Source organism: Klebsiella sp. R445 (assembly GCF_051131755.1).
GTDB lineage: Bacteria > Pseudomonadota > Gammaproteobacteria > Enterobacterales > Enterobacteriaceae > Klebsiella > Klebsiella lignicola.
In genome coordinates, this window is record NZ_CP180446.1 from 2812326 (window position 1) to 2869996 (window position 57671).

Consider the following 57671-nt stretch of genomic DNA (forward strand, 5'->3'; position numbering starts at 1 on the left):
TGTCTTCCAGCCGTCGGCAAACAGCAGCGGCGGGATAAACAGAACCAGGAAGAGCTCGGGGTCAAATTCAACGTGCAGACCAAAGGTCGGCCACGCCAGCATCGCACCAATGGCGATTTGCATTAATGGGAGTGGAACCTGGAAGGGCAGTACGCGTGTAACCACCCCGGAAAGTGAAACCACGAGGGTCATGATGAGTATGGTGAAGAATATTTCCATGTGTTCCCTGTTCGCTACATTTTATTATTTTATACCCTAAATAATTCGAGTTGCAGGCAGGCGGCGACGCAGGGAATCCCCAGAAGCTTACTGAAGTAAGTGACTGGGGTGAGCGAGGACAAATTCGTCAGGAACGAATTTGAACGCTGCTCGCAGCGCCCTTAGGGCGAGGCCCAGGGATGGGCCGAGTATTGCCAACGCTCATGCAACTTGAAGTATGACGGGTATACACCTGAGACGTCATGTCTTTGGATGATACGCTACTCAGATTAACGCAAAAGGAAACCGGATGTGGCTTAAAAATAAAACAGGCGGCCTGAGCCGCCCGTTGACCGCAAGAAAAGCTTAAATAGCCCAACCGCCGGCGTAGAAGATCACCAGCGCCGCGGCGATGATGACGGTGCCCAGGTTCAGCTTACGCCATTCACCAGAGACCAGACGGCCAATCACCAGGGTGGCAAAACCGATCATAATGCCGGTTACGATGTTACAGGTCAGCACGATAAAGACCGCGGTGATCAGACCCGCCATCGCATCGACGAAATCATTAAAGTCGATTTTGGCAACGTTGCTCAGCATCAGCAGGCCGACATACATCAGCGCCGGAGCCGTGGCATACGCCGGGACCAGATAAGAGAGCGGGGAGAGGAACAGGATCAGCAGGAACAGCACGCCAACGGTCACCGCGGTGAGGCCGGTTTTGCCGCCTGCCGCAGTACCTGCCGCTGATTCGATATATACGGCCGCCGGTGCTGCCCCAACCACGCCGGAGAAGACGCTGCTCAGGGAGTCGGTGGTCAGCGCTTTGCCGCCGTTAATAATCTGTCCGTCTTTATCCAGCAGGTTAGCCTGACCCGCCACTGCACGAATGGTGCCGGTCGCATCAAACACCGCGGTCATCACCAGCGCCAGTACGCTAGGCAGTACCACCGGATTCAGCGCCCCCATAATGTCCAGGCTGCCAATCAGCGAGTTGCCTTGGTCATCGCTCAGCGAAGGCATCGCGAAAATGCCGGAGAAGTGAACGTTCGGGTCAAAGATCAGGCCGACAATAGAAACACCGATAATCGTCAGCAGAATACCGCCCGGGACTTTCATTTTTTCCAGGCCAATAATCACCGCCAGGCCAATCAGGGACATGATCACCGGGAAGCTGTCGAAGTTACCCAGCGCGACCGGCAGGCCGTCCAGCGGGTTTTTAATGACCAGACCCACGCCGTTAGCGGCGATCAGCAGCAGAAACAGGCCGATACCAATCCCGGTACCGTGCGCAACGCCCTGCGGTAAATTGCGCAGGATCCAGCTACGAATGCCGGTGGCGGAGATCACCGTAAACAGCACACCCATCAGGAATACAGCACCCAGCGCTACCGGGATACTGATGTGTTGCCCCAGTACCAGACTGAAGGCGGTAAACGCGGTCAGCGAAATAGCACAACCGATCGCCAGCGGCAGGTTTGCCCACAGCCCCATCACCAGAGAGCCGACACCTGCGACCAGACAGGTGGAAACAAACACCGCGGCCGGAGGGAACCCGGCTTTCCCCAGCATGCCTGGGACAACAATGACCGAGTACACCATCGCCAGAAAAGTGGTTAAACCGGCGACAATCTCCTGACGAACGGAGCTGCCACGAGCTGAAATTTTAAACCAGGCGTCTAGTGAACCGCCGGTACGCGCTGAAGGCGTAGACATAGAAAACGTCCCCTGAAAATTTTTATCGTTTGTCTGCATACGTGATGGACCATCCACTGCCAGTTAAACGCGATCTCCTTGTGCTGCTTGCAACGCCAGGGGGGCTGCAAAAAGCAAACGTTTAACTCCACGCATACAATACGGTGGTCAGAATAAATTTACCCACCTCCCCGCAAAGGAGGATATACCCGTCATCCTTCAAGTTGCCTGCGCATTGTTGTCCTGCAACTCGAATTATTTCTGGGATAAATAGCGAGCAAAATAAAAAAGCAAACGATTATCCAGCCTTTAGATGGGCCTTTTCAACTGATGTTTACGCTAATTCGCTAAATTTTGCTTATGACGCTCACGAAATAACCAGCCGATGCGCAAACGTTGTCGTTCATGCGCAATCCGGTAACATTTTTGTATTGCGCTGATAGCAATTCCTGGCGGTCATCACAAAAATCACTACTTCACTCCGGCAGGGTGAACGGACCGCCGCGTTCAATCGCCCGTTGCCAGGCCGGACGCTGTTCCACCTGCTGCACCCAGCGCCGGATGTGCGGCAAATCGGCAATACCACCGCGCGCCAGCAGCGCCATCACCGGAAAACTGAGCTGGATATCGGCCATGCTCAGCGTTGCCCCCGCAAACCACGGCTGGCTGGCAAGATGCTCTTCTATATAGCGGGCGTGAGTGGCAATTTGTCGATCCAGCCAGGCTTTCTGCACGCCCTTGCCCAGCACGTTACCCAGCGTTCGCATGCCGAGAGGGATCGGCGGTTTGCCGAGGCTGGCAAAAACCAGCTTCATCAACAGCAGCGGCATCAGCGAACCCTCGGCATAATGCAGCCAGAAACGATATTGCAGCTTGTCGGCGGTCCCCTGCGGCCTGAACTGCTGTTCGCTATCGTAGGTTTCCTGCAAATATTCCAGAATCGCGCCCGACTCCGCCAGCACGTAGCCGTTATCTTCCACCACCGGCGATTTGCCAAGCGGATGGATCTTTTTCAGTTCCGGGGGCGCCAGCATGTTCTTCTGCCGCTGGTAGCTGACCACGCGATAGGGCAGCTGGAGTTCTTCAAGCGCCCACAGCACGCGCTGCGATCGCGATTGATTGAGGTGATGCACCGTCAGCATGGAGATTCTCCCGTCAGTTGTTCGAATTAACTATAGGAACTGACGACGATTGGCGGAAAAATTTCGGCGAAATAAACCGGTGAAATGACGGGGCTGTGCCACAATTAAATTGTCGACGCAATCCGGAACCTCCATCAACATCTTGCGCAATACTGAGGGGAGTCGACGTCGGGGGAAACCCTCCTGCGAACCAGTAGGATAGAGTAAAAGACAAAGACCGGAAAACAACTAAAGCGCCCTGTTGTGGCGCTTTAGTTTTTATACGTCATCTTCCAGCAGTCGCGCCCCAGTCCCCTCTTCACCCAGTTTATCTCCCGGGTTACGCAACGGGCAGTCGCGCCGTGACAGGCAACCGCAACCAATACAGCCATCCAGTTGATCGCGCAGCGCGGTAAGGGTATGGATGCGGCGGTCCAGCTCTTCCCGCCACTGCGACGAGAGCTGCTTCCACTCTTTGGCGCTCAGGTTATGCCCCTCCGGCAATACGCCAAACGCATCGCCGATGGTCGCCAGCGGGATACCGATACGCTGGGCAATTTTAATGATCGCCACCGCACGTAGCACGTCACGTCGATAGCGCCGCTGATTGCCGGTATTGCGCTGGCTGTGAATCAGCCCTTTGCTCTCGTAGAAATGCAGAGCCGAGACGGCAACACCGGTACGTTTTGCCACCTCGCCTGGGGTCAGCAGCATTTTAATGCGGGTCGATTTCTTTTCCATAAAGCGCTTTACCTCAAGTTAACTTGAGGAATTATACTCGCCCACAGACAAAACGACGAATCGAGAATTGAGAGAGGCCGCTTTATGTCCCATCAGGATATTATCCAAACGCTTATTGAATGGATTGATGAACATATCGATCAACCACTTAACATTGATGTAGTCGCCAGAAAATCAGGTTACTCGAAATGGTACCTTCAGCGGATGTTCCGTGCCGTGATGCATCAAACGTTGGGTGATTACATCCGCCAGCGCCGGTTGCTGATGGCAGCAGAAGCGCTCAGAACGACGCAGCGACCGATCTTTGATATTGCGATGGATCTGGGGTACGTGTCGCAGCAGACCTTCTCACGGGTGTTCCGCCGGGAGTTTGATCGAACCCCTAGCGACTACCGCCATCAGATTTCTGCCTGACCGTTCAGGCACTGGGGCTGAGCAGCCTGGGCGCGTTCGCCAGCCACAACCTGAACTCCTGCGGCGGCATCGCTTTGGCAAAGTGCCAGCCCTGGCAATACTGCACGCCACGTTGTCGTAGCCAGTTCACCTGCTCTATCGTTTCCACCCCTTCAGCAACGGTCTTTAAATGCAAGCTGCGCGCCATTTCAATAATATGCTCGACGATCATGTAGCTGGTACTGTTGGTCGTCAGCGTATCGATAAACGACTTATCGATCTTGAGGATATCCACGTTCAGCAGGTGGAGATTGTGCAGGTTTGAATAGCCGGTGCCAAAATCATCAATGGCAATTTCATACCCGGCTTCACGGAAGGCCTGGATCACCGGCATGGATTTGTGCACATCGATAAACCCGCGCTCGGTCACTTCAATTTTAATCTGGTCGATACTTACCGCGTAGCTGCTGGCCTTTTCACTGATTCTGGCGATCAGCCTTGATGAGTAAAAATCCGTGGCCGACAGGTTAATGGCGATATACAGATGAGGATGCCGGGAGAGAAACTCCCCCAGTTCAGCAAACAGTTCATCCACCACATAGTCGGTAATCTGGGCGATCATCCCTTCGCTTTCCGCCAGCGGAATAAACTCCGCCGGGCTCATCACCGTCCCCTCACATCCCGGCCAGCGCAGCAGTGCTTCAGCCCCCACACAGCGGTTATGTTGAATATCGATGATGGGCTGGTAGTGCAGGCGCAACTGGCGGTGGTTTAGCGCCCGCTGCAGCATATTGCGCGGGGAATCGTATTGCTTACGGGTTCGCGACCAGACCAGTAAAATCAGGAGGCTGCAAATGAAGCCCAGCGGCAGCGTGACGGTGAGCTGATCAAAAAAGACCTGGTAATAGCTGGCGTACGACGTAGACATGATCACCGCGATGGGGCGAATGGTGGAGCGAGCCACGGTATAAACCCGGTTATCCTGGCGGAATAAGGTGCTATCGTGTCCTACCAGTCTGTGCAGCAACTCGGCATCAGCATTTTTGCTGGTAGAGAAAAAGAGGTTAGTTTTGGTATCGAACAAGCCATAGGCTAAATCTTTATCGCTGGATATTAAGGCGCTGTAGGACAGAGGATTAATAACCGCGACGTAGTGCCCTTTTTGCATATAGGTCATGGCAAAACCAGGATAGAAAGGCGTATCCCGATAATAGTAAATAGCGATATCGGGCGCTTTTGTATAATTTGCCGCCGGCGTTCGCCACGGGGTCTTCGGGTGAACCGAGGTGGAACAATCAAACTGCGTCCCGTCAGCGTAAATTAAATCATCGACGTAAAGCAGACTGCGCACGATCCCCAGCATATATTGCTGGTGCTCGGGAGAACAGATTACCCCTTTATATTGCAAGGCTTTTTTCCGTGCCAGCTCCACCTCATCGACCACCAGCTCCGTTTTTTGCAACGCCAGCTGCGAGAACGAACGGAGCCGATCGCCGGTTTCCGCTTTCGCTCTCAGCTGGGCAAACCACAGCGCCAGAACGATGGGCAGTAAGACCACCAGGGCAAGGCCCAATATACGCAAGGGCTTGCGCAGCGTGCGACGATTCATTTCCGTTGTTTATCCATGCGATATGCCTTAATCACGGTAAAAGATCACACCCATTGTTTACAGCAGTGACTATTTTTGGCAATCAGCCAGTTGGTGTAAAAACCCCATCGTCAATAATGATGAATAATACTAAGTTCGCGGGCAATCGAGAAACTTTCTCGGCATTATGCGAGTCCGACCACTCAGTAATTCGGTTTATCCGTATCATTGCCGAGAATAAATCATTAAAACCGCAGATAACGTTCATAAATAATAGGTCATATATCGCGCCAATAACCATATTAATAATATGGTTTAAAAACAGATAAAAAAACGCGCATTTTGGACTGGTGAATAAAACAGCAAATGTGATATAGTTCACACAACTTAGTGAAACAAGAACACTGTTTCATTACTTTCCTGATTGCCTAAAGATAGCCAGAGCGCCACGTCATCGTCAGTCTCGCCAGGTTGTCAAAGGCACCCGATCTTTTTGAGGATGAGGTTGATGGCTTCCATTACTACCAGTGTCATACTGTTGCGCTGGCCGCTAGTGAGCGCGGTTTTGATGTTTTTGGCCAGCTCGATGAACATTCAGCTACGTAAAAGTGACTATGCCGGTTTAGCCGTCATTTGCAGCTGTCTTGGCCTGGCTGCGGCCTGCTGGTTCGCCACCGGCCTGCTGGGTATCACACTGCTGGATGTCGCTAAAATCTGGGGCAATATCAAAGACGTGATGATTGACGTCATGAGTCAGACGCCGCCGCAATGGCCGATGGTCATGACCTGATCGCCAGACCATTTAACGGACAGCTCTGACGCCGTCTATTCGCAATCCTTTGATATCTTAATAAATTTATCATTATAGATAATATATTTATTGCCAGGCTGGCGCAGTGCCGCCTGGCGAAGCACATCTCCAGGCCGCAAATACCAGGCCTCTCCCTCTTCTTCCGTTGAATCGCACCCGGGTTTAATCAACAGCTTAAACCAGGTATTGCCGCTGTTACTGAGACTCCCCGCCTTGGGATCGAAGGCCCAGCGAAACTGCACCTGCCGCGGACGCACCACCAGGATAGTCTCCATCACCACTACCGGATCGATACCGACCATTCCTCCCGCCGCATTACGCGCGACGCGATTGCGCGTCGGGATTTCACGAAACGACACCCGGTAATAGCGTTCACGGTTATCCTGCGGGCCATGATAATAAAATTTAAAATACTCGCCCTGCCCGGCCTGTAACGTCAGCTGGCGCGGAGCAAACAGCAGTTCGCCATCCGCAGGACGGGAGCGCACTTCATTGCCACCAGGACGGTCGATACCAACCACGGAGACCTGATACAGCCGCGCGCTCTTATTGTTATTCAGGACCCGTTTAGCAACAAATTGCTCCTCAGCCCCCAGCGAAAAAGTCAGATTGCCGACGGAGATCGCCTGGCCCACCATCGGCAGCCCCAGCAGTAGTAACCACCCGGCGACTCTGAACCGCTTAATTAATATTGCGCCACGTCGCCTGAACATGAATCTCTCCTGAAGCACTTACTTCGCCAAACCAGCCCTCGTCATTAATGGTTCTTAATGAGATAGCATCGTTCATCGGGATGGAAAATTTAACCGTTGTCTTATTCATCACGCCAACATCGCCGGACGCATCGGTCCACGGCGTCGTCAGCCACAGCGCATCCGTCATATCGTTCCAGTGACTATCGCAGCCTGCGTCGTACGTTTTGATCGCGCCGCTTTGGGTCGTCAGCGAGAGCTGCGCCGGGAAAGGCACCTTTGCCGTGCCATCTGCCGAGGTAAAAAGACAGTACGAACGACCGGCAATGGACTGTGCCGGGCCATCCACTTTAATCAGGACCTCATCGGCGGCGGTTCTGCCGCTGGTGGTCACGATGTAGCCAAAATCAAGCGCAGGCTCCCCGGCCCCGACATTGCCTTCTCGTGATGGCGAACTGGTGTACTCATCCGAAATAATGCTGATGCTGAAATCACGCGGCTTGATAACCAGCGAGTTAGAGGTGGAAAACTCATACCAGCCGGACTCCGGCGAGGTGGTGTTCTGGAAACGAAAGTTAAACAGATCCTGGGTGTTGATATCGCTGATCCCCTGCGCCACCATCTGCTTAAAGAAGTTGCTGGAAAAGAAGATGTAGACCGAATCCGAGGCTTTCATTTCGTTAAAGGTATAGTAGTAAGCGGTGCCGCTGACCGGCTTCCAGCTATTGCCGTTGAGGCTGAACTGCATATCGTAACTGCCCACCGCCGAGGCCAGCGAGGAGTTACTAATCGCCGGGAAGATATGGATCGAGGTATTGCTCAGCCCGTTATGCTGCAACGCATAGTCGACCATCTTGCAGCTCAGCCCGCTGCGGGTGCCAATGGTCTGCTCCTGACAATTACTATTTCCTTCCCCCAGCGTCGGGATCCCATCGCTGTTGATAAACACTTCGGTCAAGGAGTGCGTATTGATGAGCTTTAAGCTTGCCGCTTTGGTGTGGGTGACGTTACGCACATACCAGGAACCGGACGCCTGGTCCTTACAACGTGCGCCGCTGGTGGCATCGTAGGCGACGGAGGTCTGACAGGCATTGATGGTCATCGACATGCTACCGCCCACCGGCATCTGCTGGAGATACTGATAAAACGCGTCCGACATCATGCCGTGCATCCATTTTTGCCCGCCGGAGGTAACTTTCGCGCCGTAAAAACCGTTGGCATCGGTGACCTGCGGCAAAATAAGGCTGGTACCCATATCGCAGCCGGCATACCAGTTGATGCAGCGCAGTCCGCTTAGGGGATACGATACCGGGGCGTTTTCCAGCCACATATCGAACTGCCAGTTAGCGTAAAGGGCGGTGTTATAGCCATTGTCGATATAGCCCAGACTCTGCTGATAGATGGTACCGCTGCCGGTATATTTCAGCCCGGTCCAGCGGCTGGCACCGGTCATACGCGGGTCCAGCACGCCGCCCGGCGTGACGAAAAAGTTATCATCCGAGTTATTTTCTACGAACACATACTGCACTGCCGCCGCATCCGCCCAGGTTGTTTTCGTGACTGCTGCCCCGGCTCGCGAGGCATATAGCGCCACCAGCCCCAGGCCTATCAACGCGAATCCTTTAACTTTCATGTCCTTCTCCTGCCTGCTGCGTGCTGGCGTAAGTTTTCAGGCCAGCGCACACCACATCGCCCACCCAAACCGCACCGCGCGCCTGGCTGATGTTCAGTCCGACTTCACAGCTCTGGTTGTTGCCGTAGGTGAAATCTATCGTCGGAAATTTTTTATCCACATCCATTACAAATCCGCCGCTGCTATCGGTGCGCGTACGGCCAATGTGGTTATTGATATGCGCATTCGCCAGCAGCGTGCCGTCTTCGGCGCGAATGCGTCCGGAAACGGTCACCATCTGCTTCACTTCCGGCTCGATCACCGCCACGTTGCCCGGATAGAGCGTCAGGCGGCTCTTGCGGTTGCTGACGATGTCGTAGCTGTCGAGCGAGTTTTTGCTGTTCTGCAGCTCAACGTCGTAGCGACTGTAAGGGGAAAGCGGCAGATAGTTGCGCTTGCCGCTCAGCTGATAAACCCGCCCGTTGACCTTCGCGCTCAGCTTGCCGTCGTCATCAAGGCCGGTGTTGAAAATCACCCCCGCGTTGCCGTCGGTACGCCCGCTGGCAGCGATATTGCGCCCCTGCCAACCGACGCTACCGTTGGCGGTGAGGTTGGTGTTTACATAACCGTCAGCACCGCTGTTAATATTCAGCGTACCGTTGGCATAGCGCGTATCAAACTGGGCATAGGCGCCGCCGCTCAAGGTTTTGTCATCGCCGGTATCACCGGAAATCGCCCGGGAAATATTGGCGCCGAGGGTGCGTACAACCCCCTCATCAAACTGTTTTCTCGCGGCGAGGTTGGCCATGGTGTAGCCGTTCTGGTGAGTCATGCCGGCGCTGAACCAGTTGCCCAGCGGCAGTGAGAAATCAAGCGCGATATATTTTCCGGTACTGCTACTGCTGTTGCCGTTGTTGAAGCGCTGAATACCCGCACGCAGGCCCAGCGAGCCGAAAGCACCGCTAAAGAGGGTCTGGTAATAATCGGCGGTGTAGTAATGGCTGCGGTAGCGGCGGTCATCGTTGTAGCTGAGGCTAAACGTCCCCAGTTTCGACCATAGCGGGTTCAGGTTAAGCGTCCCGCCAATGGCCCGGTTATCGGCATCGCTGCGGCGCAGTTTATCGCCGATAACGGTCCTTTCCTGGTTCACCCAGATCGTGCTAAACCCACCGGGCAACGAGGCGCTGATGCTACCGATGCTGCTCCAGGAGCTATCGCTGGCCAGCATATTTTGCAGGTTAACGTTGATCGACTCCGTCAACGGCATCGTCAGGCGCGTCTCGGCGACCGCGTTGCTATCGTAGCCATAGCCGGTTGCCGCCCAGCTGAAGGTCCCGACGGCACCGGAAGTGGACGCCCCCGCCAGCCAGCTCTCTTTCGCGGGTTTGGTCTTTTTACCGCTCTCTGACCAGCGATCCATATGAAAACTGCCGCCCCACAGCTGCCAGGCCAAGGGAGCCCCCGCCCCGCGTCCACGGCTAAATAACTTGTTCACCCGCTGCGTGCGCTTGCCCACCACCCGGCCATTGACGATCACTTCAACGTCAACATCATAAATGCCGTAGGGTAGTCCCCGGGTATCCACTTCGTGGTTGCCCATCATAAAGTTCTGCACGCTCAACAGGCGCCCTTCGCGCGACAAATGCACTTCACCCGCCGCCGGTAAGAACGCGACGATCGGCGTGGCCGACTGGGAGTTATCAAACACCGTGGAGCTGGCCTGGTTTCCCCACGAGGCACCATAGATTTTGCCGGCGGAAATGGCGGTCATCGGCCCCAGGGATTGTAAATTCCACGTATCCAGCATCCCGCCGGCAAAACGATGCCCGGCGAAATCGCGCTCATACATGGCTTTATAAATTTCGCTATCCTGACTGCTGGTACCGGCGCCGTACAGCGAGCCATCCAGCACGATATGGTGTTCGCGCAGCGAACTCACGTTATTCAATGACAGATAGCTGGACGTGCTGTTGTCGCCGTTGCGCATCTGATTGTTATAGACGCCGAGGTTATAGGTCAGGCTGCTGCTGATATGGTTGACGCTGGACTGGCCGATGTCTTCGCTACGCGACTGGAGTACGGTTCCCAGCGCGGCACGTTTCACCACCAGTTGCAGCAGCAGCTGACGCAGGCTGAGCTGCAGTTGAGCATCTGCGGTGAGCGTAATATGCAGGTCGCCGTCGAAGGATTCATTCGCCAGGGTGGTCAACATTTTCCGGGTGGATTCGTTGACGCTGGCGTTGTCTTCGCGCTCTTCCAGCTGAATATGGCGAATGCGCAGTGCACCGTTGTCCAGCCAGATAAACGCGCTACCGAGCCGCTGATCGTTCTGGGTCCCCTGACTGCCTTCCAGGTGCAGAAACAGCGGGATGCTCATCCCGTCCTGTAACGCCTGACGGAATGCCTGTGGGATCACCACACCACCGATTTGCTGCACCTGCTGAGGGGCAGCATTCACGCTAAACGGAACAAAAAGAATGGCCATACCATAGGCAACGAGCATTTTCAGCTCAGGGGAAATCCGTCGTAAAGGCATAACCTTATCCCGTCAGCACAATTGTTATTTTACAGGAACAAACTGCTCGCCTTGCCAGAGTGCAACCCGTCCTTTTTTATCGGCAACATTCACGCGGGTGAAACGACGCTCTTTACCGGGCATGAGGAAATAGTTTTCTTTGCATTCTTTGCCATCTGCCGGCTTCAGGCAGGGGCCATACGCCAGGATGCGCAGCGTGGCATTGCCGGTGTTCACCAGCTTTCCATTGGCATACTGATATTGAAAATTCACTTTTCGCGGTGCGACGACCAGAATGGTCCCGATACGCGCTGAAGCCGTGGCAACCGCGCTGCGGGTGGTACTGTCACGCTGTGCATCGCTTAACGCCTGATCGAACCAGACGATGCGGTAGTAGCGCTCTTTATCGTCTGCCGGCCCCTTGTAGAAAAAGCGGATGGCATCGCTGCTCTGTGCCGGTAACAGCAGGCTGGCCGGGGTGAGCAACACTTCACCCTGCACCTCCATCGGGATCACACTGGCCCCTTCAAGCGGCGAGGAGAGACGTTCAATATGAATATTGATGAGACGCCCGCTCTCAGTGGTGTTTTTGATCTCTTTGCTGAGGACGCTGCTGCCGCTGTTCATAAAGGAGGAGATATCGCCGACATCCAGCGCCAGAGCCGGCATGATGGCGCAAAAATAGAGGCTGATAGCCAGAATGCGGTTTTTCATAGGAATTCAGTCCGTGAAATAAGCAGGGGGAAAACCCCCTGCCCGGTGTGACAGAGGAATCAGCTGGTCCAGGTCGCGTCGAACTGAACGCTGACATCCCCGCTCCAGATCCCTTCCGGCAGCGTGCTGTAATCGGTGACGGCGGTGGTACCATCGGTGGTGCCGCTGATGATGGAGAAGTTAAAACCATCCTGAGCAGTCGCACGGCCAGCCTGGTTGTAACCGTTAGCCAGCGCGCTGAGGTTGCCACCCAGTACACCGGTCGCAGTGTCAATCATGACGGTATCAGCAGATTTCTCGACCGCCACACCGTTGTAATCAACGCCGACATTCAGCGTAGAACCGGAGGTATCCAGCTGGGTCAGGGTGTTGGTAATCAGACGAGAAGTCAGTTTAAATGCCGTCGCTGTGGCATCGCCTTCAATTGCGACATCAAACAGCCCTTTCTGCGTGTTAAAGCCTTTGATCCCTTCGGCATACTGGAAAGCCAGGCTGCCAAGAGGAGTGACAACCAGCTTGCTGGTGGTATCTTTCTTCGCCGTTGCCGACCAGGTTGCCATGGCCTGAGCCGTCACATCTGCTGCCTGAACCGCGCCCACACAAAAAGTAGTAACCAGCGCTGCTGCTAACATTTTCAATTTCATATTTATCACCTGATAATAATAAAAGGCGTTTTATCGCCCGTACTGTTCCATAGCACTTTATGGAGTATGTCCGCTCAAAAACCGGAGGTTTTTAAGTACAGAGGTTCAATTAATTCTCAATATGCGTTGGCCGGCGGGGAGGAAATACAATGATCTCAGCACCCGTCTGGTTACATTCAAATAAATGCTATGTTGCGCCCTGATGCTGGCAATATAAAACGCATTAATCTCAAAATCGTCACCGTGTTATTATTTAACAACCCGACCTTATTACTGGTATTACTTTTATGTAAGCTCACCGTTTTGATACTCAGCCCGAGGATTTCAGAAACGTCATGAGTCACATTTCCGGTGAGCATCAGTGCCATTATTTTTTCTTCACGCTCGGTGAGATTCCGTTTCCTGGCCTTAAATTTATTAAGATTAAGTATGATCTCAACCGTTTTAACACTCGCATTTGCCGATAAAAAACAGATGTTATTGATGTCAGAAACATCGCTGACAAATTTCGCATCGGGTGCCACAATGACCTTCGCCGGGCTATTCGATAAATAGAAGCGATACGCACAGAGCATTTTATCTATCTGCGAAAAATTGATAATCACATAGTCTTCCGCACTCAACCCTTGACACTGGAGGCATGCAAACTCGCTATCGATATTGTCGATCCAGTCAACAAAACAGTCATCGTTGGCAATATTCAACAGTCCCTGCAAATAGAAATAGTTATCGGTTACGATCAATGCAGCCATGATGACAGCGCCTCTATTCCTTTAAGTACAGTAAATAATCCGTTGAACAATTCGTCTAAGAACCATTCCCCCAAGAAAGCAAATACTCATGCCAGTATTTTTACTTTTCTTTTATAAATAGTGACAAAACATCACCGTTATTTTTGGTACGGTAAGCCCGTTAGTTCTGATACACAAATAGTAAACGCAACGCTAAATTTTTATTACTCATAAAATCATGAAGTGCATAAAATTCACATCTGTTGGATTTTTGTAAAATCATAACTAATTGATTTTAATATATAATTCTCATAAAATTTAACATTCAAAAGCATTTTTATAACATACCCATTGCTGGATTAAGATTATTCTTAGTCATGGACGAATGTCAGATCTATGCTTTGGTGCTAGTATCGCTGGCATCAAACACCGGATAAATGACACCGTGGTAACTATTCTCACAAAAAGAAAATATATATATGGATACTATCTACGTTATCGACAACGTGCTGAAATTTAATCCAGCAGCACATACTCTTTACGCGATAAAGACCGATAAAAATATCACTCTGGCAATACCTGCAAGCCTTTGCTTTTATTTGTTAATTAAAAACAAGGGTAGAATTGTCACCCAGGCCGAGCTACTACAAAATGCCTGGGGAGAAAGGGGGATGAACGTCACACCAAATACCCTACATCAAAATATCTCTTTACTGCGTAAATCGTTAAATCGTCTGGAGGTGAAAGGCACGCTGATTCAAACCATTCCCAAGCGGGGATTTATGATTGCTGATGAGACCAGTATTTTGATTCAGCAAGAGGTAAATAGTGGTGAAACTGATAGCGATACATCGCAGGACACGCAGGCGCTGATAACGGCACACAATAGTCACGAAGAGATCGCGCCAGCATCCACTCCTGCGCCCGCGAATGACAATGTCAAACCTGTCGCGATGCTCGCGGTTCTCAACACATCGCTGATGAATAAAAAAAATCGCTGGGTCTTTGCCGGGATAATATCGTTGCTGATAGTGCTATTACATATCGACTTCGATCAACATACCACGGGCGATGCGCCTTTCACCGCGTATACACTGATCAGCGCGGCGAATAACTGTAAAATATATCGCAATGAAGATTTGCGGTTTGATGCGTTCTATCTCGATTTTCTTAAAGCACATCACATCACGTGCTCAGATGGCCGGGTTTTTTATATGACCAACCACTATCCTTCGAGCAGGACCTCGGTGATCTCCTGTCGATACCCTATCGCATCTAATAAAAAATCGTATTGCATCTCCGACTACTACTTAAAATAACAGACTATGAAAAGACGAAAAATAATAAAAATCATCAGCAGCAGCGTTCTCATCGTGGCAATAAGTATTGCTTGCTATTATCTGTACTCACCTGATGATGATGACACCATTAACTGTACATCGGCGCTATCCATTATCAATGGCGATGAGAAATTTTCCTTCTCGGTCACCTTTTTTGCCAGCAAGGGAGACGGTCTGATGACCTTCACCGGGAAAAATGGTGATGTCGTAGATAACATCAGTATCAGAAAGCATATCTCTTATACCAAGGATAAAAATGATATCTACATTTTTAAAAATAGTGGTGAAGATATCCGTTCGCAAATACCCTTAACCGATCATAAATTCGATGAGATCTTGCCGCCGTTCTTTACCAGAATAAAAAATGAAGATGTGTTTATCATCAGGATTATAAAAATAAAACATGGCTCATGGCTGTTTATGTCAACCAATACGCCCTATTTTATCTGCGAGACCCCGAAAAGCTAATATTATTGCCGTTAGCACTGTGGCTGATAGTTTAAACTGCCAGGGCATCGTTTGACCGCACAATGTGGCTGATAGCAACAACCATCACGCATTGTCGCCCCAAATTCATAAGGGCAAGATGGCCGTTCACGCAACGTCTCCCACTGCGCATGGCTATAGGTTGAAATATTATAAATGTTAATATAGTGATATTTATCATTAACTAATACCTTCGATGAATACAGTTTCATGGATTCACCCGGTAGCAATAAAATATCAGCCTCATACCATATGATGAATTTTAAAAAACGTAAGCCAGAGATACTCGAAAATGCTACACCTGAATGTGGGCAGATGATGGTGTTCTGAACCGTCCATTTCATATTGCATCCTTTGGTTTCCATTTTAAACAACATCACCATAGTGATAGCAAACATGATATTTAACCGCAAGTTCGCGGACCATTATTGTGATACAGAACAAGTGACTGTAATACTAATCTACTCAATGCGAGGTAAGCGTTCTAATATAAATTGCGTAGAGGTGAAAGGGATACAGACATAATAAGACAAACTGCCAGGTATATATTTACAAATAAGATCCTGTCAGCACCCGGCGTTCATGAGCGTAGACGACGGGCCTTCCCTGGCCCACCTTGTCACCGGTTCCCCTTTACCAGGTTTTCCCGATATTAAACTGGAATTGCTCGGTCTCATCACCGTTGTATTTTTTGAAGGGTTCAGCCCACGAGAATACCAGCGGACCTAATGGCGACATCCACTGTACCGCAATCCCCGCTGACATCCGGATATGCATCGGATCGCTATAATCCAGGAGCCCGGCCGCCTCTGTCTGGGCGGTATTTTTCCAGGTCGTACTCCAGACCGTCCCCGCATCGACAAACAGCGAAGTGCGTAAACTGTCGGCATATTTATCATTGATAAACGGTGTCGGAATAATGAATTCACTGTTGAGTACGACCACAGCATTGCCGCCCACGGCATCAGTAGAGCTGTCCAACGGGCAGCTGCTATAGCTGCTTTCAGAGCCACTGCAGTTATAATAAGCCGCTTTCGGGCCAATGGTGTTGGAAGAGAAGCCACGCACCGAAGTCGAGCCTCCGGCGTAGAAGCTGTCATAAAACGGTACCGTATTGCCGTTCAGGCCGCCGGCATAGCCCGCTTTCAGATGCTCCATCCAGACCCAGTTTTTCCCCTCATCAAGCGGCACATACTGCGTGGTATCGAGAGTGATTTTGTAATAGCTGTTATCGGAACCCGGTACGGTGACTTTTCCGCTCAGGCTGCTTTTATTCCCGGAGCGGGGGAAAAACCCGCGGTCGAGGCTATTGTAGCCCCACCCCAGGCTGACAAAGAAGTCGTTGGCGCTAAATTCAGCCCCGCTATTGCCGTCTTCTGTGACAACATTCGGATAAATACCGCGTGAATTCAGGTAATTCCACGTTGTCAGCTCCGGTTCCATATTGGTCAGCTTGTTATGGACATAATCCAGGCCGAGGCTCAACGAGTTATTTTCGCTAATGGGGAAGCCAAGGCTGCTGCCCAGCCCATAGCTTTGCTGATTATAACTCCCGGTATCCGCGTCGGAGGCATCATAACTGTTATAGAAAATTTTGCCGCCGAGGCTTACGCCATCCACGGTAAAATAGGGGTCGGTCATGCCCAGCTCAAGGTAGGACTGATAGCTGCTGCGCGTCCCGTTAAACGTGACGCTGTTGCCGGTGCCCAACCAGTTATCCTGAGTCACTCCAAGCTGATAGCTGATACCGCTGTCGGTGCCGTAACCCAGACCGACGTTAAACGACCCGGTATTACGCTCCTTCACTTTATAGACCACGTCGACCTGATCCGGACTGCCGGATACAGGCACGATACTTTTATCCACCGTCTCAAAATAACCGGTACGATCCAGCCGCTCTTTCCCCTGCTGGACTTTCTCGTCGTTGAGCCATGAGCCTTCCATTTGCCGCATCTCACGACGCAGGACGGCATCGCGCGAGGTGTCATTCCCGGTGAAACGGATCTGGCGTACGGAATAGCGACGCCCGGCATCGACGTTAATGTGCAGGATCACGCTCTTTTGAGCATCATCGATTTCCGGACTCGTGGTCACCTGCGGCCAGGCATAGCCGTATTTGCCAAAGCGTTTTTTGATACTATTTTCAACACCGGTAATACCTGCCCCGCTATACCATGTGCCGGACAAAGGCTGCGCTAACGCTTCTATTTCCTGGCCATGAGTGGCCATCTCACCACTGACGATGGTGCGAGTGACCTTATAGCGTTCGCCTTCGGAAATATTGACCGTGAGGTACAGTGATTTTTTATCCGGGGTGATGCTGACCTGACTGGAATTTATGGTAAAGCGTGCATAGCCGCGATCGAGATAATAGCTGCGCAAGGCCTCGAGGTCGGCTTCCATTTTTTGCTTCTGGTATTTTTTGTCGCCGACCACGTTCCACCACGGAATATGGTCCCGCAACTGCAGTTGGTCCAGCAGCGTCTCCTCAGAGAACGCGTGGTTACCAATAATATTAATCTGGGCAATCGTCGCGGAGATCCCTTCCTGAAACACAAATTTTAAATCGACGCGATTACGCGGCAGCGGCGTGACGACCGCATGGACCTGAGCACTGTATTTCCCGACGCTATAGTAGAAATCCTGCAACCCTTTTTCTATCTCACCGATCGCGTTGCGGTCCAATGCACTTCCCTCGGTAATCCCGCTGGCTGCCAGGTTATCTTTTAGGGCGTCATCCTTAACTGATTTGTTTCCTGAAAAGCTGATCTTCGCAATCGTCGGCCGCTCCTTCACCTGCACTACCAGCGTGCCGCCATCGCGCAGGATCTGCACATTCTCAAAGTTACCGCTGGCATATAACGCACGTACCGATTCGCTAATATCATCATTAGAAACCGGTTCTCCGGTATGGATCGGCATGCTTAAGAGCGCTGCCCCGACGGTAACGCGCTGCAACCCCTCAAAACGAATATCATCAACGGTATAGGTGGTTGATGCGTAAAGCGTAAATGGAGAAAGTAATAACCCGACAATAATATTAGTTTTCTTTAGCATGGACGTTTTGTCTAAGAGATATTTGGCGATAGCAGAATTCTGCTGGGATTTGCGTAAGCACGGCGCAGAATTACACTTCATTATGGTGAAACAATGGAGAAAAAATGGATGTTAGAGAATGGTGAAAAAATAAAAAATTAACGGAACTTCGTTCTACGGTCGCAGTCAGAGCAACACCTTACGGACAGAATAAATATCACTATGACTTTTGTAATTTATAAAACAAAAAGCCCCCTTTCTAAATGGGATGAAAGGGGGAAATGATCTCGTTAGGAATGATGCCCTCTGGAATAAACCAGGAACAGGGGCAATTTACCCTGAAAACCAGAAATTAAAATGAAGAGATCTTGAATAAATTATGCAGAAGCCACGGTCATTCCCACACTATATCAAAGAGATAATTTGTATGAATCCTTCATATTTTCCTCAAATTCACAGAATAAAGTATCAGAGGCTAATGGGAGCATCACAGCAAGCCAATTGTTGTATCTAAAAGAAAAGTAGTGGCGCCTTACCATGGAAGGTGAGGCATTTACCAGGCTCCCCGCCGTCGCATACCCTGTGGCGCAGGGGCCGCAGTCCCGAATGAGCATGCATCATGCGTAAAAATGAGATCCAGCAGTCCGTCCTGAACGAGCTTGTGCGCTGGATAAAAAACAACCTCGAGAAAAAACTCACCGTGAACGCGCTAAGCGTATTTTCCGGGTACTCAGAGTGGCACCTTTTCCGTCTGTTTCGCCATCATTTTAACATGTCACCGATGGAGTATATTCGACAGCAGCGAATGTTGTTATGCCGTGATTTATTACAAAGACAACCCGAATTTCGTATTGTGGATATTTGCATTATGGCCGGATACGAAGACCTCAGTGCATTTAACCGGACATTTAAGAAGTATTATTCGGTAACCCCGACACAATTTCGCCGGCATATTTGTTTGCAATCCTGACGTCACCTGCAGATGAATCATTCAGGGATGGAAATAACAGGCCGGGATCTGTCACACTCCCGGCCTGGCGGTCAACGATTAGAAATGGGTATTTACGCTGACATAGAACGTCCGTCCGGACTCATTATAGGTTTCAGCCCCGGCACCGTATAAATAGGCTCCGGTGGTGGCGTTCCCGGTGGTTTGCGCATTCCCGGCACGATAGTGACGAATATCAAAGAGGTTATCGATGCCGCTGGTCAGACTGAGGTTTTTGTTCACATCCCAGGTCGCGCTCATCCCGACGATGCTGTACGGGCTCAGCTCGTTCAGCTCGCTACCCGACACCGGCTCGCCTTTGTAATTGAAGCGTTTTGGTTTCTGGCGTCCGTACCAGGTAAAGGTGCTTTGCAGCGAGAAGTCCTCGCGAACCTGCCAGCTCAGCGTCGAGTTAAGGGTAAACTCCGGGATCACCGACAGTCGGTCACCGGTGGTTTTGTTCTTGCTTTGCAGCATCCAGGTCAGATTGTTGCTCCAGTTGACCGTTTCACCTACCGGCACATTTAACGACCCTTCCAGCCCCTCTACCAGCGCTTTAGGAACGTTCTCCCACTGGTAGATATTGGTGGTCCCGTTGCTGGCCGTGCCGACGGCCGAATACCCGGACTCAATTTTATTGTGGTAGTCGTTACGGAACCAGGTGATCCCGGCCTGATAGCCTTCGTGCTTGTACTCAATGCCAATCTCTTTGTTGACGCTGGTCTCGGCTTTCAGGTCGCTGTTACCCATCAGATAGCAGGCGGAGCTGCTGGAGTAGCACCCCTGGCCGTTGCTGTACAGAATGTAGTTGGGGTTGAGCTGATAGAGGTTCGGCGCTTTATAGGCACGTGCAATGCCGAGTTTCAGAGTCCAGTCATCGCTCAGCCCCTGGGACAAGTTCAGCGATGGGCTCCAGTTATTACCGACGATGCTGTGGTGGTCGAAGCGCAGGGCTGGCGTCAGCATGGTGCTGTCGGTCAACGCGATATTGTCTTCGGTAAACAACGAGAAAATTTCAGCGCTACTGTAAGGCGTACGCCCGGACGTCGAAATGCCGTCGATTGAACCGTAAGAGAGCGACTGCGACGTCGAGGTGCCATCTTTCATCCGCTGCTGGTTCCATTCGGTGCCCAGCGTCAGGTTCTGCTCGAACCCCAGCGTAAACGGTATGTTGACCTCGCTGTGCAACAGCACATCTGCGAGATCGATATCAGAGAATTCGTTGCTGGAGAAGATCCCTTCGGTGCCCCCCGCCAGCCCTTCATTCATCCGTGAGTTGCGCGTATGTTCGTACTGCGCATAGCTGTTACTGGTCACGCCGTTATCCCAGCCGCCGGTCCAGGTGATGCCGTAGGTCTGCCGGTAAATCCGGTTGGTCTCTTTGCCGTACATGCTTTTCACCAGCGTACTGGTGTTGGTGTTCTGCGTATCCCCCGCATAGAGGTTGCCCTGGCGGCTGTAGCCGGTTTCGAACTCCAGCGCCTGCATCGGCGCAAACTCCCAGCGCACCTTGCCGTGAATATCCTTATTAACCACCCCTTCGCGCCCGGCCGGGTAAGAGCCGGCGTAGGTGCCGGTACGATCGGCCTCATGACCCGAGTTAATATCCTGGGCATCGGCCTGGGTCTTACTCAGGTTGCCCCATAAATTAAAACTGACGCTGTCCGACATCGGCCCTTCAAGGCTGAAGTTGGTGCGTTTGGTCGCCCCCTCTTTGCGATGCTGAGGCGCATTCATGTAGGTGTTCCAGGAACCATGCCATTCGTTATTCACCGGTTTGGTGATGATATTCACCACCCCACCCATGGCGCCGTTGCCATAGCGTGCCGCCGCAGGACCGCGCACCACATCAATGTGATCGATCATCTCCGCCGGCACCCAGCCGGTATCGCCGCGGGTATCCCGATCGCCACGCCAGCCATAGCGCACCGAGTTGCGGCTGGTGACCGGCTTACCGTCGATCAGGATTAAGGTATTTTCAGGCCCCATGCCGCGAATATCGATTTGTCGGTTGTTGCCACGCTGGCCGCTGGTTGAGTTGCCGGTGAGGTTCACCCCCGGCTGGGTGCGAATAAGTTCTGAAATATCGCGGGCTGGCGGGTGTTTGCGGATCTCATCGGCGCTCAGCGTTGATACGCCAGGAGCCTGTAAGGTCTGTTTGGCGGCGGTGACCACCATGGTCTCTTCGTTCTCTGGCGCAGCGGTGGAGGTACTGGCGGTCTTCGTCTCTTTTGAAGTACTGCTATCGGCGGCCTGCGCAGGTAACACCACTCCCCAGATAGCCGCGTGAATGAGCACGGCCAACGAGTAGTTTGAGTATTGTTTCATGAAATATGCCCTGTTTTCTTTGTTGCTGCCGGGGCGCGGCACTTCCATCATTCAGATAAACAACGGTCATCATTTCCATGCGTAGCACTGACTGCCTGGTTCTGGCGTAGCGAAGCCCCTCCCGGTCAATGAACGGGATAGCAATAGCCTGCGGCCAGAATATAAACTTTCGCCTTATCAAAAATGAAGAAATACGCGTTCCGCACTATTCTTAGATAGCGTTTTCCGATCAGCCCTGAATATGATTATGGTGCTTTATCACGTTATTAGAAATGAGATTCATTATCAAGTTGATAATATTAAATAACTCTGCCATTTTTAGATTAATGCTGTAAAACAACAGGATAGGAAACGATAAAAATAACTCATAGAATTATTAAATTAATAAAATGAATAACTTCATCACAATATAAACATTATTTACTCATATTGTCTTCACAATGATTAATGGCTATTAAGACGCTTATCCCTTATTTAATCGCCATAAGCATCGTATATTGTTGGTCGAAAATATATCCCAGCGCAGCGGGAAATATCTCAGAGGCAGTGCGCAGATCCCCTACATTTTATCTGGTAAAGGAACAGGCTAACGGCGCAGAGTTGGCTAAAATAAAAGGATGCATCTGCGGAGCGTCACTCCATGAACATCCTCTCGTTTTCCCGATACGCTAGCGTCTGCTTTGCCTGCCTTGCGACCCTGCTGTTCACCACCGCGGTTTATGCGGCGTCTGCGGAAAAGAAACCGCCGTCCGATGAGGAACGAGAGACGCTGGAAGTCCATACGGAAGAGATGCTGAAGCCCTGGAAAGGCGATTTACCTGGCATGCTCGACCGGCGGGTGATCCGGGTATTAACCACCTACAGCAAGACCTTTTTCTTTATCGACAAAGGCACCCAGCGCGGGGCGACGCACGATATTTTTATCGAGTACGAGCGCAGCCTTAACCAACAGCTGATGAAAGAGCAGAAGCTCAAGCACCGCCATCTGAAAGTGCGCATCGTCTTTGTTCCCGTCGCCCGTGACCGGCTTTTCAGCGAGCTCGAGGCCGGCAAGGGCGATATTATCGCCGCCAATCTCACCATGACCGATGAGCGCAAACAGCTGGCGGACTTCACCGCGCCGGTCTACGCCAACGTCCAGGAGCTGTTGCTGAGCGCCCCGGGAACCCCGGCGGTAAGCAGCCTCGATCAGCTTTCCGGTAAGAAGGTCTATGTGCGCCAGTCCTCCAGCTATTACCAGAGTCTGGTGGCCCTCAACGCGCGCTTTGCCAAAGCTTCGCAGCCACCGGTGATTATCGAAACCGTTCCGGAATCGCTCGAGGATGAGGATCTGATTGAAATGCTGAACGCCGGCCTGATTCCGCTGACCGTCGTTGACCGCCATATCGCGTTGTTCTGGCAGCAGGTTTTCCCCAACATTCAGGTCCACAAGGATATGGTGCTGCGCGACAATGCCAACATCGGTTGGGCGGTACGTAAGAACAGCCCGCAGCTTCTCGCCTCTCTGAATGGCTTTATCAAAGCGAACGGTCAGGGCAGCAGGCTGGGCAATACCATTCTGCTGCGCTACCTGAAAGACGCGAAATATGTCAAAAACGCCGCTGCCCAGAAGGAGCGACGTAAATTTTTAGCCATGGTGGAGATCTTCCGTAAATATGGCGATGAGTATGACGTTGACTGGCTGTTAATGGCGGCACAGGGCTATCAGGAGTCACGCCTTAATCAGTCGGTGCGTAGCCACGTCGGCGCCATCGGGGTGATGCAGGTGATGCCGCGAACCGGCAAAGAGCTCAAGGTCGGGGATATCAATAAGCTGGATCCCAATATCCATGCCGGGGTGAAATATATGCGCTGGATGATCGATCGTTATTATGGCGACGAGCCGATGACAAAACTCGATAAGGCGCTCTTTTCGTTCGCCTCTTATAACGCCGGCCCGGCGCGGATCGCCCGCTTACGTACCGAGACCCAAAAACGCGGTTTTGACCCTAATATCTGGTTTGGCAACGTCGAGTATCTGGCCGCGGAGAAGATCGGTTCCGAGACCGTGACCTACGTCAGTAATATCTATAAGTACTACATTGCCTACCGGCTGATCATCGATGAGATGGCGCGTAAGCAGCAGGCCACTGCGAAAGCCAGCCCTGTGGACGCAGACGCGAAGGCCACACCTGCCACGCAGTAAGCGAGGACAGATGAGCGATCGACAGGCATAAAAAAGCCCCGAAAAACGGGGCTTTTTATCATTTGCTAACAATCGCGACTAAGGCTGGCCTCAGAACGGGATATCGTCATCGAAATCCATCGGCGGTTCGTTAGACGGTGCGGCCGGAGCCTGCTGCTGCGGACGAGACTGCGCGCCGCCGCTGAACTGGTTGCCGCCACCCTGCGGCTGCTGAGGCTGACCCCAACCGCCCTGCTGCTGGCCACCCGCTGCCGGAGCGCCACCGCCCTGACGGCCGCCCAGCATCTGCATGGTGCCACCGACGTTGACCACAACCTCTGTGGTGTACTTCTCTGCACCGGACTGATCGGTCCATTTACGGGTACGCAGTTGACCTTCAATGTAAACCTGCGAGCCTTTACGCAGGTATTCACCTGCAACTTCAGCCAGTTTGCCGAACAGCACCACACGGTGCCATTCAGTCTGCTCTTTCATTTCGCCGGTCTGCTTATCGCGCCAGGATTCGGAAGTCGCCAGCGTGACGTTGGCGACTGCGCCGCCACTTGGCATGTAGCGTACTTCCGGGTCCTGCCCCAGATTACCGACGAGAATCACCTTGTTTACGCCTCTGCTGGCCATGATCGAATCTCCTGAATGGGTTGTTTCTTAATAAGTGTAAACCGGTAATTCTAACACTACAAAGGGGCATTTTGATAGCTGCGCGGCGGAATCCACTAAACATCTCATCGACCTGCAATTTTTCATTGTGTAGACCAACTACCGTTCCAATACTGTATATTAAAACAGGTCTGATTGTGCCATAATTAGCCGTTTCCGCCGTTTGTTCTTTATGCAAACCAGGCAGTCCGTGTATCTACCTACCGGGAAAGGTGAATGGATAAGATCGAAGTTCGGGGCGCCCGCACCCATAATCTCAAAAACATCAACCTCGTCATCCCACGCGACAAGCTGATTGTCGTCACCGGGCTGTCAGGATCAGGCAAATCATCACTGGCTTTCGACACGCTGTATGCCGAAGGACAGCGCCGTTACGTTGAATCGCTTTCTGCCTATGCGCGCCAGTTTCTGTCGCTGATGGAGAAACCGGACGTCGATCATATTGAAGGGCTGTCGCCTGCGATTTCCATCGAACAGAAATCAACGTCCCATAACCCGCGCTCCACGGTCGGCACCATCACCGAAATTCACGACTATCTGCGTCTGCTTTACGCGCGCGTCGGTGAGCCGCGCTGCCCGGATCACGATGTTCCTCTGGCGGCGCAAACCGTTAGCCAGATGGTCGACAACGTGCTCTCTCAGCCAGAAGGCCAACGCCTGATGCTGCTGGCGCCGATTATTAAAGAGCGTAAAGGTGAGCACACCAAAACGCTGGAAAACCTCGCCAGTCAGGGCTATATCCGCGCGAGGATCGACGGCGAAGTCTGCGATCTCTCGGATCCGCCTAAGCTGGAGCTGCAAAAGAAACACACCATCGAAGTGGTTATCGACCGCTTTAAAGTGCGCGACGATCTTTCGCAACGTCTGGCCGAATCTTTCGAAACCGCCCTCGATCTCTCCGGCGGTACCGCGATTGTCGCCAATATGGACGACGTCAAAGCGGAAGAGCTGCTGTTTTCCGCCAACTTCGCCTGTCCGATTTGCGGCTACAGCATGCGTGAGCTGGAACCGCGCCTGTTTTCATTCAACAACCCGGCGGGGGCCTGCCCGACCTGCGACGGCCTGGGCGTCCAACAGTACTTCGATCCTGAACGCGTGATTCAGAACGTCGAACTGTCGCTGGCCGGCGGCGCGATCCGCGGCTGGGATCGGCGTAACTTTTACTACTTCCAGATGCTGAAATCGCTGGCAGAGCACTATAAATTCGATATCGAAGCCCCCTGGGGAACCCTCGGTGCCGACGTGCAAAAAGTCATTTTGTATGGCTCAGGCAAAGAGAATATCGAATTTAAATACATGAACGACCGGGGCGACACCTCGGTACGCCGCCATCCGTTCGAAGGCGTGCTGCATAATATGGAGCGCCGCTACAAAGAGACGGAATCCAGCGCGGTGCGTGAAGAGCTGGCGAAGTTTATCAGCAATCGTCCGTGCACCAGCTGTAACGGTACCCGTCTGCGTCGCGAAGCCCGTCATGTGTTCGTCGAAAACACACCGCTGCCGACCATTTCCGATATGAGCATTGGTCATGCGATGGATTTCTTCACTAACCTGAAGCTCTCCGGCCAGCGGGCGCAAATCGCCGAAAAAGTGCTGAAAGAGATCGGCGACCGCCTGAAGTTCCTCGTCAACGTCGGCCTGAACTACCTGACGCTCTCCCGTTCGGCAGAAACGCTCTCCGGCGGTGAAGCCCAGCGTATTCGCCTGGCCAGCCAGATTGGTGCCGGTCTGGTGGGGGTGATGTACGTACTGGATGAGCCTTCCATCGGCCTGCATCAGCGTGATAACGAGCGCCTGCTCGGGACGCTGGTTCATCTGCGTAATCTCGGGAATACGGTGATTGTCGTCGAGCATGACGAAGACGCCATCCGCGCCGCGGACCACGTGATCGATATCGGCCCTGGCGCCGGGGTTCACGGCGGTCAGGTGGTGGCGGAAGGGACGCTGGAGGCGATCATGGCGGTCCCGGAATCCCTGACCGGCCAGTACATGAGCGGCAAACGCAAAATTGAAGTGCCGAAGCAGCGCGTGCCGGCCGACCCGGAAAAAGTGCTGAAACTCACCGGCGCCCGCGGCAACAACCTGAAAGACGTGACCCTGACGCTGCCGGTAGGGCTGTTTACCTGTATTACCGGGGTCTCCGGCTCGGGTAAATCGACGCTGATCAACGACACCCTGTTCCCGATTGCCCAGCGCCAGCTTAACGGCGCGACCATCGTCGAACCGGCGCCCTATCGCGATGTGCAGGGCCTGGAACACTTCGATAAGGTTATCGATATCGACCAAAGCCCGATTGGCCGGACGCCGCGTTCGAACCCGGCCACCTACACCGGGGTCTTCACACCGGTTCGTGAACTGTTTGCCGGCGTGCCGGAATCACGTTCACGCGGCTATACGCCTGGGCGCTTCAGCTTTAACGTCCGCGGCGGGCGCTGCGAAGCCTGCCAGGGCGATGGCGTGATTAAAGTCGAAATGCACTTCCTGCCGGACATTTACGTGCCGTGCGACCAGTGCAAAGGCAAACGCTATAACCGTGAAACGCTGGAGATTAAATACAAAGGCAAGACCATCCATGAAGTGCTGGATATGACCATTGAAGAAGCACGCGAGTTCTTCGATGCCGTACCGGCGCTGGCGCGTAAGCTGCAAACGCTGATGGACGTCGGCCTGACCTATATCCGCCTCGGCCAGTCGGCCACCACGCTCTCCGGCGGCGAAGCCCAGCGTGTGAAGCTGGCGCGCGAGCTGTCCAAACGCGGCACGGGTCAGACGCTGTATATTCTCGATGAGCCCACCACCGGCCTGCACTTTGCGGATATCCAACAGCTGCTGGACGTACTACATCAGCTGCGCGATCAGGGCAACACCATCGTGGTGATTGAGCACAACCTGGATGTCATCAAAACCGCTGACTGGATCGTTGACCTCGGTCCCGAAGGCGGTAGCGGCGGCGGTGAAATCCTCGTCTCCGGCACGCCAGAGACCGTGGCCGGGTGCGAGACATCACACACGGCGCGCTTCCTTAAACCTTTACTGGGTTAATCAGCGTGAAAGCTGCTGTCGGGTCGGTTCCGACAGCAGCCGGACTGCCTGCTGATATGAGGCATCGACCAGATAGTAGATTTGTGAGTCCGGCAGCGCGCCATCGAGAAATACCGTACTCCAGTGGGCTTTATTCAGATGTCTGCTGGGGCGGATATCAACGTGCTGCTCCCGCAACAGTTCGGCAAGTTCAGGGCTGGCTTTCAGCGAGACTGCCGGTCGCTTATCTTCCACCTCTTTCACCAGCGCAAACAGCACGTCCGACACCTTAATCTGCGTGGCCTTCCAGTCGCTGTGCACGCTTTGCTCCGCGCCCGGTTTCGCCATGCAGTACAGCAATAAATCCGAAATTGTCATCTGTGATTCCCCCGTTGGCGTCGCGACATTCTGCCGCTAAGCGCCGTGAATACGATGTTCCCCTGGTCTGGCAATGGCGTGCTGGCGCAGCAGAGGTAGTGTGTCAGGTGACGCGTGGAGATGTTGAACCTGACGTCAGCATTGACGAATGCGACCCCAATGATTCTTGTCGCGAATGAGTCCTTCTAAGTGTGCAGCAATAAGCGAAAAGGTAAAACCTCCCCACCCGCTTTTTTGTACAAAAAAACGGCAGCTTATGCGCTGCCGTATTCTGTGCTATCTGCTGTTACCGAAACTAACCGTCAGTACTCGGAATTGACCACCACTTCTTCGCCCAGCGCCCCGGCCATCGGCAACGGTTTATATGAAGAGTTTGACGCACGCAGTACGCGAATGCCGCGGGCACCCGCCTCACGCGCGGCGGAGATATCATTATCGGAATCGCCGTAGAAGACCTTGATGTTCTTCTCTTTCAGCCATTGCGTTTTGGTATTCTGGCCCGGTTTGTCGCCGGCAAAGATCACCGGGTTCATGTTGGCCGCCGGGATCAGGAAATCATCCTGCAGCGTTTTTGAGACGGTTTCAGTTTTGGTCTGGCTGCGTCCGGTGACGAAGTAAATGCGATCGCCGCGTTTCACATGCATGGCAATGAGATGGCGCGCCACTTCTTTCGGCATACTGAACTCATCCCAGCCATTGTTCATTTTTTCCCAGAACTCAGGGTTTTTCAGGTAATCATCGTTGCCGGGCGAAAAGGTTTTCTGCCCGCGCCAGAAGCCCGGACTGGAAAAGAGGACGGTATCGTCAATATCAAACCCGACGGCAAACGGCTCACGGCCTAACAGGCTGTTTTCAATTTGCGCCACGGAAACCCAGTGGATGGGGGCTTGTTCAGCGAGTTTAGCGACGTTAGTGCCGGTTGACAGCGGCTGGGGCGTCGAGGCCTGAGCCATAACGCTGCCGTTCAGCGTGAACAGTAAGCAAATGGCCGACAAGGCCAGGGTCATCTTGCGCATATTTATTATCCCTTCAGGCGTCATCTTTCAAGCGACCGCTATGCGGTTTACCGGGTTCCGACCACGGCATGACTTGAGTGATTGTATGTGTGTCAAAACAACCTAATCGTTATAGTTTTCAATCATGTGGCTGCTTAGCAATATGCTATGACCTTAACCCCGACATCTATTGATGCAAAGGATTATCTGCTTATATGTCATAGAAAAAGAGAATGATCACACTTCATGAAGGGCATTGCCCCTTCCATCAGGCCGGAAAGGGCAATGAACTGGCAGGGCGTTAAATCACGGCGGAGAACGCTTTCGCCACGCGCTGAACGTTACGTGAATTGAGACCCGCGACGCACATGCGGCCGCTGGAAATCAGATACACGCCAAACTCTTCGCGCAGACGGTCAACCTGTGTTGCGCTCAGGCCGGTATAGCTGAACATGCCGCGCTGTTTCAGCAGGTAGTCGAAATTCACATCCGGCACCGCCTCTTTCAGGACGTTCACCAGCTCCTGACGCATCGCCAGAATACGGGTACGCATCGCTTCGACTTCGGCCAGCCAGCTGGATTTCAGCTCGGCGTCATTCAGCACCATCGCAACCACCTGGGCGCCAAAGTTCGGCGGGCTGGAGTAGTTGCGACGCACGGTCGCCTTCAACTGCCCCAGCACGCGGTTAGCGGTATCAGAGTCTTCACAGACCACCGACAGCCCGCCAACGCGCTCGCCGTACAGCGAGAAAATTTTCGAGAAGGAGTTGCTTACCAGCATCGGCATGCCGGTGCTGGCAATCGTGCGGATCGCGTAGGCATCATCGTCCATGCCCGCACCAAAGCCCTGATAGGCGATATCGAGGAACGGAATCAGGTTGCGCGCTTTCAGTACGTCCGCGATCTGATCCCACTGAGCATGGTTCAAATCGGCGCCGGTCGGGTTATGACAGCATGGATGCAGCAGCACGATGTCACGTTCTGGCAGCGTCTGCAGTTTTTCCAGCAGCGCGTCAAAACGCACGCCGTTGGTTTCGCTATCAAACCAAGGGTAAGTACTTACTTCGAAGCCAGCCCCTTCAAATATGGCAATGTGGTTTTCCCAGGTCGGGTCACTGACCCATACGCGGGAGCCCGGGAAGTAGCGTTTCAGGAAATCAGCGCCGACTTTCAATGCGCCGGAACCGCCCAGCGTCTGGATGGAAGCGACACGCTGCTGTTGCAGTACCGAATGTTCCGCGCCAAACAGCAGCGGAGCGATGGCATTGCGATAGGCATTCAGCCCTTCCATCGGCAGGTACAACGAGGCACCGTGCGGCTGTGCGTTAAGGCGCGCTTCCGCTTCAGCAACCGCCTGGAGCTGCGGGATAATCCCGTCTTCGTTGTAATACAGGCCGATGCTCAGGTTTACTTTGTCACTACGTGGATCTTCTTTGAAACGCTCCATTAAGGAGAGAATAGGGTCGCCAGCGTAGGCGTCAACTTGTTGAAACACGCGATGTTTCTCCGGGTTTACGAGAGGCAGGAAATAACACAATAAACCGGAAGCAGCAGAAGATCGAGAGGATGTTGGTCGATAGTCGACGACGAGCGTGTGCAAGCGCGGTGCGGGCGGTCAGTTTCCCCGGTTTGCGGCGTAAACGCCTGAGCCGGGCTAGCGGATCGCCCACCTTGGGGGCCATAAATCCCTAATTAATCCACGAACTTCATCGAGACTCTGGAGGTCAGGCGCGTGATAAGTTCGTAAGCACTTACTTTCGTGAGCGCGGCGATGCGTTCAACCGGCAAGCCTTCACCCCACAGCACCACCGGATCGCCGGATTTGTCCTGTGCTACTGGGCCCAGGTCGACGCAAATCATGTCCATCGCCACACGCCCGACAATCGGCACTTCGCGACCGTTTACCAGCACCGGTGTGCCGGAGGCCGCCGCCCGCGGGTAACCGTCGCCGTAGCCCATCGCCACCACGCCAAGGCGCGTGTCACGTTCGCTGACCCAGGTACCGCCGTAACCTACCGGCTCACCCGCTTTATGGTCGCGCACGGCAATCAGGCTTGAGGTCAGCGACATCACCGGCTGACAGCCAAAATCAGCGCCGGTAGACGGGCTATCCAGCGGCGAGACGCCGTACAAAATAATGCCCGGGCGCACCCAGTCGAAATGCGACTGCGGCCACAGCAGGATCCCACCCGACGCCGCAATGGAGCGCAGGCCAGGCTTGCCTTCAGTGAAAGTGGTGAAAATATCCAGCTGACGTTCGGTGGCGCCGCACTCAGGTTCGTCGGCGCGTGCAAAGTGGCTGACCACATTGACCGGCTGGCGCACGTTTTTACATTCGCTCAGACGCTGCCAGAACGCTTGTGCTTGTTCCGGCAATACGCCCAGGCGATGCATCCCGGTATCCAGCTTCATCCAGACGGTGACCGGCTCAGGCAGTTCGGCCTGCTCCAGCGCTTCCAGCTGTTCCAGGCTGTGTACTGCGGTTTGCAGCTGTTGTGCGGAAATCACCGGCAGATCGGCGGCATCAAAAAAGCCTTCCAGCAGCAGGACCGGCTGGGTGATACCACCGGCGCGCAGGCGCAGAGCCTCTTCGAGACGGGCGACGCCAAAAGCATCGGCATCAGGGAGCGTTCGCGCGGTCTCAAGAAGACCGTGTCCGTAAGCGTTCGCTTTCACGACTGCAACCAGCTTGCTGGCAGGCGCCAGCTCACGTAGACGTTGCAGGTTGTGTCGCAGAGCGCGGCGGTTAATGACTACAGTTGCCGCTTGCATTTAAATTCCTTAATAAAAGAATCTCCTAAATCATTCGTATTGCGGGAAGGCGACAAGCCTGAGAATTCCCGGGAGCTTAGTAAACTAAGTGACCGGGGTGAACAGGCGTAGTCAACGCATCTGCGGCATGAAGGATGACGGAGATTTATTCGTCGTCGTATTGTGGCCCGGCATAATTGTCGAAGCGCGACCACTGACCATTAAATGTCAGACGTACTGTCCCGATGGGGCCGTTACGCTGTTTACCAATAATAATTTCCGCGATGCCTTTCAAGTCACTGTTCTCGTGATAGACCTCATCACGGTAGATAAACATGATTAAGTCGGCATCCTGCTCGATGGAACCTGATTCACGCAAATCGGAGTTTACCGGGCGCTTATCAGCACGTTGCTCCAGCGATCGGTTAAGCTGCGACAGCGCCACCACCGGCACCTGAAGCTCTTTCGCCAACGCCTTCAGTGAACGGGAAATTTCCGCGATTTCCAGGGTACGGTTATCGGAGAGCGACGGCACGCGCATCAGCTGCAGGTAGTCGATCATGATCAGCCCGATACCGCCGTGTTCACGGGCGATACGTCGCGCACGGGAGCGCACTTCCGTCGGCGTCAGGCCGGAGGAGTCATCGATATAGATATTGCGTTTTTCCAGCAGAATGCCCAGCGTGCCGGAGATACGCGCCCAGTCTTCATCATCCAGCTGGCCGGTACGAATACGGGTCTGATCGACCCGCGACAGCGACGCCAGAGAACGCATCATGATCTGTTCTGATGGCATTTCAAGGCTGAAAATAAGTACCGGTTTATCCTGCAACATCGCCGCGTTTTCAACGAGGTTCATCGCAAATGTCGTCTTACCCATTGAAGGACGGGCAGCGACGATAATCAGATCCGACGGCTGCAGGCCGGCGGTCTTTTTGTTCAGATCGTCATAGCCGGTATTCACCCCGGTGACGCCGTCATGTGGTTGCTGGAACAGTTGCTCGATACGCGCCACGGTCGCATCAAGAACATCGGCGATATTCTTTGGGCCTTCGTCTTTGTTGGCGCGGCTTTCCGCAATTTTGAATACCCGGGACTCCGCCAGGTCGAGCAGGTCTTCACTGGTGCGGCCCTGCGGATCGAAGCCCGCTTCAGCGATTTCATTGGCGACCGAGATCATCTCACGGACAACCGCACGTTCGCGTACGATATCCGCATAGGCGCTGATGTTCGCCGCACTTGGCGTATTTTTCGACAGCTCAGCCAGATAGGCAAAGCCCCCGACGCTGTCCAGCTGTCCCTGACGCTCCAGCGATTCCGCCAGCGTAATCAGGTCAATCGGGCTGCCCGTTTCCTGCAGCCGCGCCATCTCAATAAAGATATGGCGGTGCGGACGGGTGTAGAAATCTTCCGCCACCACACGCTCGGCAACGTCGTCCCAGCGCTCGTTGTCCAGCATTAAACCGCCCAACACCGACTGTTCCGCTTCAATCGAGTGCGGCGGTACTTTCAACCCGGCGACCTGATAATCGCGCTCACGGGGTTCAGTCTGTGGTTTGTTGAAGGGTTTATTTCCTGCCATAGTGAATGGAGTTACCGAGATAAAGAGTGGGTCGAAAGATTACCATATTTTTCTTACGGAGGGAGCATGGCAACGCGCATTGAATTCCACAAACATGGTGGCCCGGAAGTGCTTAACGCGGTGGAGTTTACCCCCGCAGAGCCCGGTGAAAACGAAATCCAGGTAGAAAACAAAGCCATCGGTATTAACTATATCGACACCTATATTCGCAGCGGTCTCTATCCGCCGCCGTCCCTGCCGAGCGGCCTGGGCACCGAAGCCGCAGGCGTGGTGACCAAAGTGGGCCGCGCCGTGACCCATATCCAGCAGGGCGACCGCGTGGTCTACGCGCAATCGGCCCTCGGCGCCTACAGTTCCGTGCATAACGTCCCGGCGGACAAAGCGGCCCTGTTACCGGACGCAATCTCCTTTGAGCAGGCCGCCGCCTCGTTTTTGAAAGGGCTGACCGTCTATTATCTGCTGCGTAAAACCTACGATATCAAACCCGGAGAGCCGTTCCTGTTCCATGCTGCCGCTGGCGGCGTTGGGCTGATTGCCTGCCAGTGGGCGAAGGCGCTGGGGGCGAAACTGATTGGTACCGTCGGCAGCGCGCAAAAAGCGCAGCGGGCGAAGCAGGCCGGGGCCTGGCAGGTGATTAACTATCGCGAAGAGAATATCGTTGAGCGCCTGAAGGAGATAACCGAAGGGAAAAAAGTCCATGTGGTCTACGATTCCGTGGGGAAGGATACCTGGGAAGCGTCTCTTGATTGTCTGCAGCGCCGGGGGCTGATGGTCAGCTTTGGCAACTCTTCTGGCCCGGTCACCGGGGTAAACCTGGGGATCCTCAACCAGAAAGGTTCGCTGTTCGTCACCCGCCCTTCTTTGCAAGGCTATATCACCAACCGTGAAGAGCTGGAGCAAGCCAGCCGCGAGCTGTTTTCATTGATTGCCAGCGGCGCGATTAACGTTGACGTGGCGGACAGCCAGAAATACGCCCTGACCGATGCCCGACGCGCGCATGAGGTACTGGAAAGCCGAGTGACCGAGGGCTCAAGCCTGCTGCTGCCGTAATCCTTCACTTCGGTAGTTTGTCGTTTGAAGGCGTATGACGGGAGAGGAACAAAAGTTTAGGGCTTCCACCTGGGAAGCCCTTACTTTTTTTTGTTCGGCTGTATGTAGGGTACAGCGCGATGAATTCATTAACGCGCTAATAGTGACAGATTTAATAAGCAAAGCCTACGCTGTTTTATGCAAAAATCTTCAGGTTGTGATACACCGCTCAATACCTTAGTAACGCCAACGGTTATTCCCGCGATAACGGTTGTCAGCAGGTGATTTTATCGCCCGAATCACCCATACCACGACAACCGCCAGCAGTAACCACGGCAGCAGTTTAATCATTAATGCAAACAGCCCACCCACGAACATCAGCGCGGTCGCGACCACGATGGCGGCGATAATCCCCAGTAACGACACGCCGGTGACCAACAACATGACAAAAAAACCTATAACGAATAAGAGTTCCAGCATCGTCTTCTCCCCAAAGAAATGTCTATGCAACTTCTTTGAGTATTACAAAAATCATGCCAAATATAACGTATTGAATATAAAGAAAAATGCCCCGCATGGTTTATGCAGGGCATGGTGAATTTGACCAGGTTTTAGTGAAAACTTACCGCTTATCGGCAACCAGTTTCAGCGCGTGTTCCAGCACGTTGATATCGGCACCGGCTTTATGCGCATTCTCGCTCAGGTAGCGACGCCACTGGCGTGCACCCGGGATCCCCTGGAACAGGCCCAACATATGGCGAGTAATATGACCCAGGTAGGTCCCGTTGCTCAGCTCACGTTCGATGTACGGGTACATCGCGCGCACCACCGCGACCGGATCGGCATCGGCGCCATCACCGCCAAAGATTTCGCGATCGACTGACGCCAGGATCCCCGGATTCTGATAAGCCTCACGCCCCACCATCACGCCATCCATATGCGCCAGGTGCAGTTTCGCCTCTTCCAGCGATTTAATGCCACCGTTGATCGCCATGGTCAGATGCGGGAAGTCGCGCTTCAGCTGATACACGCGCGGGTAATCCAGCGGCGGGATCTCACGGTTTTCTTTCGGGCTCAGGCCAGAGAGCCAGGCTTTACGGGCGTGGATAATAAACATCTCGCACTCGCCCTTCCCGGAAACGGTATCGATGAAATCGCACAGGAATTCATAGCTGTCCTGGTCATCAATGCCGATACGGGTTTTTACCGTTACCGGAATCGACACCACATCACGCATCGCTTTAATACAGTCGGCCACCAGTTGGGCATTGCCCATCAGGCAGGCGCCAAACATGCCGTTCTGCACGCGGTCGGACGGGCAGCCAACGTTCAGGTTGATCTCATCGTAGCCGCGGGCTTGTGCCAGTTTCGCGCACTGCGCCAGCGCCGCCGGATCGCTACCACCCAGCTGCAGTGCCAGCGGATGCTCTTCTTCGCTATAGGCCAGATAGTCGCCTTTGCCGTGAATAATCGCCCCGGTGGTGACCATTTCGGTATACAGCAGCGTTTGCCGCGACAGCAGACGCAGGAAGTAACGGCAGTGCCTGTCTGTCCAGTCGAGCATCGGCGCAATGGAAAAACGGTGGGCGGCAAAAACGTGAGAAGTTGATTCTGGCATCATGGCGAATAAACAGGCATCCGGGTAAAAAGGGGCGCTACTATAGCACAAAGATACAGCACAGGCGCATAGCGCCACCGCGGGCGCTTTGCACCTGATACACGGGCTATCGCCTGCGCGGTTTGCCGTCGTGAGGGCCGAAAAATTGCGGCGGATGATCGACCCAGCGATCCTGACGCGTCGCGGCATACTCCGGGTTTAGCGGGTAATAGATGCGATTGAATTTTTTGTTCGCCTCGCCCACCACCAACAGGCGTACCTCCTGTTGGGTGTTATTCAGGAAGGTATGGCATACGCCGGTGCCGGCAGGAAATCCAACGCTGTCCCCAGGTTCCAGCTTCCACAGATAGCCGTTAATCCAGACTTCAGGATACCCCTCCAGCACGTAGATAAACTCTTCTTCATCACTTTCTGCGTGGGGATAAGAAGTCCGACGGCCTGGCGGTAAACGCTCATGATGGATCCCCAGCCGGTTCAGCCGTAACCCACGTGCCAGCGGCGCACCAATGGAAAAGCGCTCTGGGTTATTGGGATAAGTGGCATCATCGGGCCCTTCGAGTTCATGCCAATGTCGAATGCAATCAGGTCGTTTCATCGTTTTCTCCCGAAAATGAGATGCATCAGGTATAGCACAAGCTGCCGGTTCTCGGCGTTTTGCCTGGATCGTGATAAAGTAACAACTTCACACTCGGGCGGCCAGAGGATGCTCATGAATAAGACCACTTCGCAAGAATTGTTAGCGCATGCTGAAAAGCTCTGTGCACAGCGCGGCGTGCGCCTGACTCCCCAGCGCCTGGAAGTATTGCGCCTGATGAGCCTGCAGCAAGGGGCGATTAGCGCCTACGATCTGCTCGACCTGCTCCGCGATAAAGAGCCGCAGGCTAAACCGCCCACGGTGTATCGTGCGCTGGAGTTTCTGCTTGAGCAGGGATTCGTGCATAAGGTTGAATCAACCAACAGCTACGTGCTGTGCCATCTGATCGATCAGCCGACCCATACCTCCGCGATGTTTATCTGCGATCGCTGCGGCGTGGTGAAAGAAGAGTGTGCCGAAGGGCTGGAAGATATTATGCATACCCTGGCTGCCAGAATGGGCTTCGCGCTGCGTCATAACGTGATTGAAGCACATGGTCTGTGTGCCGGCTGCGTCGAAGTCGAAGCCTGTAGTACACCGGGGCACTGCCAGCATGACCACACGATTCTGATTAAAAAGAAAGCCCGCTAAGGCTTGCGCCAGAGCGGGAATCAGGGTTGTCGGTACCTCCGTGTACCGCACGGGCAGGCAATAACAAAGGGTCAGAACACTGATGTGCCCCGCTACCAGCGGTGGCCGTTTTTACGTTCCCAGTCAGACACTTCTTTCTCGGCCTGATCTTTGGCAAATCCGTAACGTTCCTGGATTTTACCCACCAGCTGGTCACGCTTACCTTCAATGACCGTCATGTCATCATCGGTGAGCTTACCCCATTGTTCTTTCGCTTTACCTTTCAACTGTTTCCAGTTACCGCCGATTTCGTCTTTGTTCATCATTCAGTCCTCATCGTTCGGTGGGTTAACAGCCCGCTGCGTGCCGGACATAACGTTAACTATAGTTAAGAATTCTGGGTTTAATTTATTATTCGGAATCTTTAACCACCTACATGACAAAAACCGCGACAAAACCATTATGAAAACCAGGTGCCGCGCTGCCAGTGTCGCCGCCAGATCAGCGCCAGCGACAGGCCGCGCAGCGCAAGGAAGACCGCCAGCGCCAGCCACAGTCCATGGTTCCCGAGAACCGGTAGCGTCAACAGAGTCAGGGCAAACCCTGCCGCCGCCACCGCCATGCTGTTACGCATCTCAGCTCCCCGCGTCGCCCCGATAAACATGCCATCCAGCAGATAGCACCACACGCCAATTACCGGCAGAATCACCTGCCAGATCAGATAGCGGTCGGCCAGCTGCTGCAGCGAAGGGATCGAGGTTAACAGCGCGATAATGTACGGCCCCGCCACGGCGTAGATCGCCGCAAATATCAGCGCCACCATTCCCGACTGACGGCAGGCCGCCCGCCAGACCTCAAGCAACTGACTGCCATCTCGCGCGCCATAGGCCTGCCCGGAGTGGGCTTCGACGGCGTAGGCAAACCCATCCAGCGCATAGGCGGTGAAGGTCAGCATGGTCATCAGGAGGGCGTTGACGGCGACGATATCGCCCCCGAGACGAGCCCCGAAAACGGTCACCGCCCCGAAGCACAGCTGCAGCAGTAAGGAGCGCAGCATGATATCGCGGTTTAATGCCAGCAGCCGTCGCACATCCCCGCGCCAGGCATTCTTCAGTATGCTGAAGGACACGCCACGCAGCACCAGCACGTGCCTTGCCATCAATAGCCCGATGATAAAGGTGGCGTATTCAGCGACCACCGTCGCCAGCGCGGCCCCCTGCACGTTCATGTGCAGGCCCATCACCAGCCACAGGTCGAGGACAATATTCAGCAGGTTGCCAACCACCAGCAGGATCACCGGCGCGCGGGCATACTGCACGCCCAGCAGCCAGCCAAGCAGCACCAGGTTTGCCAGCGAGGCCGGAGCGCTAAGCCAACGAATATCCAGGAAGCGTTGTGCCTGTTCCAGAACCGCCTGATTGCCGCCCACGATATGCAACGCCAGGTCGATCAGCGGTGCCCGGAACAGGACAATCATCAGGCCGGCCCCTAAGGCCAGCCCCAATGGCTGCACCAACGCCCGCGCCAGACGGAGGGGGTCTTTTGCGCCAAAGGCCTGAGCCGTCAGCCCGGTGGTGCTCATCCGCAGGAAAAGCAGCAGCATGAAAAGGAAACTGGTGGTCGTGGCACCCACCGCGACGCCGCCGAGATAAACCGGGCTGTCGAGGTGGCCGATAACGGCGGTATCAACCAGACCCAGCAGCGGGACGGTGATATTGGAGAAAATCATGGGTAGCGCCAGGCGCCACAGGGCTTTATCAGCGGCGTGAAAGAGCATAGGAAAGAGCCTGACTGAGAGAAGACAGCGCAGCATCATCCATCAGACGATGCTGCGTGGTGAAGGTGTTACAGCCACTCTCCGTTGCGGATCACGCCAACGGCCAGCCCTTCAATAGTGAAATTTTGTTCGCGCAGATTCACCACGATCGGTGAAAACTCGCTGTTTTCTGGCAGGAGTTCGACGATGTTGCCCTGTTTTTTAAGGCGTTTAACCGTCACTTCTTCGTCGATACGCGCCACGACAACCTGGCCATTACGCACATCCTGCGTTTTATGCACTGCCAGCAGATCGCCGTCGAGGATACCGATATCTTTCATCGACATACCGCTAACGCGCAGCAGGAAATCGGCATTCGGCTTGAACATCGCCGGGTCGACCTGGAAATGGCCTTCGATATGCTGCTGAGCCAGCAGCGGCTCACCGGCGGCCACGCGGCCGATCAGCGGCAGACCGGGTTCTTCTTCCGTCAGCAGACGAATACCGCGGGAGGCACCAGAGATAATCTCGATTGCGCCTTTACGGGCCAGCGCTTTCAGGTGCTCTTCCGCCGCGTTCGGAGAACGGAACCCCAAGCGCTGAGCAATTTCCGCACGCGTCGGCGGCATGCCCGTCTGGCTGATATGATCCCGAATGAGATCAAACACCTCTTGCTGCCTGGTCGTTAACGCTTTCATCCCGCCCCCTGGGTGTATATACAGTTATGCTGTGAGTATATACAGTTAACGGTGATTTTGGAATCAAATTTCACACAAAAATCAGGAGATACTTTCCATTTTTGCGCAGCCGATCGCCCATCACGCCTGGCGACGAATTAATGGTAATGCGCCCACAGCAAAAGCCCCCAGGTGATCAGCGCGATCGCGATAGCCAACAGTACCGCCGCGGACCCCATATCTTTCGCGCGCCCTGACAGTTCATGGTGTTCCGGGCCAATACGGTCCACCACCGCCTCAATCGCGCTATTAATAATTTCGACTATCATCACTAACAGGACCGAGCCGATCAGCAGCACACGGGTGATAGCGTCAACGTCCAGCCAGCAGGCGATCGCCACGGCAATAATCGCGGCGACGCCTTCCTGACGAAAGGCGGCCTCATTTATCCATGCCGCACGGAACCCTTTCCAGGAATAACCTGCCGCTTTAATAATTCGGGTTAACCCAGTGGTATTATTGGCCATCAAAAGAACCTTTTTATGTAAATGACGTCAATGAGTGTACGCGTTTGCCGTGTGGCAACGGAAATTTTGCGCGCTTTCTGTTATTCTTGCCGCGCATTTGCATGATTAACCAGAGGCTTCACATCGTTTATGTCCGGCTGGCAACGAATTTACTATAAATTACTGAATTTACCATTACGGGTGCTGGTAAAAAGCAAGTCTATTCCCGCAGAACCTGCTCAGGAATTAGGGCTGGATACCTCGCGTCCTATTATGTATGTCCTGCCTTATAACTCGAAGGCAGACCTGCTGACGCTGCGCGCCCAGTGCCTCGAGCACGATTTACCTGACCCGCTCGAACCGCTGGAAATCGACGGTGCTCTGCTGCCGCGCTACGTCTTCATCCACGGCGGCCCGCGTGTATTCACCTATTACACGCCGAAAGAAGAGTCCATCAAGCTGTTCCACGACTACCTGGATCTGCACCGTAACCATCCTGACCTGGACGTGCAAATGGTGCCGGTGTCGGTGATGTTCGGCCGCGCGCCAGGACGTGAGAAAGGCGAAGTGAACCCGCCGCTGCGCATGCTGAACGGCATTCAGAAATTCTTCGCCGTGCTGTGGCTGGGACGTGACAGCTTTGTCCGCTTCTCCCCGCCGGTGTCGCTGCGCAGAATGGCTACCGAGCACGGTACCGATAAAATTATCGCCCAGAAACTGGCACGTGTCGCGCGTATGCACTTCGCCCGCCAGCGTCTGGCGGCCGTCGGCCCGCGCCTGCCCGCGCGTCAGGACCTGTTCAACAAGCTGCTGGCCTCAAAAGCCATCGCCCGTGCGGTGGAAGATGAAGCGCGCAGCAAGAAAATCTCCCACGAGAAAGCACAGCAGAACGCCGTCGCGCTGATGGAAGAGATCGCGGCTAACTTCTCCTACGAGATGATTCGCCTGACCGACCGCGTGCTCGGGTTTACCTGGAACCGTCTGTATCAGGGGATCAATGTCCATAACGCCGAGCGCGTGCGTCAGCTGGCGCATGAAGGGCACGAAATTGTCTACGTGCCGTGTCACCGTAGCCATATGGACTACCTGCTGCTCTCCTACGTGCTGTATCACCAGGGTCTGGTGCCGCCGCACATCGCCGCCGGTATCAACCTGAACTTCTGGCCAGCAGGCCCGATATTCCGTCGTGGTGGCGCCTTCTTTATTCGCCGTACCTTTAAGGGCAATAAGCTCTATTCCACGGTGTTCCGCGAATATCTCGGCGAGCTGTTCAGCCGCGGTTACTCGGTTGAGTACTTCGTGGAGGGCGGGCGTTCCCGTACCGGCCGTCTGCTGGATCCGAAAACCGGCACCCTGTCGATGACCATCCAGGCCATGCTGCGCGGTGGGACTCGTCCGATTACGCTGGTACCGATCTACATCGGCTACGAGCACGTCATGGAAGTGGGAACTTACGCCAAAGAGCTGCGCGGCGCGACCAAAGAAAAAGAGAGTCTGCCACAGATGCTCCGTGGTCTGAGCAAGCTGCGTAACCTCGGTCAGGGCTATGTGAACTTCGGTGAACCGCTGCCGCTGATGACCTACCTGAACCAGCATGTTCCGGAATGGCGCGAATCCATCGACCCGATTGAGGCCGTACGCCCATCGTGGCTGACGCCGACGGTGAACAACATTGCCTCCGATCTGATGGTGCGCATCAACAACGCCGGCGCGGCGAACGCCATGAACCTGTGCTGCACCGCGCTGCTGGCCTCTCGTCAGCGTTCACTGACCCGCGAACAGCTGACGCAACAGCTGGAATGCTACCTCGATCTGCTGCGTAACGTCCCGTACTCCCCGGACGCGACCACGCCGACGGCTACCGCCAGTGAGCTTATCGACCACGCGCTGAAGATGAACAAGTTCGAAGTCGAGAAAGACACCATCGGCGACATCATCATTCTGCCGCGCGAGCAGGCGGTGCTGATGACCTACTACCGCAACAACATCGCGCATATGCTGATGCTGCCGTCGCTGCTGGCGGCGATTATCACTCAGCATCGTCGCATCAGTCGTGCGGAAGTGCTGCGTCATGTTGAGATGTTCTATCCGCTGCTGAAGGCTGAGCTGTTCCTGCGCTGGGAGAAATCCGAGCTGGCGGGCGTGCTTGATGCGCTGACGGCGGAAATGCAGCGTCAGGGGCTGATTGTCCTGAAAGACGATGAGATCAGTATCAACCCTTCTCACTCTCGTTCCCTGCAGCTGCTGGCCGCAGGCGCGCGTGAAACGCTCCAGCGTTATGCCATTACCTTCTGGCTGCTGAGCGCGAACCCGTCGATTAACCGCAGTTCACTGGAGAAAGAGAGCCGGACCGTGGCGCAACGTCTGTCGGTTCTGCACGGTATCAACGCACCGGAGTTCTTCGATAAAGCGGTATTCAGTACGCTCGTGCTGACGCTGCGTGACGAAGGCTATATCAGTGATACCGGCGATGCCGAGCCGGAAGAAACGCTGAAGGTCTACCAGATGCTGGCAGCGCTGATCACGTCGGACGTGCGTTTGACGATTGAAAGCGTTACCCAGGATGATGCGTAACGATTAAGCGTGGATGTTCTCTTCCCGGCTGGTGCTACCGCCTAGCACCAGCCGGGAATATCCTATGCCAGCCTATGCCAGATAGCTCATTGCCAGCCCAAGAAACAGCACCAGCCCAACATAGTTATTGTTCAGAAACGCTTTGAAGCAGCCGTCGCGTTCGCGTCGGGCAATCAGCTTCTGCTGCCAGAAAAACAGCCCTGCCGCGATAAACAGTGACCAGTAAAACTCCCACTGCAGCCCGTTCAGCCAGCCGACAGCGGCCATCAATACCAGCACGCCAATCTGCAAAATACCGATAATCAGGCGGTCATGTTCACCAAACAGAATCGCCGTCGATTTGATGCCGATTTTGAGGTCATCGTCCCTGTCGACCATCGCGTACTGGGTGTCATAAGCCACGGCCCACAGGATATTGGCGAGGAACATCAGCCAGCAGCTCAGCGGCAACGCTTCGCTGACCGCCGAGAAGGCCATCGGAATGGACCAGCCAAACGCCGCCCCCAGCACCACCTGCGGCAGATGGGTGTAGCGTTTCATAAACGGATACACCCACGCCAGCGCCAACCCTGCCACCGACAGCAGAATAGTCATGGTGTTTAAGGTCAGTACCAGCAAAAATGACAGCAGCACCAGCACCGCAAACAGCACCCGGGCCTCTTTTTCCGAGACATCGCCGCTGGGCAACGGACGGTGGGCGGTCCGCTTAACGTGACCATCAAATTTGCGGTCGGCATAGTCGTTTACCACGCAGCCAGCGGCGCGCATCAGCCAGACGCCGGCAACAAAAACGGCCAGGATCCATAAGGGCGGGATCCCCGGCGTGGCGACCCACAGCGCCCACAGCGTCGGCCACAGCAGCAACAGCGCGCCAATCGGTTTGTCAGTACGCATCAGGCGATGAAACGCCAACAGCTTGTTCTGCGTCAGACTCCTCTCCATTTTCTCTTCCTCTTAATACAACGGCGACGCCGGCAGAAAAAGCTCGGTCAGCAGCAGCGGTTTGCCGCTCAGACGCAGGCGGGAACGACGTCCCCATAGCTCTGCATAACGCCCAATTTCAATAAAATCACGAGTTAATGTCGATGATGTGAACAAATAACGCCCCAGCGGCGTCTGGCCGAGTTGCTGTAAGGCCAGCTCGGGGCCGCACAGTGTCGACTCTGGCACAATGGTCCGCCCGGCAAGCCAGGGTTCGCCATCGGCACAAAGGATAATTTCCCGCAGCCAGTAGCGCGCCTCATCGGGCAACAGCGTCTCTTCACCCACCAGCGCCTCACGCCCGACGAAACCTTCGTTCACCATGCTCACGCTGACTTTTTTCCCCTGCTGCTCAAAACGTTTGGTCATTGAGTCTTCCAGCAGCAGCCAGTCGCGCAGGTGCGGTTCCAGCGGGGGCATAGCGGCAAAATAGCGCAACGCACGCAATTGCGTAAGCGCAGGATGTGACATGCCTGATTCTCCGTTACAGAACGTAGCCGCATTGTATCGCAGAATAGGGCATTCGGGGCGGGCAAAGCGTCAAGATACGATCATCGGCGTAACAGCCATGCAACAGCAGCCACTACGCGATAAAAAAAGGTGCGCCCAGGCGGACGCACCTAAAGGCTGTGCCTAAACATCAGCATTGTGGGGAGACGATCACCCCTTGCCTTTTACACTGCTGATAAAGGTGGAACGCGCTGATTTCGAGCCAAGACGCTCGGCTTCGTTCATCAATTTGAGGGCTTTATCGATATCACCTTTCGCAACAGCCTGTTTGATGCCGTTGTTAAAGTAAGTTTCGGTGTCGTCCAGCATCGGCTCGCTCTTCGCAGCTGGCGCGGCAACTGGCGCAACCACCGGTGCTACCGCTGGTGCGGCTGCCGGGGCGCTATAGACCGGTGCCGCCGTATTTCCTACGGTCACCGGACCTGGGCCAGAGGAACCAAACAGCGGGCCAACCAGCACGCTGGAGCCAGAAGAGGTTTTCACCTTCAGGCTGACGGTACCGTCAGTTACGTGTCTGGCGATCGGATCCGGAATATCCGGTACCGCATTGCCGGTACCTTTAGCGTAGGCTTTCGCCGGATCGATTAATTTGGTGGTTTGCTGCAGATCCTGCGGGGTGGTAAAGACCAGCACATAAATTTTCTGTTGTCCCAGCGCCGGCGTCAGGCGCATCACGCCTTCCAGACGGTCGGAGCTCATGACACCTGGTTCAAGATAGGTGAAGTAGCTGCTGGGAAAGAATGCCGATGGGGTTAAATTCTGGTCAAGAATCAGGACGTTCGGTGCAAACACGCTGGTTTGCTTATTCACTTCGCTGGTTAACGTAATATTCAGTTCACCGATATTCGCCGGAACGCTATAGGCAGCAACCGGGCCGGAAATACCAGGGACATTCAGCGGCTGGCCGGCAATGGCGAGCTTGGTGGTTTGGGTTTTAGATTGATCGACCGGGGTCCAGGTTAACTGCTGTAACGCGGAGGCCGGGATCGACGGCGCTGCAGAGGTATTCTGCGGCACGAAATTGACATCAGCAAAACTGACTGCGGGTACGCTGGCAAGCAGGCCGGCGGACAGGCAGAGGGCAACGAGACTTTTCTTCATTTTCATTGTTATCACCTCAATTCCGATGGCCAAGCGGTAGCCAGGCAATAGCCCGCTGGGCCGAAAACAGAGGGGCTTACGCCCCTCTTTTGGTCACTACAGGTTGGTTTCGATTACCACCAGATTTCCATCTGGGCACCGAAGGTCCACTCGTCGCTGTCGCCACGGCTGAAGGTTTTGGCGCTGGTGTCGTTGTACGCTACACCGTTGTCATAGCCCCATTTCTCATCCCACTTGGCGTAGGTTGCGAACAGACGGATAGCCGGACGGGACCAGATGCTGTCGCCTGCCTGCCACTGTTGCGCCAGGGTAATTTTGTACTGGCTGTTACGATCGCCGGTACGCTGAGATTTGACGTTGTCGTAGCCGACTTCCATCAGGGTGCTCATGATCGGTGTCCATTTGTACATAGGACGTACGCCGACGGTCCACCACTGGGTACCGTTGTTGTTGTCGCGGTCGATATCCTGATACATACCGACGTACATCAGATCCCAATCGTCAGCCAGGGAGATCGCACCGTGGTCCAGCACACGCCACATGGAGCCATCGTTATCGATGCTGCCGCCCTGCGGAATGCCTTTACCGTTGGAGGTCATGGCGTCAGTTGCATACTGCAGTACAAACTTGTTGTAGCCTTTCAGCATGCTTTGCGTGTGTTCAGCAGTCAGCATCCAGCCATCTTTCGAGGCGTCCGGCTGCAGGTAGTAGTCGTCTGGAATGTTGGTGTGACCGTAGTCAACACCCAGCTCCAGAGTACCGCCCGGGTTGATTTCCATACCGGCTAAACGGACGTCGAAGACGTCGTTCGGGACGATATTGTCGTAAATACGGTTACCCTGCGCATCACGGTCAGCGAAGGTCGCGGAGCCGCCGGATTCAGAAGAACGGGTTGCTGCCAGAGAGAGTTTACCGAAGCCCAGATCGATGTTTTCGATACCAGCACCAGGACCAGAGATATCCCAGTAGTAGAAGTCGATCATGTGAACGTCATGACGCTGGTAGAAGCGCTTACCGGCCCAGATGGTGGAACCTGGCAGCCATTCGATCAGGTTTTTACCCTGCACGTTGGCTTCACGGAATGCCGGGCTGGTGGATTCCCAGTCGTTTTGCTGCGATACGGAGTAGGCAACGTTAGTATCGAAGTAGAAGCTCTTATCACCTTCTTTCCATACTTCCTGGCCCAGTTTTAATTCCGCATAGGTTTCACATTCGTTACCCAGACGGTATTTACTTTGAGCACCGGTTGCCTGGAAGCACTGCTGTTCGCCGCCGCTACCGGTCCAGCCGATACCAGAACGAGCATAACCGTGGAAATCGACAGCCAGCGCCTGAGCAGACATAACGCCTGCTGCGACGGCTACCGCCAGTGGAAGTTTGCGCAGAGTAATCATCATTCTATCTCCTGAGATCATTGCTTTTCTTTGAACACTTTGCCCATCGTGATGCCGCCTGGTGGCATCGCTTTGGGTTCGTGCTTTTTTTTAATGGGAAGCCTTACACGCCCGGCTCTTTATGCAACCGACGACACGCCGTACCATCCTCACGGAATAAATGGCAGCGCTCTGGTGGCAAACCGATAGCGAATGTGGCTCCCTCTTTTACCAACACCACGTCATTCTGGCGGTACACCAGGTTCTGACGGATGGCGGGGATCTGGATATGAATTTGTGTTTCGTGACCAAGCTGCTCAACCACCTGGACCACCCCTTCGAGGGTCACGTCGGCGATATCGCTGGGCAACAGATGTTCCGGACGGATACCCAAGGACATATTCGCGCCAACCTGTACGTGGGCGCTGTCCACCGGTAACCAGACTTGCTGACGGTTCGGCAGTTCTACCTGAACCTGTTCAATGGCGGTGGCGGTGACTTTCACCGGCAGGAAGTTCATCTTTGGCGAACCAATAAAGCCCGCAACAAAGCGATCGGCCGGGTAGTGATACAGCTCCAGCGGTTTCCCGACCTGGGCAACGCGACCGGCATCCAGCACCACAATCTTGTCGGCGAGGGTCATCGCTTCGACCTGATCGTGGGTAACGTAAATCATCGTGCGCTCAAGGCGCTTGTGCAGACGGGAAATTTCGATACGCATCTGCACACGCAGTGCGGCATCAAGGTTTGAGAGCGGTTCGTCGAGCAGGAATACGCGCGGCTCGGCGACCAGGGTACGCCCGATCGCCACACGCTGACGCTGGCCACCGGACAATGCTTTTGGCTTACGCTCCAGCAGATGCGCCAGCTGCAGCACCTCCGCCACCTGAGTCACTCGTTGATTAATCAGATCTTTTTTGGCACCGGCCAGCTTCAGGCCGAAAGACATGTTTTCCGCGACGGAAAGATGGGGGTAAAGCGCATAGGACTGGAACACCATTCCGATACCGCGTTCAGCGGGCGGGATATCGTTCATTCGCGTATCGCCGATAAACAAATCACCGCTGGTTATGGTTTCCAGCCCGGCAATCATACGCAGCAGAGTGGATTTGCCACAGCCCGATGGCCCGACAAACACCACGAACTCCCCTTCCTGGATGTCGAGATTGATATCTTTCGACACCACCACGTCACCCCAGGCTTTCGTTATATTTCGCAGCTGTACGCTCGCCATCCCCATCTCCCTTCGTTACAACCTGTCACTAAACGACATATTCAAGATGGGTTGACTATGCGGCATTCATTAATTGGGTGAATCCTCCACCCCTGCCTTTTTTATGGGGGAGGAGGCGGGAGGATGAGAGATTACCCCTCGCGGCAAGGGGGGGCCGGGCAAAGTCATTTTCGTGATGGAGGTTGCAAAAATGGCCGTGTTTTTATGTGCTCCAGGACTCATTACTGGCATTTCTGCAAGCCAGATCACACAAACCACGGGTGGGGCGTAGACATAGGGAGGATGGAAAGGGGTTGTTAAAAAAGGAAACTCATCACCGTTAAGCCACCTAAGTGTATCCACGAGCACATCACCAAAAAGGACTGGTATATGAAAATCAAAACCGGCGCCCGCATCCTCGCATTGTCTGCATTGACGACGATGATGTTTTCCGCCTCTGCCCTCGCCAAAATTGAAGAAGGTAAGCTGGTTATCTGGATTAACGGCGATAAAGGCTATAACGGTCTCGCCGAAGTGGGTAAGAAGTTTGAGAAAGACACCGGCATCAAGGTTTCCATCGAACACCCGGATAAGCTGGAAGAGAAATTCCCGCAGGTTGCCGCGACCGGTGACGGCCCGGATATCATCTTCTGGGCACACGACCGCTTCGGTGGCTATGCACAATCCGGCCTGCTGGCTGAGATCTCCCCGGACAAAGCTTTCCAGGACAAACTCTATCCGTTCACCTGGGACGCCGTACGCTATAACGGCAAACTGATCGCTTACCCAATCGCGGTTGAAGCGCTGTCGCTGATTTACAACAAAGATCTGGTACCGAACCCACCGAAAACCTGGGAAGAAATTCCGGCTCTGGATAAAGAACTGAAAGCGAAAGGTAAGAGCGCGCTGATGTTCAACCTGCAAGAACCGTACTTCACCTGGCCGCTGATTGCTGCTGACGGTGGCTATGCGTTCAAATTTGAAAACGGCAAATATGATGTCAAAAACGTCGGCGTGGACAGCCCAGGTGCGAAAGCCGGTCTGACCTTCCTGGTTGACCTCATCAAGAACAAACACATGAACGCTGATACCGATTACTCCATCGCGGAAGCGGCCTTTAACAAAGGCGATACCGCGATGACCATCAACGGTCCGTGGGCGTGGTCGAACATCGATAAGAGCAAGGTTAACTACGGCGTGACTCTGCTGCCAACCTTCAAAGGCAAAGCGTCTAAACCGTTTGTTGGCGTACTGAGCGCCGGTATCAACGCCGCTAGCCCGAACAAAGAGCTGGCGAAAGAGTTCCTCGAAAACTACCTGCTGACCGACCAGGGTCTGGATGAAGTGAACAAGGACAAACCGCTGGGCGCAGTAGCACTGAAATCCTTCCAGGAAAAACTGGAAAAAGATCCGCGTATCGCTGCCACCATGGCGAACGCCCAGAACGGCGAAATCATGCCGAACATCCCGCAGATGTCCGCCTTCTGGTATGCCGTACGCACTGCCGTTATCAACGCAGCTAGCGGTCGTCAGACTGTCGATGCCGCGCTGAAAGATGCACAGTCTCGTATCACCAAGTAATACGATTTCCCTTATTTCTTAGGAAATACGGTTTATTGAATACGTTGTTACACGAAACCATTCGCGCTACATCGCGGCGGTAAGGATGAAAATCCCCAGGAGCTTACATGAGTAAGTGACTGGGGTGCGCATCCGCAGCCAACAAAGAGGTAGCGCGAAGGATAAAGTGTAAAGAGGATGATCCCCATGGATGTCGTGAAAAAGAAACACTGGTGGCAAAGCCCGCAGCTGACATGGTCTGTGATTGGCTTGCTGTGCCTGCTGGTGGGTTACCTTATCGTTTTGATGTATGCCCAGGGGGAGTACCTGTTTGCCATACTGACGCTGATTTTAAGCTCTGCTGGCCTGTATATTTTCACCAACCGTAAGGCCTACGCCTGGCGTTATGTCTACCCTGGCCTTGCCGGAATGGGGCTGTTCGTCCTGTTCCCACTGATTTGCACCATTGCTATCGCTTTCACCAACTACAGCAGCACTAACCAGCTGACCTTTGAACGTGCCCAGCAGGTGCTGATGGACCGCTCCTTCCAGGCTGGTAAGTCCTACAACTTTGCGCTTTACCCGACGGGAGATGAGTGGAAACTGGCGCTGACCGACGGTGAAAGTGGCAAAAACTATCTGTCCGACGCCTTTAAATTCGGCGGCGAGCAGAAGCTGGCCTTAAAAGAGGCTGACGCCCTGCCAGAAGGCGAGCGCGCGACGCTGCGTGTGATTACGCAAAACCGTACCGCCCTGAACCAGCTGACCGCCGTGCTGCCAGACGACAGCAAAGTGATCATGAGTTCCCTGCGTCAGTTCTCCGGTACCCAGCCGCTGTATGCCCTGGCGGACGACGGCACCCTGACCAATAACCAGAGTGGCGTCAAATATCGTCCGAATAACGACGTCGGCTTCTATCAGTCCATCAATGCAGACGGGAGCTGGAGCGCTGAGAAACTCAGCCCGGGCTACACCGTCGGCATCGGCTGGGACAACTTCACTCGCGTCTTTACCGATGAAGGGATCCAGAAACCGTTCTTCGCCATCTTCGTCTGGACCGTGGTCTTCTCGGTACTGACCGTGATTCTGACCGTGGCGGTCGGCATGATCCTCGCCTGCCTCGTCCAGTGGGAATCACTGAAGGGCAAAGCGATTTATCGTGTGCTGCTGATTCTGCCTTACGCCGTACCGTCGTTTATCTCGATTCTGATTTTCAAAGGGTTGTTCAACCAGAGTTTTGGTGAGATCAACATGATGCTCAGCGCGCTGTTCGGCATCAAACCGGCCTGGTTCAGCGACCCGACCACAGCACGGACGATGATCATTATCGTCAATACCTGGCTGGGCTATCCGTACATGATGATCCTGTGCATGGGCCTGCTGAAAGCGATCCCTGACGACCTGTATGAAGCCTCGGCGATGGACGGCGCAGGCCCGTTCCAGAACTTCTTCAAGATTACGCTGCCGCTGCTGATCAAGCCGCTTACGCCGCTGATGATTGCCAGCTTCGCCTTTAACTTTAACAACTTCGTTCTGATTCAGCTGTTGACCAACGGCGGTCCGGACCGCCTCGGCACCACCACACCGGCCGGCTATACCGACCTGCTGGTGAGCTATACCTACCGCATCGCCTTTGAAGGCGGCGGTGGTCAGGACTTCGGTCTGGCGGCCGCTATCGCCACGCTGATCTTCCTGCTGGTGGGCGTGCTGGCGATTGTGAACCTGAAAGCCACACGCATGAAATTTGATTAACTGGAATAGCCAGACGTCACGGGCTTGCCAGCCCAACACTGGCAAGCCAAATAGTCTGGGGCGGCGTTAAGGAGTAGAAAATATTATGGCTATGGTACAACCCAAATCTCAGAAGCTGCGTCTGTTCACTACGCACCTCCTGCTACTGATTTTTATCGCGGCGATTATGTTCCCGCTGCTGATGGTTATCGCCATCTCGCTGCGTGAAGGTAACTTCGCCACCGGGAGCCTGATCCCGGAACAGATCTCCTGGGAACACTGGCGTCTGGCGCTGGGCTTTAGCGTCGAACATGCCGACGGTCGCGTCACCCCGCCACCGTTCCCGGTTCTGCTGTGGTTGTGGAACTCAGTGAAAGTGGCCGGCATTACCGCCATCGGCATCGTGGCGCTCTCCACCACCTGCGCCTATGCCTTCGCCCGTATGCGCTTCCCGGGCAAAGCCACGCTGCTTAAAGGGATGCTGATTTTCCAGATGTTCCCGGCAGTCCTGTCGCTGGTGGCGTTATACGCGTTGTTTGACCGTCTCGGCCAATATATTCCGTTTGTCGGCCTGAATACCCACGGCGGCGTGATCTTCGCCTATATGGGCGGTATCGCGCTGCACGTCTGGACCATTAAAGGCTACTTCGAAACCATTGATGGCTCGCTGGAAGAAGCGGCGGCGCTGGATGGTGCGACACCGTGGCAGGCTTTCCGTCTGGTGCTGCTGCCGCTGTCGGTACCGATTCTGGCGGTGGTGTTTATTCTGTCGTTCATCGCCGCGATTACCGAAGTGCCGGTGGCCTCGTTGCTGCTGCGTGACGTCAACAGCTACACCCTGGCGGTCGGTATGCAACAGTATCTCAACCCGCAGAACTATCTGTGGGGCGACTTTGCCGCGGCGGCGGTACTCTCCGCCATCCCGATTACCGTGGTCTTCCTGCTGGCGCAGCGCTGGTTGGTTAATGGCCTGACGGCGGGTGGAGTGAAAGGTTAAGTTTCATCGTTATTGACCCTGAGAAATCATGGGTCACCCGCCCCAAATTTCAGAGGGGATGGACTGCGGTACACGACCCCAACCGGGTACAGCAGTCCATCTCCCCCTGAAAAAGTAAGGCAAATGCCACTGCAATCCTCAACTGGACCCTACATAAATTCAATTTTGTGACTGTCGGTCAGCGGCCCTGGTGGCCGCTTTTTTTTATTCGCGTTTCAGCCGGTTGGAGTTACACAGCCACAGCGTAACCACCAGTATCAGGATCGCGCCGGAATAGATCAGCACCGCCATCGGCGACTCATGGTCGACAATAATCAAACGCACAATCGCGGTGATGCCGATATAGACGAAGTAGCGCAGCGGAAAGTGAAAGCCTGACTCAAAGTACTTCACAATCAGCGCGATAAACTCGAAATAGAGAAAATAGACCACCAGCCCTTCAACCAGCTTGTACTTGCTGACCGGCTCCGGGGTAAACAGCACGTGCGCCAGATGAAAGGTCTCTTTCCCCAGAAACACCACCAGGATGACGCCCAGGCACAGCAGCGCCAGATTCAGCACCGCCTGCATGGCAGTGGCAATAAAGCTCACCAACGGACGATAGACCGACGGCATATTCACACCTCTTCATTATTATTTCTTGTGACCTGTATAACGCAAAAATGTGACCCAGATCGACATTATTCGTTAACTTTTTGCCACCGTCAGCGTAGATGTAACAATCACTTGCCACACTGGCGGGTTAAAAAGGAAACAACCATGCTGAAAATCCGTACCGCACGACTGGAAGATACGCAGTGCTGCTGGTTGATTGCCGAAGCCGCATGCCCGATTGGCTTTGCTAAGCGCTGCGAATATCAGCGCCCGTCGTTTTTATGAACGTCAGGGGATGCAGCACGTAAAAGATGTCGTATTTAATTCCGCCACCCAGCAGAGCATCTTACATATTCTGACCAAACCGATCTGAGAGGCAGCATGCACACCCTTCGTGAAACCGGCATCCGCAACGTCACCAGCGGCGAGAACGTGACTATCTACCAGCCCGCCAACCTCTATGACTGCGAACTGGGCGATAACGTCTTTGTCGGCCCGTTCGTCGAAATTCAGGGCCATACGCGCATCGGCGCCGACAGCAAAATCCAGTCCCATACCTTTATCTGCGAGTACGTGACGATCGGTGAACGGTGCTTTATCGGCCACGGCGTGATGTTTGCCAACGATATGTTTCGCGACGGGCATCCCGACGCTAACCGGGAAAATTGGGGGCGTATTACCATCGGTAACGATGTCGCAATCGGCAGCGGCGCGGCGATTCTGGCGGTCAGTATTTGTGACGGGGCGGTGATAGGTGCAGGGAGCGTGGTGACAAAATCCATCACCGAAAAAGGCGTGTGGGCGGGTAATCCGGCAAAGCTGCTGCGGAAGCTATAACAAAAATGCCGGCCACGTGGGCCGGCATGGAGATCCGTTGTCGCTATTATGCGCGCCAGGATTTATAACGGTTGATCAGGCCATTGGTGGAGCTGTCGTGGCTGCTAATTGCGTCATCTGCTTTCAGCTCTGGCAGGATACGGTTAGCCAGCTGTTTACCCAGTTCAACGCCCCACTGGTCAAAGGTGAAGATGTTCAGAATCGCACCCTGAGTGAAGATCTTGTGCTCATACAGCGCAATCAACGCGCCCAGGCTGAACGGCGTGATTTCACGCAGCAGGATGGAGTTAGTCGGGCGGTTGCCTTCAAACACTTTGAACGGCACCACGTGATCGAGGGTCGCCGGATCTTTACCCTGGTCACGGTATTCCTGCTCAACCACTTCACGGGATTTACCGAACGCCAGCGCTTCAGTCTGCGCGAAGAAGTTAGACAGCAGCTTCGGATGGTGATCGGAAAGCGGGTTGTGGGTTATGGCCGGGGCGATGAAATCGCACGGTACCATTTTGGTGCCCTGATGGATCAGCTGATAGAACGCGTGCTGGCCGTTGGTACCCGGCTCACCCCAGATAATCGGGCCAGTCTGGTAATCCACGGCGTTGCCGTTACGGTCAACGTATTTGCCGTTGGATTCCATGTTGCCCTGCTGGAAGTAAGCGGCAAAGCGGTGCATATACTGGTCATACGGCAGAATCGCTTCGGTCTCTGCACCGAAGAAGTTGTTGTACCAGATACCGATCAGCGCCAGCAGCACCGGCAGGTTTTTCTCCGGGGCCGTGGTGGAGAAGTGCTTATCCATGGCGTGCGCACCGGAAAGCAGCTCAACGAAATTATCGAAGCCCACGGAAAGGATGATGGACAGGCCAATCGCTGACCACAGTGAGTAGCGACCGCCAACCCAATCCCAGAATTCAAACATGTTAGCGGTGTCGATCCCGAACTCGCCTACCGCTTTGCCGTTAGTCGACAGCGCCGCGAAGTGTTTCGCCACGTGTTTTTCATCACCGGCAGTGCTCAGGAACCAGTCGCGCGCGCTGTGGGCGTTGGTCATGGTTTCCTGGGTGGTGAAGGTTTTGGAAGCCACCAGGAACAGCGTGGTTTCCGGGTTCACGCCTTTCAGCACTTCCGCAATATGGGTGCCATCGACGTTGGACACAAAGTGCATGTTCAGGTGGTTTTTATACGGACGCAGCGCTTCGGTCACCATGAACGGGCCGAGGTCGGAGCCGCCGATACCGATGTTCACAACGTCGGTGATCGCTTTACCGGTATAGCCTTTCCAACTGCCGGAAATAATGGCTTCGGAGAAGGTTTTCATCTTCTCCAGCACCGCGTTCACTTCCGGCATCACATCTTTGCCATCAACAATGATCGGAGTATTGCTACGGTTACGCAGCGCGACGTGCAGCACCGCACGGTCTTCGGTACGGTTGATTTTCTCGCCAGAGAACATGGATTTGATGGCGCCCGCCAGATCGGTCTCTTTGGCCAGATCCTGCAGCTTCGCCAGCGTCTCTTCGGTGATGCGGTTTTTGGAAAAATCCACCAGCATCAAATCGTCGAACGTCGCGGAAAACTTAGAGAAACGATCGCTATCCTGGGCGAAAAGCTCGCTGATAGTGACGTCTTTCATTGCATCAAAATGGGTCTGTAATGCCTGCCAGGCAGCGGTCTGCGTTGGGTTGATGTTTTTCATTAGCAATACTCTTCTGATTTGAGAATTTTGACTGCGGTCGATTGTAGCGCCGGCGGCAAAAAATTGTGATGATTTTTGTGTTATGCCGATGATCTGCGCCATGAACAGAGTTAAATTGCGGTAAAAAGCCTCTACCAGTATAGCCATCATAAGGCTTTTTTCTGTTAATCGCCGGTGCATGAAAAATCCGCATAACCACAGCGTTGACATACCTGCTCTGAAGCCTTTATATAGCTGCACAGCCTGCATCACTGCAGGTATGTATTGCTCGCGCATTTCACGCTACAACGAAAGGGTATTGCGGGGGGAGCCATCACTGGCGTTCCCGGCAAAGTGAAAGACGTCGGTAATTGCCAGAAGAGGTGCGTTGCCCAGGTAACCGTATTGGAGGAACCAGTCCGGGGAAAATACGTGAGGGGGAGCAACGCCGAGGTGAAAAAGCGTCTGGTACGCTGCTCGCCGGCCACAGGGGCTGAATCCCCTGGGTTGTCACCAGAAACGTTCGCAGTCGGGCGTTTCATACTCAGGAACTAACGCAACGCGTTGGGGAACGGGTCTACAAGGTGGAGCACTTCTGGGTGACATCGTAGCTGTCTTTTGCTCTGCGCCCACCCTGTTTATCGCTCTTCCCTTGTGCCATGGCTGAATAATTTGGCCTGGCTTATTAAGACATTTTATTACTGTAAGTTTGAGTCCAGCCCAAACCCACTCAGGAATCGTTTTAATAAGTCAGGCCCCCTGACACGAGGTTGTTATGACAGATTTAGTTGTAGCCAAATTCGGCGGCACCAGCGTTGCCGATTTCGATGCTATGAATCGCAGCGTTGACGTTGCGCGACTCGATGAAAACACGGGCGTAGTGGTGCTGTCTGCCTCTGCGGGTGTGACTAATCTCCTGGTGGCGTTGGCTGAAGGGCTGGAACCCACCGCGCGTTTTGAAAAGCTCGATTCCCTGCGCCAGATCCAATTCAACATTCTGGAACGCCTGCGCTATCCCAACGTGATTCGCGAAGAGATTGAGCGCCTGCTGGAAAATATCACCAGCCTGGCGGAAGCCGCTGCGCTGGCAAGTTCCACCGCGCTGACCGACGAGCTGGTCAGCCATGGCGAACTGATGTCTACCCTGCTGTTTGTCGAAATCCTTCGCGAACGCGGAATTGCCGCGCAGTGGTTCGACGTACGTAAAATTATGCGTACCAGCGATCGCTTTGGTCGCGCCGAGCCGGATATTGCCGCCCTGGCCGAACTGACCCAGCTGCAGCTGACTCCGCGTCTGGCAGAAGGCCTGGTGGTCACCCAGGGCTTTATCGGGAGCGAAGCGAAGGGCCGGACCACTACGCTGGGCCGCGGTGGCAGCGACTATACCGCCGCCCTGCTGGGCGAAGCGCTGAACGCCAGCCGCGTTGATATCTGGACCGATGTTCCGGGTATCTACACCACCGACCCGCGCGTTGCGCCGGCGGCCAAACGGATTGACGTTATCGCCTTTGCCGAAGCGGCCGAGATGGCCACCTTCGGAGCAAAAGTACTCCACCCTGCCACGCTGTTGCCTGCGGTACGCAGCGATATTCCGGTCTTTGTTGGCTCCAGCAAAGAGCCCACCGCCGGCGGCACGCTGGTGTGCAATAAAACCGAAAACCCGCCGCTGTTCCGGGCGCTGGCCCTGCGTCGTCGCCAGACGCTGCTTACGCTGCACAGCCTGAATATGCTGCACTCTCGCGGCTTCCTCGCGGAAGTGTTCGGGATCCTCGCGCGCCACAATATTTCCGTGGATCTGATCACCACGTCTGAAGTGAGCATTGCGCTGACCATGGATACCACCGGCTCAACGTCCGCCACCGATACCCTGTTAACTCAGGCGCTACTGACCGAACTCTCCTCCCTGTGCCGGGTGGAAGTCGAGCAGGATCTGGCGCTGGTGGCGTTGATCGGCAACGATCTTTCCCGTGCCTGCGGCGTGGGCAAAGAGGTCTTCGGCGTGCTCGAACCGTTCAATATCCGTATGATTTGCTACGGCGCATCCAGCCATAACCTCTGCTTCCTGGTCCCTGGCGCCGATGCCGAGAAAGTCGTGCAGAAGCTGCATCATAATTTGTTTGAATAATATCTCTTAGCGCGATAAATATTACCTATAGCCGGGCTCGCACCCGGCTTTTTTATAACTATATCAACACAACATCCCTCATCGTTCAGGCTGCTGGCCGACATGGCGCCCACGCAGGCACCACAGACGCGCGCCCGGCATGAGGAGTCAATCGCAAGGAAAACAACATGCTCGCTATTCTGACGAGGCTGTTCCCGCTTTGGGCGCTGCTGCTCTCCGTTCTGGCCTATTACACCCCATCAACCTTTACGCCCATCGGTCCCTGGGTGACGACGCTGCTGATGCTCATTATGTTCGGGATGGGGGTACACCTGAAGCTCGACGACTTTAAGCGCGTGCTGTCACGTCCGGCGCCGGTTGCCGCCGGGATCTTTCTGCATTACCTGGTAATGCCGCTCGCGGCCTGGG

50 protein-coding genes, 1 pseudogene and 1 riboswitch (2 of these 52 cut by a window edge) are annotated in these 57671 nt (G+C 54.2%); of the genes and pseudogenes, 17 read left to right on the plus strand and 34 right to left on the minus strand.

Going from position 1 to position 57671, the window contains the following annotated elements; translation table 11 throughout:
• The 4 genes from ACMYSN_RS13175 to soxR all read right to left on the minus strand — a co-directional run.
• Positions 1–219, minus strand: the beginning of a protein-coding gene (locus tag ACMYSN_RS13175) for a Na+/H+ antiporter (protein WP_123757767.1). Its footprint begins 1428 nt before the window's first position; the window shows 219 of its 1647 coding nt (coding positions 1–219); it begins with the start codon at positions 217–219; the stop codon falls past the left edge of the window.
• A gap of 345 nt (positions 220–564) precedes the next feature.
• Positions 565–1914, minus strand: a complete 1350-nt coding sequence (locus ACMYSN_RS13180; protein WP_462495154.1) for an NCS2 family permease — start codon at positions 1912–1914, stop codon at positions 565–567.
• A 455-nt stretch (positions 1915–2369) separates the two neighbouring features.
• A complete protein-coding gene (locus ACMYSN_RS13185; protein WP_462495155.1) occupies positions 2370–3035 on the minus strand; it encodes a glutathione S-transferase family protein in 666 nt (221 codons plus the stop codon).
• 258 nt (positions 3036–3293) lie between these two features.
• Positions 3294–3755: a redox-sensitive transcriptional activator SoxR gene (gene soxR, locus ACMYSN_RS13190; protein WP_123757765.1), complete on the minus strand. Its 462-nt coding sequence runs from the start codon at positions 3753–3755 to the stop codon at positions 3294–3296.
• 84 nt (positions 3756–3839) lie between these two features.
• Between soxR and soxS the strand changes: the two genes are divergently transcribed.
• Positions 3840–4169, plus strand: a complete 330-nt coding sequence (gene soxS, locus ACMYSN_RS13195; RefSeq protein ID WP_123757764.1) for a superoxide response transcriptional regulator SoxS — start codon at positions 3840–3842, stop codon at positions 4167–4169.
• A 4-nt stretch (positions 4170–4173) separates the two neighbouring features.
• Here the strand turns inward: soxS and ACMYSN_RS13200 are convergent, their stop codons facing one another.
• Positions 4174–5757, minus strand: a complete 1584-nt coding sequence (locus ACMYSN_RS13200; protein ID WP_462495156.1) for an EAL domain-containing protein — start codon at positions 5755–5757, stop codon at positions 4174–4176.
• A gap of 487 nt (positions 5758–6244) precedes the next feature.
• On the opposite strand from ACMYSN_RS13200, the gene ACMYSN_RS13205 reads away from it, so the two are divergent.
• Positions 6245–6526, plus strand: a complete 282-nt coding sequence (locus ACMYSN_RS13205) for a YjcB family protein (protein ID WP_123757762.1) — start codon at positions 6245–6247, stop codon at positions 6524–6526.
• A 35-nt stretch (positions 6527–6561) separates the two neighbouring features.
• Here the strand turns inward: ACMYSN_RS13205 and ACMYSN_RS13210 are convergent, their stop codons facing one another.
• From ACMYSN_RS13210 to ACMYSN_RS13235, 6 genes are all read right to left on the minus strand, one after another.
• Positions 6562–7260, minus strand: coding sequence for a fimbrial biogenesis chaperone (locus tag ACMYSN_RS13210; RefSeq protein ID WP_462495157.1), 699 nt, complete (start codon positions 7258–7260; stop codon positions 6562–6564).
• Positions 7229–8872 carry a fimbrial adhesin EcpD gene (gene ecpD, locus ACMYSN_RS13215; protein ID WP_462495158.1) on the minus strand — a complete coding sequence of 548 codons (1644 nt, stop codon included), beginning with the start codon at positions 8870–8872 and terminating at the stop codon, positions 7229–7231. The genes ACMYSN_RS13210 and ecpD overlap by 32 nt, the downstream gene beginning before the upstream one ends.
• Positions 8862–11387 (minus strand): TcfC E-set like domain-containing protein, encoded by a 2526-nt coding sequence (locus ACMYSN_RS13220; protein WP_462495159.1) that lies wholly within the window; start codon positions 11385–11387, stop codon positions 8862–8864. The genes ecpD and ACMYSN_RS13220 overlap by 11 nt, the downstream gene beginning before the upstream one ends.
• Before the next feature lie 24 nt (positions 11388–11411).
• Positions 11412–12080 (minus strand): EcpB family pilus assembly chaperone, encoded by a 669-nt coding sequence (locus tag ACMYSN_RS13225; protein WP_462495160.1) that lies wholly within the window; start codon positions 12078–12080, stop codon positions 11412–11414.
• 59 nt (positions 12081–12139) lie between these two features.
• Positions 12140–12724, minus strand: coding sequence for a common pilus major fimbrillin subunit EcpA (ecpA, locus tag ACMYSN_RS13230; protein WP_462495161.1), 585 nt, complete (start codon positions 12722–12724; stop codon positions 12140–12142).
• A 176-nt stretch (positions 12725–12900) separates the two neighbouring features.
• Positions 12901–13476, minus strand: coding sequence for a LuxR C-terminal-related transcriptional regulator (locus tag ACMYSN_RS13235; RefSeq protein WP_462495162.1), 576 nt, complete (start codon positions 13474–13476; stop codon positions 12901–12903).
• A gap of 458 nt (positions 13477–13934) precedes the next feature.
• Here ACMYSN_RS13235 and ACMYSN_RS13240 point away from each other — a divergent pair, with 458 nt between their 5' ends.
• Together ACMYSN_RS13240 and ACMYSN_RS13245 are read left to right on the plus strand one after the other, a co-directional pair.
• Positions 13935–14774, plus strand: a complete 840-nt coding sequence (locus ACMYSN_RS13240) for a winged helix-turn-helix domain-containing protein (protein ID WP_462495163.1) — start codon at positions 13935–13937, stop codon at positions 14772–14774.
• Between the two features lie 6 nt (positions 14775–14780).
• A complete protein-coding gene (locus ACMYSN_RS13245; RefSeq protein ID WP_462495164.1) occupies positions 14781–15263 on the plus strand; it encodes a hypothetical protein in 483 nt (160 codons plus the stop codon).
• An 11-nt stretch (positions 15264–15274) separates the two neighbouring features.
• Here ACMYSN_RS13245 and iraM read toward each other — a convergent pair whose 3' ends face one another.
• Both iraM and bamA read right to left on the minus strand, forming a co-directional pair.
• Positions 15275–15625, minus strand: a complete 351-nt coding sequence (gene iraM / locus ACMYSN_RS13250; protein ID WP_462498256.1) for an anti-adapter protein IraM — start codon at positions 15623–15625, stop codon at positions 15275–15277.
• Positions 15626–15914: 289 nt separating this feature from the next.
• Positions 15915–18338 carry an outer membrane protein assembly factor BamA gene (bamA, locus tag ACMYSN_RS13255; RefSeq protein ID WP_462495165.1) on the minus strand — a complete coding sequence of 808 codons (2424 nt, stop codon included), beginning with the start codon at positions 18336–18338 and terminating at the stop codon, positions 15915–15917.
• A 598-nt stretch (positions 18339–18936) separates the two neighbouring features.
• Here bamA and ACMYSN_RS13260 point away from each other — a divergent pair.
• Positions 18937–19287, plus strand: coding sequence for a helix-turn-helix transcriptional regulator (locus ACMYSN_RS13260; RefSeq protein WP_123757754.1), 351 nt, complete (start codon positions 18937–18939; stop codon positions 19285–19287).
• A gap of 78 nt (positions 19288–19365) precedes the next feature.
• On the opposite strand, the gene ACMYSN_RS13265 is transcribed toward ACMYSN_RS13260, so the two are convergent.
• Positions 19366–21633 (minus strand): TonB-dependent siderophore receptor, encoded by a 2268-nt coding sequence (locus tag ACMYSN_RS13265; protein WP_462495166.1) that lies wholly within the window; start codon positions 21631–21633, stop codon positions 19366–19368.
• 640 nt (positions 21634–22273) lie between these two features.
• Here ACMYSN_RS13265 and ACMYSN_RS13270 point away from each other — a divergent pair.
• The gene (locus ACMYSN_RS13270; protein WP_462495167.1) at positions 22274–23818 is read left to right on the plus strand and encodes an MltF family protein; all 1545 of its coding nucleotides are present in this window, start codon (positions 22274–22276) and stop codon (positions 23816–23818) included.
• Positions 23819–23908: 90 nt separating this feature from the next.
• On the opposite strand, the gene ssb1 is transcribed toward ACMYSN_RS13270, so the two are convergent.
• Entirely contained in the window at positions 23909–24436 is a 528-nt protein-coding gene (gene ssb1 / locus ACMYSN_RS13275) for a single-stranded DNA-binding protein (RefSeq protein ID WP_462495168.1), read from the minus strand.
• Positions 24437–24691: 255 nt separating this feature from the next.
• On the opposite strand from ssb1, the gene uvrA reads away from it, so the two are divergent.
• Positions 24692–27517: an excinuclease ABC subunit UvrA gene (uvrA, locus tag ACMYSN_RS13280; protein WP_462495169.1), complete on the plus strand. Its 2826-nt coding sequence runs from the start codon at positions 24692–24694 to the stop codon at positions 27515–27517.
• Here uvrA and ACMYSN_RS13285 read toward each other — a convergent pair whose 3' ends face one another.
• The 5 genes from ACMYSN_RS13285 to dnaB all read right to left on the minus strand — a co-directional run bounded on the left by ACMYSN_RS13285 (position 27518) and on the right by dnaB (position 33202).
• A complete protein-coding gene (locus tag ACMYSN_RS13285; RefSeq protein ID WP_123757750.1) occupies positions 27518–27874 on the minus strand; it encodes an MmcQ/YjbR family DNA-binding protein in 357 nt (118 codons plus the stop codon).
• Positions 27875–28176: 302 nt separating this feature from the next.
• Entirely contained in the window at positions 28177–28890 is a 714-nt protein-coding gene (aphA, locus tag ACMYSN_RS13290) for an acid phosphatase AphA (protein WP_123757749.1), read from the minus strand.
• Positions 28891–29170: 280 nt separating this feature from the next.
• A complete protein-coding gene (gene tyrB, locus ACMYSN_RS13295; protein WP_462495170.1) occupies positions 29171–30364 on the minus strand; it encodes an amino acid aminotransferase in 1194 nt (397 codons plus the stop codon).
• A 197-nt stretch (positions 30365–30561) separates the two neighbouring features.
• On the minus strand, positions 30562–31641 hold the full coding sequence (alr, locus tag ACMYSN_RS13300; RefSeq protein WP_462495171.1) for an alanine racemase: 1080 nt from the start codon (positions 31639–31641) through the stop codon (positions 30562–30564).
• Between the two features lie 145 nt (positions 31642–31786).
• A complete protein-coding gene (dnaB, locus tag ACMYSN_RS13305) occupies positions 31787–33202 on the minus strand; it encodes a replicative DNA helicase (protein WP_123757746.1) in 1416 nt (471 codons plus the stop codon).
• Positions 33203–33268: 66 nt separating this feature from the next.
• On the opposite strand from dnaB, the gene ACMYSN_RS13310 reads away from it, so the two are divergent.
• On the plus strand, positions 33269–34252 hold the full coding sequence (locus ACMYSN_RS13310) for a quinone oxidoreductase (RefSeq protein WP_462495172.1): 984 nt from the start codon (positions 33269–33271) through the stop codon (positions 34250–34252).
• 216 nt (positions 34253–34468) lie between these two features.
• Here ACMYSN_RS13310 and pspG read toward each other — a convergent pair whose 3' ends face one another.
• The 3 genes from pspG to ACMYSN_RS13325 form a co-directional block, all read right to left on the minus strand.
• Complete coding sequence (gene pspG, locus ACMYSN_RS13315) at positions 34469–34711, minus strand: envelope stress response protein PspG (RefSeq protein WP_123757743.1); 243 nt, start codon at positions 34709–34711, stop codon at positions 34469–34471.
• A gap of 142 nt (positions 34712–34853) precedes the next feature.
• Positions 34854–35852, minus strand: a complete 999-nt coding sequence (gene dusA / locus ACMYSN_RS13320; RefSeq protein WP_174510240.1) for a tRNA dihydrouridine(20/20a) synthase DusA — start codon at positions 35850–35852, stop codon at positions 34854–34856.
• A 103-nt stretch (positions 35853–35955) separates the two neighbouring features.
• Positions 35956–36444 (minus strand): cupin domain-containing protein, encoded by a 489-nt coding sequence (locus ACMYSN_RS13325; protein ID WP_462495173.1) that lies wholly within the window; start codon positions 36442–36444, stop codon positions 35956–35958.
• A 114-nt stretch (positions 36445–36558) separates the two neighbouring features.
• On the opposite strand from ACMYSN_RS13325, the gene zur reads away from it, so the two are divergent.
• Positions 36559–37074, plus strand: a complete 516-nt coding sequence (zur, locus tag ACMYSN_RS13330; protein ID WP_123757740.1) for a zinc uptake transcriptional repressor Zur — start codon at positions 36559–36561, stop codon at positions 37072–37074.
• Between the two features lie 92 nt (positions 37075–37166).
• Here the strand turns inward: zur and ACMYSN_RS13335 are convergent, their stop codons facing one another.
• The 4 genes from ACMYSN_RS13335 to ACMYSN_RS13350 all read right to left on the minus strand — a co-directional run bounded on the left by ACMYSN_RS13335 (position 37167) and on the right by ACMYSN_RS13350 (position 40013).
• Positions 37167–37376: a CsbD family protein gene (locus tag ACMYSN_RS13335; RefSeq protein ID WP_123757969.1), complete on the minus strand. Its 210-nt coding sequence runs from the start codon at positions 37374–37376 to the stop codon at positions 37167–37169.
• A 137-nt stretch (positions 37377–37513) separates the two neighbouring features.
• The gene (gene dinF, locus ACMYSN_RS13340) at positions 37514–38830 is read right to left on the minus strand and encodes an MATE family efflux transporter (protein WP_462495174.1); all 1317 of its coding nucleotides are present in this window, start codon (positions 38828–38830) and stop codon (positions 37514–37516) included.
• 68 nt (positions 38831–38898) lie between these two features.
• Entirely contained in the window at positions 38899–39507 is a 609-nt protein-coding gene (gene lexA / locus ACMYSN_RS13345) for a transcriptional repressor LexA (RefSeq protein WP_004856448.1), read from the minus strand.
• A 137-nt stretch (positions 39508–39644) separates the two neighbouring features.
• Positions 39645–40013: a diacylglycerol kinase gene (locus ACMYSN_RS13350; protein WP_123757738.1), complete on the minus strand. Its 369-nt coding sequence runs from the start codon at positions 40011–40013 to the stop codon at positions 39645–39647.
• Positions 40014–40142: 129 nt separating this feature from the next.
• Here ACMYSN_RS13350 and plsB point away from each other — a divergent pair, with 129 nt between their 5' ends.
• The gene (gene plsB, locus ACMYSN_RS13355; RefSeq protein WP_462495175.1) at positions 40143–42566 is read left to right on the plus strand and encodes a glycerol-3-phosphate acyltransferase; all 2424 of its coding nucleotides are present in this window, start codon (positions 40143–40145) and stop codon (positions 42564–42566) included.
• Between the two features lie 72 nt (positions 42567–42638).
• Here plsB and ubiA read toward each other — a convergent pair whose 3' ends face one another.
• The 5 genes from ubiA to malK all read right to left on the minus strand — a co-directional run bounded on the left by ubiA (position 42639) and on the right by malK (position 47765).
• Positions 42639–43508 carry a 4-hydroxybenzoate octaprenyltransferase gene (ubiA, locus tag ACMYSN_RS13360; protein ID WP_462495176.1) on the minus strand — a complete coding sequence of 290 codons (870 nt, stop codon included), beginning with the start codon at positions 43506–43508 and terminating at the stop codon, positions 42639–42641.
• Between the two features lie 12 nt (positions 43509–43520).
• The gene (gene ubiC / locus ACMYSN_RS13365) at positions 43521–44018 is read right to left on the minus strand and encodes a chorismate lyase (protein WP_123757735.1); all 498 of its coding nucleotides are present in this window, start codon (positions 44016–44018) and stop codon (positions 43521–43523) included.
• A gap of 189 nt (positions 44019–44207) precedes the next feature.
• The gene (gene malM / locus ACMYSN_RS13370; RefSeq protein WP_123757734.1) at positions 44208–45164 is read right to left on the minus strand and encodes a maltose operon protein MalM; all 957 of its coding nucleotides are present in this window, start codon (positions 45162–45164) and stop codon (positions 44208–44210) included.
• 107 nt (positions 45165–45271) lie between these two features.
• The gene (locus ACMYSN_RS13375) at positions 45272–46555 is read right to left on the minus strand and encodes a maltoporin (protein ID WP_123757733.1); all 1284 of its coding nucleotides are present in this window, start codon (positions 46553–46555) and stop codon (positions 45272–45274) included.
• A 100-nt stretch (positions 46556–46655) separates the two neighbouring features.
• On the minus strand, positions 46656–47765 hold the full coding sequence (gene malK / locus ACMYSN_RS13380) for a maltose/maltodextrin ABC transporter ATP-binding protein MalK (RefSeq protein ID WP_123757732.1): 1110 nt from the start codon (positions 47763–47765) through the stop codon (positions 46656–46658).
• 369 nt (positions 47766–48134) lie between these two features.
• Between malK and malE the strand changes: the two genes are divergently transcribed.
• The 3 genes from malE (at position 48135) to malG (ending at position 52032) form a co-directional block, all read left to right on the plus strand.
• The gene (gene malE, locus ACMYSN_RS13385) at positions 48135–49325 is read left to right on the plus strand and encodes a maltose/maltodextrin ABC transporter substrate-binding protein MalE (RefSeq protein ID WP_462495177.1); all 1191 of its coding nucleotides are present in this window, start codon (positions 48135–48137) and stop codon (positions 49323–49325) included.
• Between the two features lie 186 nt (positions 49326–49511).
• The gene (gene malF / locus ACMYSN_RS13390; protein WP_462495178.1) at positions 49512–51056 is read left to right on the plus strand and encodes a sugar transporter permease; all 1545 of its coding nucleotides are present in this window, start codon (positions 49512–49514) and stop codon (positions 51054–51056) included.
• Positions 51057–51141: 85 nt separating this feature from the next.
• Positions 51142–52032: a maltose ABC transporter permease MalG gene (gene malG, locus ACMYSN_RS13395; protein WP_462495179.1), complete on the plus strand. Its 891-nt coding sequence runs from the start codon at positions 51142–51144 to the stop codon at positions 52030–52032.
• A 204-nt stretch (positions 52033–52236) separates the two neighbouring features.
• On the opposite strand, the gene psiE is transcribed toward malG, so the two are convergent.
• A complete protein-coding gene (psiE, locus tag ACMYSN_RS13400) occupies positions 52237–52647 on the minus strand; it encodes a phosphate-starvation-inducible protein PsiE (RefSeq protein WP_123757728.1) in 411 nt (136 codons plus the stop codon).
• 232 nt (positions 52648–52879) lie between these two features.
• Here psiE and ACMYSN_RS13405 point away from each other — a divergent pair.
• Positions 52880–52999: pseudogene (locus ACMYSN_RS13405) on the plus strand (GNAT family N-acetyltransferase); the annotation flags it as partial.
• Positions 53000–53007: 8 nt separating this feature from the next.
• Complete coding sequence (locus ACMYSN_RS13410) at positions 53008–53463, plus strand: acyltransferase (protein ID WP_123757727.1); 456 nt, start codon at positions 53008–53010, stop codon at positions 53461–53463.
• A gap of 46 nt (positions 53464–53509) precedes the next feature.
• Here the strand turns inward: ACMYSN_RS13410 and pgi are convergent, their stop codons facing one another.
• The gene (pgi, locus tag ACMYSN_RS13415) at positions 53510–55159 is read right to left on the minus strand and encodes a glucose-6-phosphate isomerase (protein WP_123757726.1); all 1650 of its coding nucleotides are present in this window, start codon (positions 55157–55159) and stop codon (positions 53510–53512) included.
• Positions 55160–55508: 349 nt separating this feature from the next.
• Positions 55509–55741, plus strand: a riboswitch (Lysine riboswitch).
• 172 nt (positions 55742–55913) lie between these two features.
• Between pgi and lysC the strand changes: the two genes are divergently transcribed.
• Both lysC and panS read left to right on the plus strand, forming a co-directional pair.
• Positions 55914–57263: a lysine-sensitive aspartokinase 3 gene (gene lysC, locus ACMYSN_RS13420; RefSeq protein ID WP_462495180.1), complete on the plus strand. Its 1350-nt coding sequence runs from the start codon at positions 55914–55916 to the stop codon at positions 57261–57263.
• A 167-nt stretch (positions 57264–57430) separates the two neighbouring features.
• On the plus strand, positions 57431–57671 hold the beginning of the coding sequence (gene panS / locus ACMYSN_RS13425; protein ID WP_123757724.1) for a ketopantoate/pantoate/pantothenate transporter PanS. The gene runs 689 nt beyond the window's last position; 241 of the gene's 930 nt are visible here — the first part of the coding sequence; its start codon is at positions 57431–57433; the stop codon falls past the right edge of the window.

Bases quoted from the DNA above. Each gene is read 5' to 3' on its own strand.
- ACMYSN_RS13180 (WP_462495154.1), bottom strand. From the start codon at position 1,914: ATGTCTACGCCTTCAGCGCGTACCGGCGGTTCACTAGACGCCTGGTTT.
- ACMYSN_RS13185 (WP_462495155.1), bottom strand. From the start codon at position 3,035: ATGCTGACGGTGCATCACCTCAATCAATCGCGATCGCAGCGCGTGCTG.
- soxR (WP_123757765.1), bottom strand. From the start codon at position 3,755: ATGGAAAAGAAATCGACCCGCATTAAAATGCTGCTGACCCCAGGCGAG.
- soxS (WP_123757764.1), top strand. From the start codon at position 3,840: ATGTCCCATCAGGATATTATCCAAACGCTTATTGAATGGATTGATGAA.
- ACMYSN_RS13200 (WP_462495156.1), bottom strand. From the start codon at position 5,757: ATGAATCGTCGCACGCTGCGCAAGCCCTTGCGTATATTGGGCCTTGCC.
- ACMYSN_RS13205 (WP_123757762.1), top strand. From the start codon at position 6,245: ATGGCTTCCATTACTACCAGTGTCATACTGTTGCGCTGGCCGCTAGTG.
- ACMYSN_RS13210 (WP_462495157.1), bottom strand. From the start codon at position 7,260: ATGTTCAGGCGACGTGGCGCAATATTAATTAAGCGGTTCAGAGTCGCC.
- ecpD (WP_462495158.1), bottom strand. From the start codon at position 8,872: ATGAAAGTTAAAGGATTCGCGTTGATAGGCCTGGGGCTGGTGGCGCTA.
- ACMYSN_RS13220 (WP_462495159.1), bottom strand. From the start codon at position 11,387: ATGCCTTTACGACGGATTTCCCCTGAGCTGAAAATGCTCGTTGCCTAT.
- ACMYSN_RS13225 (WP_462495160.1), bottom strand. From the start codon at position 12,080: ATGAAAAACCGCATTCTGGCTATCAGCCTCTATTTTTGCGCCATCATG.
- ecpA (WP_462495161.1), bottom strand. From the start codon at position 12,724: ATGAAATTGAAAATGTTAGCAGCAGCGCTGGTTACTACTTTTTGTGTG.
- ACMYSN_RS13235 (WP_462495162.1), bottom strand. From the start codon at position 13,476: ATGGCTGCATTGATCGTAACCGATAACTATTTCTATTTGCAGGGACTG.
- ACMYSN_RS13240 (WP_462495163.1), top strand. From the start codon at position 13,935: ATGGATACTATCTACGTTATCGACAACGTGCTGAAATTTAATCCAGCA.
- ACMYSN_RS13245 (WP_462495164.1), top strand. From the start codon at position 14,781: ATGAAAAGACGAAAAATAATAAAAATCATCAGCAGCAGCGTTCTCATC.
- iraM (WP_462498256.1), bottom strand. From the start codon at position 15,625: ATGAAATGGACGGTTCAGAACACCATCATCTGCCCACATTCAGGTGTA.
- bamA (WP_462495165.1), bottom strand. From the start codon at position 18,338: ATGCTAAAGAAAACTAATATTATTGTCGGGTTATTACTTTCTCCATTT.
- ACMYSN_RS13260 (WP_123757754.1), top strand. From the start codon at position 18,937: ATGCGTAAAAATGAGATCCAGCAGTCCGTCCTGAACGAGCTTGTGCGC.
- ACMYSN_RS13265 (WP_462495166.1), bottom strand. From the start codon at position 21,633: ATGAAACAATACTCAAACTACTCGTTGGCCGTGCTCATTCACGCGGCT.
- ACMYSN_RS13270 (WP_462495167.1), top strand. From the start codon at position 22,274: ATGAACATCCTCTCGTTTTCCCGATACGCTAGCGTCTGCTTTGCCTGC.
- ssb1 (WP_462495168.1), bottom strand. From the start codon at position 24,436: ATGGCCAGCAGAGGCGTAAACAAGGTGATTCTCGTCGGTAATCTGGGG.
- uvrA (WP_462495169.1), top strand. From the start codon at position 24,692: ATGGATAAGATCGAAGTTCGGGGCGCCCGCACCCATAATCTCAAAAAC.
- ACMYSN_RS13285 (WP_123757750.1), bottom strand. From the start codon at position 27,874: ATGACAATTTCGGATTTATTGCTGTACTGCATGGCGAAACCGGGCGCG.
- aphA (WP_123757749.1), bottom strand. From the start codon at position 28,890: ATGCGCAAGATGACCCTGGCCTTGTCGGCCATTTGCTTACTGTTCACG.
- alr (WP_462495171.1), bottom strand. From the start codon at position 31,641: ATGCAAGCGGCAACTGTAGTCATTAACCGCCGCGCTCTGCGACACAAC.
- dnaB (WP_123757746.1), bottom strand. From the start codon at position 33,202: ATGGCAGGAAATAAACCCTTCAACAAACCACAGACTGAACCCCGTGAG.
- ACMYSN_RS13310 (WP_462495172.1), top strand. From the start codon at position 33,269: ATGGCAACGCGCATTGAATTCCACAAACATGGTGGCCCGGAAGTGCTT.
- pspG (WP_123757743.1), bottom strand. From the start codon at position 34,711: ATGCTGGAACTCTTATTCGTTATAGGTTTTTTTGTCATGTTGTTGGTC.
- dusA (WP_174510240.1), bottom strand. From the start codon at position 35,852: ATGATGCCAGAATCAACTTCTCACGTTTTTGCCGCCCACCGTTTTTCC.
- ACMYSN_RS13325 (WP_462495173.1), bottom strand. From the start codon at position 36,444: ATGAAACGACCTGATTGCATTCGACATTGGCATGAACTCGAAGGGCCC.
- zur (WP_123757740.1), top strand. From the start codon at position 36,559: ATGAATAAGACCACTTCGCAAGAATTGTTAGCGCATGCTGAAAAGCTC.
- ACMYSN_RS13335 (WP_123757969.1), bottom strand. From the start codon at position 37,376: ATGAACAAAGACGAAATCGGCGGTAACTGGAAACAGTTGAAAGGTAAA.
- dinF (WP_462495174.1), bottom strand. From the start codon at position 38,830: ATGCTCTTTCACGCCGCTGATAAAGCCCTGTGGCGCCTGGCGCTACCC.
- lexA (WP_004856448.1), bottom strand. From the start codon at position 39,507: ATGAAAGCGTTAACGACCAGGCAGCAAGAGGTGTTTGATCTCATTCGG.
- ACMYSN_RS13350 (WP_123757738.1), bottom strand. From the start codon at position 40,013: ATGGCCAATAATACCACTGGGTTAACCCGAATTATTAAAGCGGCAGGT.
- plsB (WP_462495175.1), top strand. From the start codon at position 40,143: ATGTCCGGCTGGCAACGAATTTACTATAAATTACTGAATTTACCATTA.
- ubiA (WP_462495176.1), bottom strand. From the start codon at position 43,508: ATGGAGAGGAGTCTGACGCAGAACAAGCTGTTGGCGTTTCATCGCCTG.
- ubiC (WP_123757735.1), bottom strand. From the start codon at position 44,018: ATGTCACATCCTGCGCTTACGCAATTGCGTGCGTTGCGCTATTTTGCC.
- malM (WP_123757734.1), bottom strand. From the start codon at position 45,164: ATGAAAATGAAGAAAAGTCTCGTTGCCCTCTGCCTGTCCGCCGGCCTG.
- ACMYSN_RS13375 (WP_123757733.1), bottom strand. From the start codon at position 46,555: ATGATGATTACTCTGCGCAAACTTCCACTGGCGGTAGCCGTCGCAGCA.
- malK (WP_123757732.1), bottom strand. From the start codon at position 47,765: ATGGCGAGCGTACAGCTGCGAAATATAACGAAAGCCTGGGGTGACGTG.
- malE (WP_462495177.1), top strand. From the start codon at position 48,135: ATGAAAATCAAAACCGGCGCCCGCATCCTCGCATTGTCTGCATTGACG.
- malF (WP_462495178.1), top strand. From the start codon at position 49,512: ATGGATGTCGTGAAAAAGAAACACTGGTGGCAAAGCCCGCAGCTGACA.
- malG (WP_462495179.1), top strand. From the start codon at position 51,142: ATGGCTATGGTACAACCCAAATCTCAGAAGCTGCGTCTGTTCACTACG.
- psiE (WP_123757728.1), bottom strand. From the start codon at position 52,647: ATGCCGTCGGTCTATCGTCCGTTGGTGAGCTTTATTGCCACTGCCATG.
- ACMYSN_RS13410 (WP_123757727.1), top strand. From the start codon at position 53,008: ATGCACACCCTTCGTGAAACCGGCATCCGCAACGTCACCAGCGGCGAG.
- pgi (WP_123757726.1), bottom strand. From the start codon at position 55,159: ATGAAAAACATCAACCCAACGCAGACCGCTGCCTGGCAGGCATTACAG.
- lysC (WP_462495180.1), top strand. From the start codon at position 55,914: ATGACAGATTTAGTTGTAGCCAAATTCGGCGGCACCAGCGTTGCCGAT.